The organism is Mesorhizobium sp. B1-1-8, assembly GCF_006442795.2.
In the GTDB taxonomy this organism is placed as follows: Bacteria; Pseudomonadota; Alphaproteobacteria; order Rhizobiales; family Rhizobiaceae; genus Mesorhizobium.
The window spans coordinates 4,664,838-4,719,477 of sequence record NZ_CP083956.1; the positions used below are offsets into that span (position 1 = coordinate 4,664,838).

Below are 54,640 nucleotides of genomic sequence, written 5' to 3' on the forward strand. Positions count from 1 at the left end.
ACGCCGCCTTGGCCAACGAGCCGCCGTCGACAAAGGCGAGGAAGGTTTTCAGCAGATCGGGATCGAGCAGTTCCATACTTCAGAGTTATCGAATCTATTATCAAAAACAATTCGATTTTTTTGATCATACCGTCATGAGATGTTGCTTCATCGGCGGCGAGAAACCGCCTTAATCAAGGAGAGAAAAAATGCCGATCATCAATGTCAGCGTCACCGGCAAGCCGGACGCGAAACTTTCAGCTACGATTGCCAAGGAAGTCACGGAACTCACCGCCACGCATCTGCGCAAGGACCCGACGATCACGGCGGTTGCGATCAGCTACATCGACCCGCAGCACTGGTTCGCCGGCGGCAAGCCGCTGGCCGAACATGGGACGAGCACCTTCTGGCTCGACATCAAGGTCGTCGACGGCACCAACACCAAGCTCGAGCTCGAAGCCTATCTTAAGGCGATCTTCGCCGCCTTCGGCCGCCTGCTCGGCGGCGTGCATGAAGAAAGCTACGCCTTCGTGCACGAGGTGCCGGCGGCCGCTTATGGCTATGGCGGCAAGAGCCAGGAGTTCCGGTTCATCAGCGGGAGATTGAAGGCGGCGTGAGGAGGCTTCTCCTTCTCCCCTTGTGGGAGAAGGTGGATCGGCGCGCAGCGCCGAGACGGATGAGGGGTGCTGGAAGGAACGCGGCGTCGAAAAATCAAATGCTTTTAGGCGTTTAGATCTTTAGCGTAGCGATCCGTCCAACACCCCTCATCCATCCGAGCTTCGCTCGGCCACCTTCTCCCGCAGGGGGAGAAGGAAACGCCGCGCCGCCTTCCACATTGACCTTGCCCGCACTTCCGCTACCCTCTCTGCCGAAGCGGCCGCCCAAGAGCCGCGCCCTGGAGGACGTTGGGAGAGAGCGGCATGATCCTGACCCTGGCGCTGCTGGCAGGCCTTGTCTTTGCATGGCTGCTGATTGCGGTCATCGAGCGGTTCCGCCTCGACTTGCGCTTCACCCAGGCGCTGCTATATGTGCCGTTCAAGCTCGCCTACCGCATTGCCGACGAGCGCATGCGCATGGCGCGCAGCGCGCGGACGCCGGTGATCTATGTCGTCTCGCACCAGTCGCGCATCGAGCCGGCGCTGATGCTGTCGCTGTTGCCCGACGATACGCTGCACATCCTCGACGACGCTTCCGCCCGCTCGCCCTGGCTGGAGCCGTGGCGCGAGCTTGCCCGCACCATCGCTTTCAATGCCGAACATGTCTTCGTCAGCCGCCGGCTGGTCAGGGTGCTGAAGGGCAAGGGGCGGCTCGCCGTCTATCTGCCCGATGCGGTCGAGCCCGATGTGAAGTCATTCCGCCTCTTCCGCGCGATCACCCGCATCGCCATGCAGGCCGATGCCCGAATCGTGCCGATCTTCGTCGCCGGCTCCCGCGACCTGCCGCTGTCGCTGACGCCCGCCGACAAGGCGCCGCGCCACTGGTTCCCACGCCTGTCGATCAGTGCGCTGGAGCCGATGACTATCGCCGAACTGGTGGCGCGCAATCCCGACATGGCCTCCAACACCAATGCGCTCTTCGATCGCTTCGCCGAAGCGCGGCTCTACGGCAGCAATCTCGACCGCGGCCTGTTCCTGGCCATTCGCGACGCCGCCGACCGGGTTGGCGCCTCGCATCAAATCATCGAGGACGTCATCTCCGGCGCGCTCTCCTACCGCAAGATGTTCATCGGCGCGCGCGTGCTCGGCCGCCGCTTCGAGGCGGTGACGGCGCCGGGTGAAGCCGTCGGCCTGCTTCTGCCCAATGCCAATGGCGTGGTGCTGTCCTTCGTCGGCCTGATCTCGGCCGGCCGGATCGCCGCGATGATCAATTACACGGCTGGGCCGGCAAGCGTCACCGCCGCCGTCCGTACCGCCGTGATCCGCACTGTGATCTCGTCGCGCGCGTTCATCGAGAAGGCAAGCATTGAAGACATCGTCGCCGCAGTCGAGGCGGGCGGCGCCAAAATGCTGTGGCTGGAGGACCTGCGCGAAAGCGTGACGACCTTGGACAAGGTCGCGGCGGCACTCTTCTGGCGGTTCCCGCTGCAGCGGCAGCAGGCGGCAAAACCGGCGGTGATCCTGTTTACCTCGGGCTCGGAAGGCACGCCGAAGGCAGTGGTGTTGTCGCACCGCAACCTCTACGCCAACGCCATGCAGGCCGAGGCCCGCATCACGATCTCTCCGGCCGACATCCTGCTCAACGTGCTGCCGGTGTTCCACTCCTTCGGCCTGACCGGCGGCACCATCCTGCCGCTGGTGACCGGCGTAAAACTGTTCCTCTACCCCTCGCCGCTGCATTACAAGATCATCCCCGAGATCGCCCGCAAGGTGAAGCCGACGGTCATGTTCGGCACCGACACCTTCCTCGCCAACTACGCCCGCACCGCCAAGGACGGCGATTTTTCCAGCCTGCGCTTTGTCGTGGCCGGCGCGGAAGCCGTGAAGCCGGAGACGCGGCGCACCTACCGCGACCGCTTCCAGGCAGCGATCATCGAAGGTTTTGGGCTGACCGAAGCCGCTCCGGTGGTTGCCGTCAACACCGCCATCCATAACCGCGACGGCACCGTCGGCCGCCTGCTGCCGGCGATCCGCATGAAGCTCGAACCGGTCGAAGGCATCGCCGATGCCGGCCGGCTGTGGCTCGACGGACCGAACATGATGATGGGCTACATGACCGCCGAGCGTCCTGGCGAGTTGCAGCCGCTGGAGGGCTGGCACGATACCGGTGACATTGTCTCTGTCGACCGCGACGGCTTCATCACCATTCGCGGCCGGGCAAAACGCTTCGCCAAGATCGCAGGCGAGATGGTGTCGCTGGGCGCGGTCGAGATGCTGGTGCAGTCGTTATGGCCGGAGGAGCACCATGCGGCCGTGGCGGTGCCGGACAAAAGGCGCGGCGAGCGCATCGTGCTGGTCACCACCGCCGGCGATGCCAACCCGGAAGAGTTGCGCCAGTTCGGCAAGAAGACCGGTGCGGCCGAACTGATGGTGCCCAACGACATCGTCAAGGTGGAAGAGATCCCGGTGCTGGGCTCGGGCAAGACCGATTATGTCTCGGCGCGCAAGCTGGCGATCGATAGGTTGGGGTTGAGTGCTGCTGCCTGATCTCCCCCCTTGAGGGGGAGATGTCGCCGAAGGCGACAGAGGGGGTCGCCTCGCTTGAAGCGCCAACGTCCATTTAGCAGCAGGCCGAGCCCAGTCGGACCGACCCCCTCTGGCCGCTTCGCGGCCATCTTCCCCTCAAGCGGAGAGATTCACGGCGCTACCCGATATCCGAAGGCGGCACCTTTTCCCCTTCGCGCATGGCGCGCTTCGAATAGGCGCGCACGCTGAAAGGCAGGAAGAGGAGGTATCCCGCGACGGAAGCCGTCAGCGTGTACCAAGGATAGGCCATCAACAGCAGGACATAGAGCACGACCGCCAGGATGACCGGCAGCACCCTGTCGCCCGGTATCTTGACGCTCTTGCCGGAATAGACCGGCAGCCGGCTGACCAGCAGGAAAGCGACCAGCACGGTGAAGCCGGAGGCAATGAAAGCCACTGGTCGGCTGGGTTCCAGACCAAGCCGCAGGAAAGAGAGATAGAGCGGCAGCATGACCAGCACGGCGCCTGCCGGCGCCGGCACGCCGACGAAATACTCGCTCTGCCATACCGGCTGGTCGGTTTCGTCGGTCAGCACGTTGAAGCGGGCGAGCCGCATGCCGCAGGCGATGGTGAACAGGAGCGCGGCGATCCAGCCGGGCGAGCCGGCGCGGTCGAGCAGGAAGGCGTAGAGCACCAGCGCCGGAGCGACGCCAAAATTGACGATGTCGGCCAGCGAATCCATCTGGGCGCCGAATTTCGAGGTCGCCTTCAGCATGCGTGCCAGGCGGCCGTCGATGCCGTCGAGGAAGGCGGCGAGCAGCACCATGACGACAGCCGTCTCGAAACGGTTCTCGAAGGCGAAGCGGATGCCGGACAGGCCGGCGCAGATGGCGAGCACGGTGACCAGATTGGGCAGCACCATGCGCATCGGGATCTCGCGGATGCGCGGACCGCCGCTGGCGTGGGCCTCGAATTTCTTGAACGGAGCGCCCACCGTTCAGGAAATCCTGACCAATGGCGTGACGGCTATGCCGCCGAACTCGGCCAGCACCGTCTCGCCGCCAACAGCCGTCTGGCCGACGGCGACGCGCGGCACGGCGCTCGGGGGCAGGAAGACATCGACACGCGAGCCGAAACGGATCAGGCCGAAACGCTCGCCAATGGCGATCGCACCGCCGGCCTCGGCCCAGCAGACGATGCGGCGCGCCACAAGCCCGGCGATCTGCACGGCGGCGACGGTGCCGTTGGGGCTGTCGATGACCACGCCGTTGCGCTCGTTCTCGGTGCTTGCCTTGTCGAGCTCGGCGTTGAGGAATTTGCCGGGCCTGTGCTCGATCCTCGCTATCTTGCCGCGCACGGGAGCGCGGTTGATGTGGCAGGAAAAAACGTTCATGAACACCGAGATGCGGGTCATCTCGGTGGCGCCAAGGCCAAGCTCGCGCGGCGGCATGGCCGGACCGACCGCGGAAATCACCCCGTCGGCCGGGCTCACCACGAACCGGTCGTCGACCGGCGTGACGCGCTCGGGATCGCGATAGAAATAGATGCACCAGCCGGTGAGGATGAGGCCGATCCAGAACAGGACCGAGGAGAAATAGCCGAGGAAAAGCGTTGCCGCGCCGAAGGCGGCGATGAAGGGATAGCCCTCGCGATGGATCGGAACGAACGTATTCTTGATCGTGTCGAGAAGCGTCATGGGGGTTGGGGGCGGTCCCTGTTTCAGGTTGCGCCTCAATAGCGGAAAGCCCCCTTGCCCGCAACGCAACAATGGGGGAGGATGGCGGGTCCCGGAGGCGGATGCCGCGAACGCGGGCCGATACCTACTCGGCGGCAGCGAAGCGATCAAAGTGCGCGTCGAGTTCAGGCATCGTAGTCTCGGCGAGCTTTTCGTAATCTTCGCCACTCAACAGTACACTGCCATTCGGCGAAGACAGGGAGAGGAAGGTCCGGTCAGACGCCAGCACCACCCAATTCACCACTGGCCCTTCCGCCGTTTGCGCCACCGAGTTGGCTGAAACGATAGCACCCAGCGGATCGAAGCCTGCCTTGCGCAGCAGAAGGTCGACAGCGACGGGGGCATGATTTTGTTCAGACAGTTGGATGACCGTCTCAATCTCCGACTGTTCCGCGCGCCCTAGCCGTATCCCAATCTTCGGAGCACTAGCTCCCAATAGGTTCTCACCCGGGCGAATTACCGGAGGATCGTCGGGGGGAATGTACTCATAAACCGCGACGTGTGTCTTTGTCGGGGCGCATAACCGGAGCTCATCGGCACTGGTACGCAGATGAAAGACCATTTGTTTTTCGCCTTCGACATCCAGGATCCTTGCCGTCCCCAGCGCCAGCTTGATCTCCGACGGCGACGCCTGAGCGCAGGCGAGGCCGGCGCCGACGTCGCGCTGGCTCAACATCTGGCTCACCAGTTTGCTGACCGACTCATGAAGAAGCCTACATTCACGCTCGGGGTTGGCTATAACGAGTTGATCGATCGCATCGTCGTAGTCATCATCATCGACAATCTGCAAATCAGGCCAAGAAGCGATCCAGTGCGCGAGTAAGTCATCCATCGGCGCGACTTCATCCGCTTCGTAGAATGCGTCATCGAGCGTATCCAGGAAATCGTCGCGGCCACCCTCGAAGCCCGTTTGCTTCGCTGCTTCGTCGGGATGCTTGGCAACCCAGGCTGACATTTTTTCCAAAGTCGTCAACTGCCCCTTTGCCCCACAAGCGGCGAGTCCAGCTCGGCAGTTAGCAATCACAGTGTCGATTTCCCTGCCCGCATTGTGGACGAATTGGCTATGGCCGCCGTTCTTTACCTCCGAGGAATACCAGTCCGCGTGAAAGACCTGCATCGCCTTGGGATTGATCTCCGGATAGCGATAGAGCCCTTTGGAAGTCATAATCACGGCGAATTGCATGATGGCGACAACGAGCTGAAAAGGCTGTTCACCAGCCCCTTCAATCTTCGAACGGGGCACCATAATCAAGGGCACGAGGAGGCTGCCTCCTTTATCCTCGGAAGCCAGCAATTTCTTTGTGGAAGCTCCTTTGGATTTGCGCGAGAAGAGCCCAAACATCGAACGTTTTTCCGCGTTGCTGCCGAGACAATATCAGTAGCCGTTTGAGATAAAAGCCCTTAGTTGATCTATTGAACGGAACGAGCGACGCCCGCATCGACCAGGCGCCGCTGCGCTAGGGTAACTCCTTACAACTCCGGCAAGCGCCGGTAGTTGGCGATGTCGGCCTTGACGCCGAGGCGCTTGATCGTCTCCTGCGGGCTGAAGGCGATGCGCTCTTGCGCGGCCCTGACGATCGGCACCACCTTGTCGACCGCCGCCTGGCTTTCCCATTCGACGATGGTGACGAGGTTGAACTCGCCTGGGCCGGAGAACTGCTCGAGCAGGAAATCCTGCACAAAGCCTTCCTGTTGGCGCAGCAATTCGTGCGTCATCCTGGCCTTGCTGAGGATTTCTTCGCGTGCCTCGGCCGGGACGACGAATTTGTCGACGCGGAACACGCTGCCGGTGCGTTGATTTTCAGTGCTCATTTCGATCCGTCTCCGTTGGCAGTGTTGGTTGGCAGGAGGCTCGGAGACGGTTTGCAAGCTCAAGGTAAGTTGAGGTCAAGAGGATTTTGCCGGAAATCTCCCCCCTTGAGGGGGAGATGGCCGCAAAGCGGCCGGAGGGGGTCGTCTCACATAGAGAGCCGACGTCGTTTTTTGTCACTGAAAGCGTTGGCGCTCCACGCGCGGCGACCCCCTCTGTCGCCTTCGGCGACATCTCCCCCTCAAGGGGGGAGATCAGCTAACCTCCGAAGTGCGCCTCCTCACCACAACCCCAAACTCGTCGCTCTCGCGGGCGCGGCGCAGCCGCTCTTCGGCTTCGGTCGCTTCGCGCTGGCGGTCCCACATCGAGGCGTAGAGACCGTGCTTGCGCAGCAGCGCCGCATGGGTGCCGCGCTCGGCGATCTGGCCGTCCTTGAGCACGATGATCTCGTCGGCCGAGATCACCGTCGACAGCCGGTGGGCAATCACAATGGTGGTGCGGCCCTTGCTGACCAGGTCGAGCGCCGCCTGGATCTCCTGCTCGGTGTGGCTGTCCAGCGCGGACGTCGCTTCATCGAGCATCAGGATCGGCGGCGCCTTGAGGATGGTGCGGGCGATCGCCACGCGCTGCTTCTCGCCACCGGAGAGTTTCAGCCCGCGCTCGCCGACCATCGCGCGATAGCCTTCCGGCAGCTTGTCGATGAACGGCCCGATCTGGGCAAGCTCGGCCGCCTTGCGCACCTCGTCCTCGCTGGCGCCGACGCGACCGTAGCGGATGTTGTAGGCGATGGTGTCGTTGAAGAGCACCGTGTCCTGCGGCACCATGCCGAGCATGGCGCGCAGGCTCTCCTGGGTGACGTCGCGAATGTCCTGGCCGTCGATCAGCACCTGGCCTGCCTGCACGTCGTAGAAGCGGAACAAAAGCCTGGAGATAGTCGACTTGCCGGCGCCCGACGGACCGACGATCGCCACGGTCTTGCCTGCCGGCACCTCGAAGGACACGCCTTTCAGGATCTTGCGGTTCGGGTCGTAGGAAAAGTGCACGTCGCGGAACTCGACCTTGCCCGGGCCGACCTTGAGCGGCCTGGCGTCGGGCTTGTCGACGATCTCCTGCGGCACGTCGAGCAGGTCGAACATGTGCTCGATATCGGTCAGCCCCTGGCGGATCTCGCGGTAGATGAAGCCGATGAAGTTGAGCGGCACCGAAAGCTGGATCAGCATGGCGTTGATGAAGACGAAATCGCCGACCGTCTGCGTGCCGGCCTGCACCTCCAGCGCCGACATACACATGACGATGACAGTGCCGAGGCCGAAGACGAGGCCCTGGCCGAAATTCAGCCAGCCGAGCGAGGTCCAGGTCCGCGTCGCGGCGATCTCGTAGCGGGCCATCGAGCGGTCGAAACGCTCGGCCTCCATGCGCTCATTGGTGAAATACTTGACCGTCTCGAAATTGAGCAGCGAGTCGATCGCCTTGGTGTTGGCGTCGGTGTCGCTGTCGTTCATGTCGCGGCGGATGGAGATGCGCCAGTCGCTGGCCTTGACCGTGAACCAGACGTAGATCCAGACGGTGACCGCCACCACGGCCACGTATTTCCAGCCATAGGTGAAGGCGAAAATAGCGGCGGTCAGCGCGAATTCGAGAATGGTCGGCGCCGTGTTCAGCATGATGAAGCGCACGATCGTCTCGATGCCCTTGGTGCCGCGCTCGATGATGCGCGACAGGCCGCCGGTGCGGCGTTCCAGATGGAAGCGCAGCGACAGCTGGTGCATGTGGACGAAGGTGCGGAAAGCGAGCTGGCGCACCGCGTACTGGCCGACGCGGGCAAACAGCGCATCGCGCAACTGGTTGAAGCCGAGCTGCACCAGACGCAGCACATTATAGGCGATGACCAGCATCACCGGGGCCAGCAGGAAGGACGGCAGCGGCGGCGGCGTCTTCGAGCCGTGGGCCAGCGCGTCGGTCGCCCATTTGAAGAAATAGGGCCCGGCGACCAGCGTCACCTTGGCGACGACCAGAAGCAGCGTCGCCCAGGTGACGCGGGCCCTGAGGTCGGCGCGATCCGCCGGCCACATATAGGGCCACAGATTGCGCAATGTCGTGAGGGTGTCGGCTTCGGCGGATACGGTCTTTTCGGCCACTTTTCTTGCCTTTTGGGTCAGAGGGTCAGCGGTTGGGCGAGCAGGAGCTGACAAGTTCATGAAGCGAGGCGGACACACCGGCCAACGCCGCGTGGTCGACCGCGTAACGCGAGCGCTGGCGGTCGGGCTCAAAGCGGACGAGGCCGGCCTCGACCAGGATTTTCAGATGCTGCGAAACGGTCGACTGGGCGAGGTCGAGATGGTCGACCACCTCGCGGCAGCAGCAGGAGCGGCTGGCGGAGAGATGTTTCAGGATCTCGATGCGCGCCGGGTGCGATAGCGCTGCAAGCCGCGCGGCGATGGCGCGGCTGTCGGGCGCGCGGTCGGCACAGCAGTTTTCGGATGGGGATTCGGTCATCGTCTATCGGCGATAGACGATGAAGGATGAGAGGGCAAGCTGCGCCGATGGGTAGATCGCCAATCTCCCCCCTTGAGGGGGAGATGTCGCCGAAGGCGACAGAGGGGGTCGTCTCACGTAGATCGCCGACGCCTTTTCGTCACGCAGGACGTTGGCGCCCCACGCGCGGCGACCCCCTCTGGCCGCTTTGCGGCCATCTCCCCCTCAAGGGGGGAGATTACCCGCCGCACTACTACGGCTTCGCCGGCGCTTCCGTCACCTGGTCGCCCATGGCCTTCATGTCGGCGGCCTCGCCTTCCTTCGACTTGCCGGGCACCTTGAACACCTGGCCGGGCCAGATGCGATTGGGATTGCGGATCTGATCCTGGTTGGCGAGATAGATGGTCGAGTAGCGCACGCCACGGCCGTAGACCCGCTGCGAGATCCGCCACAGCGTGTCGTTGCGGCGGATGATGACGGCGCTGCCAGCATGTTCGAGCTTGGGCGCGACGGCTTCGGGCACATCGGTGGCCGGCGTCGCTTCCGCAACCTTGGCAGTCGCCTCGGTTGAGGTGGCAGGCCTGGCCTGCGCGGACTGAGACCCCGCACCTTGAACCTGCGTGAGCTTGGTTTCGGCGGGCTTGGCTTCGCCCGGCGCGACGGCGGCGACCGACTCGCCGGCCTCGCGCTCGAACGGCACCGCGGCGCGGGCGACGACCTTGACGCCGTCACCATCCAGGCCATCGACATGGATGGTGTGATTGCCGACCGGAATGTCGCGCGCCGCCTCGATCAGGAAATGGCCGTCCGGCGAGGTTTGCGCATCGCCGAGCAGCATCTCGTCGGCATAGGCGCGCACCTTGCGGCCGGGATCGGCGATGCCGGCGACGAATATCTTGCTGCCGTCGATCTCGACAGCCTCGACGGCGATCTTGGCTTCTGCCGGAGCGGCAGCGGCAGGCGCTTTCGCTGCAGGGGTGGCTGCTTGGCCGGTTGCGGCCGGAGCCGCCGCTGATGGCGCCGAGGCCGTGCCCGAAGCAGCCGGCGCCTGTGCGACGGGAGCGGCGGCCTGATCGGCAGGTGCGACCGGCTGCGGCACGGTGAGCAGCTCCGACGGCTTGCCCGGCTCCTCGACCATCGCCAGCACCTGGCCGGTCGGGCTCTGCGGCACCGAAACGACGGCGGTCTGGGCCGAGGCGACGGTCGTGCCGCCAAGCGTCTGGCGCAGCGTGATCGTGTAGTCGCCGGGCTTCAGCGGATCGTCAAGCACGATGGCGAAGGCGCCGTCGGGGCCGGCGTCGGTCGAGCCGAGCGCAGTCCCCCCATTCAGGATCTCGACCTTGGCTTTGGGCGCGGCGCTGCCGGCGACAACGATCGAGCCATTGCCTTCGACGCGCACGACATCGAAGCTCGGCAGCGTGGGACCGGCAGCGGCAGGCGCCTGAGCGGCCGGCGAGGATGCAGCCGGAGCCGCAGGAGCCATGGTGTTGTTGGCGGGCGCCATCGTGTTGTTTGCGGCCGGCGCCATTGAATTGGCCGGAGGCTGCGGCAGGCGCGCCTCGGTGGTTGTGCCGGCGGGCGCTGCCGGCTTGGTGTCCGCTGGCGGAAGCGCCGCGATCTGCGTCGGCTTCTGGTCGACATACGGATCGAGCGCACCCGAGCCATAGGCGACCGCCGCGACGGCGACAACGCCGCCCGCCGCGAACAGAAACGCCTTCGAAGAATTGATAGCCATGCTCTGCCCTACCCCCTTAGCCACCTAACGCCGGTCTAGCGTGTTTTGTCCAAATCGACAAGAAAAAGCCCGCCTCTGGGCTTGACCCAGCCAACCGTCCCCATCACCAATCATCGCCATGAACACGATTCGATCCGTCTGCGTCTATTGCGGTTCGTCTCCGGGCCGCGACGAGGCCTACGTCAAGGCCGGGCACCTGCTCGGCCGCTCGCTCGCCAAATCCGGTTTGCGCCTCGTCTATGGCGGCGGCACCAAGGGTATCATGGGTGCGGTTGCCGAAGGGGCGCTCAAGGCCGGCGGCAAAGTGACCGGCATCATCCCGCGCTTCCTGATCAACAAAGAAGCGACCGAGAGCGCGCTGGACAAGCTCGACGAACTCCTGATCACCGACAACATGCACGAGCGCAAGCACAGGATGTTCGAGAAATCCGACGCCTTTGTGGCGCTGCCGGGCGGCATCGGCACGGTCGAGGAGATCGTCGAGATCATGACCTGGGGGCAGCTCGGCCACCACCGCAAGCCGATCGTCTTCGCCAACGTCAGAGGTTTTTGGGATCCGATGCTTGCGCTGGTCGACCACATGTTGGCGGAAGGCTTCATCCATACCGCGCAGCGGGTCAAGCCGCTGGTCGTCAACGACCCCGAGGCCATCGTCGCCGCCATCATGGTGGCTGGTTCGTCGGTCGACGCGCCGACGGAGGGCATGCAATCGGTGATAGACAAAATGTAAGGAAGTAGGGGAGTAAGGGAGTATGTAGGAATGCCGGCTGATGAAGCGCGTCCCCTACTCCCCTACTCCCCTACTCCCCTACTCCCCTACCTTTGACCGAACCAGCCGGGAACCTGGAGGACCTGACATCGTTGCACGGACAGTCGCCTTTGACCTGCGCCTGCACGAGGAAACCGAGTTCGAATGTTGAACGCACTCCAAGTCCTGACGGTGATGATCGTTGCGCTGCCGATGGCGCTTTCCGTTGCACACGCCCTGGAGCTTCCCGGCAAGATGCGGCTCGAGGAGAATACCTATCGTGCCGTGCAGCGGATCTACTATCCCGGGTTCACCATCGGCGGCGCGGCCGAACCATTGAGTGTGGTCGCAACCGGCCTTCTGTTGGTCCTGACGCCGAGCGGAACCGTGGCTTTCTGGCTCGTACTGACGGCGTTTGTGGCCATGCTTGCCACTGTTGCCGTCTACTGGCTCGCTGTTCACCCAGTCAACAAGTACTGGATGGAGGGACAGGCCGTAAGCACGTCCGGCGCTGTGTTTTTTGGCGCCGGCTCAACGCCGGAGAGTCGGCAGCCGAAATGGACGGAGTTCCGCGACCGATGGGAGCGTTCGCACGTGGCGCGGGCGATTTTGACCAGCGTCGGCTTGCTGGCGCTGGTGATTTCACTCGTCGTTCGCCCGTAGGCAAGGTTCGGCTTCAGGCCTTTTGGGCTACACACTCGCACCGGCATCGCAAATAGACGGCGTCAGGCTCCGCTCCCCAGACGTTCCAGGACGATAGCGCCTGATCGAGTTCCGCCTGTGTCGCGAGCCCCCTTTCGATCAGCTTCGGGCCGAGAGACTTCAGGCTGCGCCTGGCATCCCCGACCGCTTCGTGGCGGGTCGCGGCATCGGCGCTGTGGTTGACGTAGCTGGCTCCCGTCCAAACCGGCACAAAACCGTGCGCCCGCAGAATCGCGCCTTGCCGGCGCCCGAACTGGAGGGCGTCAGGCCCGTCATGTTCGTACCATCGCTGCCAGAGGTCGAGCGAGGTTCGCAGGCCCGGCAGGTCGGGATGAAGGATGTTGCCGCCGATATCGGCATCGCGCGTGGCAACCAGACCTCCCAGCCGCAGCACCCGCCTCGCCTCAGCGAGCGTTCTGGCCAGCATCGACGCATCCTGATGGTAAAGGACGGCGTGGAAGAAGACGGCGTCGAAGGTTTCGTCATCGAACGGCAAGGCCGTCATATCGGCTTCGCGGAACGACAGATTGCTCAGTCCGGCCGTCTCGGCCAGTTCATTCGCCGCCGCGATCGACCGGCCCTGGATATCGACGCCCACAGCCAAGCCGACATGAGGGGCCATAGTCGCGGTGATGTTTCCCGGTCCGCAGCCAATGTCGAGCAGCCGCATGCCGGGTTTCAGGAAAGGCAGGAAGAAGGCGGACGATTCCTGCCCTCGCTTCTGCTGAAAGCTCAGGATCGAGCCGTCGTACATCGGCTTTTTCATATCGGCGACACGTCCGCGAATCCATGGCGGATATGATCCCTCATTCCGCTCGGTGCGACCAGCCTTCGGGCGTTGAGGTGATCGAGGTAGCGACCGATGTCATCGTCGGGGCCGCGCATCATGGCGCGACTGCGGCGAGCGCTTGCACTTTATCAAGCTCCACGGCACGCTGGTGAATGTTGGCCAAGGATGTCGTTTCGATGATCGTCACCAGCAAATCCGGATGAAGGTGCAAATTGCGTTCGACTGAATATCTCCGCCACCTCTTCAGCCTCGAGGGCAAGCACGCCTTCATCACCGGCGCCAGCCGTGGTCTTGGACTCGCCTTCGCCGAGGCGCTTGCCGGCGCCGGCGCGCGCGTCACGCTCGGCGGCCGCAAGACGGACGAGCTCAAGCTTGCCGGCGACACACTGCGGGCCGAAGGCCTTGATGCCGCGGAAGCGGTGATCGACGTGACCGATACGCATTCGGTGGACCAGGCGATAGCGGCGGTGGAAGCCGGTACCCCGATCGACATCCTCATCAACAATGCCGGCATCCAGCGCCGGGCGCCGCTTGAGACGTTTTCCGACGCCGACTGGGACGAGCTGATGGCGACCAATCTCGATGGCGTGTTCAAGGTCAGCCGGGCGGTGGTGAAAGGCATGATCGCGCGCCGCAGCGGCGTCATCATCAACGTCTCCTCGGTTCAAAGCGCGCTCGCCCGCCCCTCGATCGCCCCCTATGCCGCGAGCAAGGGCGCCATCACCATGCTGACCAAGTCGATGGCCGGCGAATGGGGCCAGTACGGCATCCGCGTCAACGCCATTGCCCCGGGCTATTTCAAGACCGAGCTCAACGCGGCGCTGGTCGCCGACGAGACATTCTCCAGCTGGCTGACCGGCCGCACGCCGATGCGGCGCTGGGGCGAGGTGCGCGAGCTCGCGGGCGCTGCTGTGTTCCTGGCCTCGGATGCCGCGAGCTTCGTGACGGGGCAGACGTTGCTGGTGGATGGCGGGATTACGAGCGTGCTGTAGAAACGCGGCGCTTAGCTCTGCGGAGTTCAACCTCTCAAATCGGCAGGCTGGTCTCGCCGGTCGATAAATGCGGTTCGATCGTTTTGGATACGATCGCGGCTGTTTTCGTACCTGCCCTGCCGTTCACAAATCCGGCCAGCACCCTGTCCACCGAAAGCCTGCCCGAGCCGGCGAGCGCCAGGATGAACATCCCGCCGGCGATGGCGAGATCCTTCTCGAAATGCAGCAGCTCGTTCTGGCTGGCGAAGTTGGTGTGGAAGAGGCTTGCCGTCATCAGGCAGAACAGGCCGAGCGCGACGGCGCCGAGGCGGGTCAGGATGCCGAGAGCGACGGAGAGGCCGGCGCCGAGTTGCAGCGCGATGGTGGCGAGAAGCAGCGGGGTGCCGACGCCGAGCGCGGCCATCGCCTTCCGGGCGCCTTCGAAATGTGTCGCCAGCACCAGCGCCTCATGCACGAAGATCAGCGAAAGGAGCAGGCGGCCGGCAAGCAGGGTCACGTCCCTGATATGGAGCTTTGCGGCGATTTCGGTCGGCGTCATGGTCGGCTCCTATTCGGCAAAAAAATCCAACGCTGCGTCTCTCCGAATGCGCGAGTGCGCAAACTCGGAGTTGAAAGGTCGGAGCCGGCGGAGGGAGAGCGATGCCGGCTCCGATTTTCGGGCGCCAACCGCCGGCGCCCAAAAAAGCTGGGTGGGTGGAGGCCGGGCCGGCGCCAAGCCCCTCGCCGGCCGCCTCGCTGCCACCTCTCCCCCACTTTGTGGGCGAGGAAACGAGGTCCTACTTCGTCACCTTGCTGTCGATGGCCTTCTGCAGGTCCTCGCGTTCCTCGCAACCCGCCGGGCAGAGCTTTTCCAGCGAGGCCAGCTGCTCCTTGGCCTTGGCCATGTCGCCGGTCTCGACATAGAGCTCGCCCAGATATTCATGCGCGGCCTTGTGGTCGGGCTTAAGCTCCAGCGCCTTGGTGTAGTAGGTCAGCGAGGTCTGGTAGTCGCCGGTTTTGCGCAGCGTGAAGCCGAGCAGATTGTAGACGTCGGCCTGCTGGGTGTCCTGCGCGAGGTCGCGCAGGTCGGCCAGCGCGCTTTGATAGTCCTTGGCGTCGATCTTGGCCTTGACGGCCGTCAGGTCCGGCGCATCGGCGCCTTCGATGTCGTCCACGGCATAGGCCGGCACGGCGATGGCGATCGGGGCCGCGGTCAAGACCGCAATGGTGCCAAGCACCGCGAAAAGTGCGTGTTTCATGGGAGTTGTCGCTTTCTGTTCAGGATCCGATTCAAATCAGATCTGGGTTGGGGTGAAGGCATAGGCGCTGCCGTCCTTGACGAAGCTGCCGGTGCCGGGGAACGGGAAGTGCGAGCCGCAGATGCGGATATTATCGGCAATCACCTGGTCGATGATCTTGTGGCGCGTGGCGATCGCCATCGGCCCGTCCTGGTCGTAGCTGCCCTGCCATTCGGGATGCGGCGCGAGCAGCGCCGGCACATACATGGTGTCGGCCGAGACGAGGAACTGCTCGGCGCCGGCATCGACATGGTAGACGGAGTGGCCGGGCGTGTGGCCGGGCGCCGCCATGATGCGGATGCCGGGCACCACCTCGGCGCCGTCGTCGACCAGCTTCCAGTTCTTCCATTTCGGGAAGTTTTCGGCAATGCGCTTGCCCGCCGGCTTGCGGCCCTCGGGCAGCTTGGCGAGGCGGCTGGGATCGGTCCACCAATTGTATTCGGCAGCGTTGACGATGAGCTCGGCATTCGGGAATACCGGCGCGTTGGTGCCCTTCTCCATCAGGCCCCATGCATGATCCGGATGGAAATGCGAGATCATGATGGTGTCGATCGCCTTGTAGTCGATACCGGCGGCCTTCATGTTGGCCGGCAGATGCGTGGCGTTGGCCTGCCACTGGCCGACGCCGGAGCCGGCATCCATCATGATCGTGCGGCCGTTCATCTGGAGCACGACGACGGTGAGCGGAATAGGCATGAACTCGGTGGTCAGTCCCGCCTTGGCGAGCGCTGCCTTGGTGTCGTCGACCGAAACGTCCTTGATGAAGGCCGGGTCGTGGGGCTTGCGCCAGATGCCGTCATAGACGGCGGTGACCTCGAGCGAGCCGATCTTGTATTTGTAGAAGCCGACGAGCGGCTCGACCGGGGTTTCGGCAAAGGCCGGCGGCGCGAATTCCAGCTTGCCGGCGATGCCGAAGGCGGCCGCGGCGGCCGCGGAGCCGAGTACCATGCGGCGTGTCATGTTGAACATCAGAAGTCTCCTAATGACTGCGGTTGGCGGTGGTGGTCAATGCGTGCCTTGGGAGGATGGCCTCATTACACAGCAAGACCCGGAAGGCCCGCGCTTTATTCCCGGGGTCTCCAAGTTTTTTCAGAAATGCTGGAGATGGCTGGCCGATTTACTCCGATGCGGGCCGCTGCCGGCGCTATTCATGTGACAGCAGACGGGTGACATCCGCGGAAGCGACGTTCTCAGCCGGTGGGATCGAGACCTATGCAAACAGACCGGCGCCGGGCTTGGGCCCGACGCCGTCGTTTCGGTTGTGCAAAAGATTCCGGGCAAACGCCCGCCAGAGGTCAATCCGGAGCGGCCAACTCGGCAGACAGCCGTTCCACCTGGTCGGTGCGCAATGTCGGCAGCGGTCTACTCGGCTGGGGTTGCGCGGAGGTTGCGGCGGGCCGTTCGCCTGTTCGTGCCACGCGACGGATCCGCGACGACGCCATTGGCTGCGGCGACGACGTCGTTGCGCGACCGTGCATTGGTCACCCTGTGCAGCCGCTCATAGGGCAGGAGCTCCTTGATGCGTGCATTGAGGGTGACGATCTCGGCGCGCAGGTCCTCGCATTCCTGCTTCTGGACATCGAGCTGTATCTGCTCGGATGCCTGCAGCAGCGAAAGCTGGGAGAGATTGGCGCTCGCCGCCGACAGGTTTCTCTTGTCGGCTTCGTTCTCGTTCTTCAGAACCGCCAGCCTCTCTTCGGCGATCTGCCGTTCGGTCACTGCATCGTTCAGCTGAACCTTGAGCCTGGCCATCTCGACCGAGACCTCGCTGTTTTCGTTCGAGGCCAGTTCCAGCCGCGCCTGCAGATCCTGGATTTCGGAACGCAGGCCGCGCATCTCGCTTTGCCGGCGCGCCTGCTCGGCTTCGCGGTCGCTTTCGGCGATGCGGGCCGCCTCGGTCATTTCGGCGAGCTTGGCCTGCGCGCTCTCCAGCAACTTCTGCAGCCGCATTTCCTCTTTCTCGGACTTGCCGAGTTGGGCCAGGAGTTCGGCGACACGGGCGGTTTCGCTGGCATGGGTCGCGGCGAATTCGTCGAGCTTGTGGCGCGCCTCGGCCTCGCGCTTCATCGCCTGTTCCAGGTCGATCGACAGCCCGACATGCTTTTCACGCAGCTGCTTGTTCTCGCCGGCACGCCTGTCGGCCTCGACGGTCTTGGCCGACAGCGCCTTGGCAATATCGCCGAATTCCGCCTCGCGCCTGGCGCTCTCATTGGCCGCCTCGACCAGCTCCAGCCTCGCGGCGGCAAGGGCCGAGCGCAGCGCCTCCCTGTCCTGCACCAGGCTTGCCTCGCGCTGCTGCCAGGCCTCGGCTGCACTGTCGAGCTCCCGCTGCCTCCTGGCCGCTTCGAGCAACTGTTCCGAAAGTGTCTTGTGCTCGGTGGTCAGGCCGGCATTGGCCAGCTCCAGTTCGTTGGCGCGCAACACGTCGCCGTGCAGGATGTTGAGGAGCTCGCGGGTCATCTGATGGGCGGTCGCGATCTCCGATAGCCTTGTATGGATTTCGTCCATGTGTCCCACGCCGTCGCGGAAGATGCCCGAGATGGCATTCAAGGCAGCCAATCTGGTCTGCGTATGCGGCGTCAGCCGCGGCGCCGGCACATCGGTTTCACCCTGAGACGGTTGATCGTCGCTGCTTGCTGCGAGGTCTCCTTCGACGGCTTCGGCGCCGGGCGACGATGGTTCGTCCCCGGTTGCAAGACCTGCCTCGAATGCTTCGGCAATCTCCTCCTGAAGGTCCTGAAATTCCTGATCGAGTCCCTCGGCACGCTTGATGAGAGATTTGAAATTCATGACACGATTACCTCTACGCTGAACCCCTGCACATCTAGTTAATTAATTACTAATGTACCCTTTCACGTTCCGCACGGGAAGCCCCGCCGACAGAAAGCCGAAATTGAGGTTACCACGCCTTTTTGGATGCTTGGGCGAAGTCCTGCCAGCATTACCTTTGCCGACTGAGATAAGTGCATGTTTCGGACCAGCGCGGCCTCGTCCCGGTCTATTCTCGCGCGGTGAGAAACTTCTTGAAAATGTGCAGATCGCCAGGTCGCCGGCCTTGCACCTCTGATGCTGGCCGGCCAAGCCGGCGACAGCCGCCATCACGCAACTGTCACACGAAAACCGGGCCACCCGTGCTAGAAACCCGGCTAAAGCATGTCCTTGTCCCGAAACCGCTGCACACTTTCGGGAGACATGCCATAGCCGCAACGCGACCCCGACCGCATCAAAAGACCCTGCGACGCCGCCATGAACATCGCTCTCCCCGCCGAAGGCACCGATCTCTCGCCCTATTTGCCGGACGAGCACGGGCTGTTCTTCATCTATCACTTCAAGGAGGACGGCTCCCGCACCAAGGACGTTGCCGAGGCGCACTGGACGTGGCGCAGCTACCAGATCACCGACCTGCGTGCCCGCCAGGAAATCGGCGCCGAGCAGGCCCTGCCGGCCCTGGTGCGCGAGGCGCTCCTGTCCCCCAGCCATGGCTGCCATATCGACTATGAGAGCGACTTCCTCTATGGCGATCTGCCCGATCTCAGGCACGATTTCGTCGAGGCGCGCGGGCTCACGCATTTCCGCTTCGCCTTCAACGACAGGATGCTGATCGGCGCTCGCAAGCAGCCGCTGGAATCGGTCGATGCCATCCGCAAGGCGGTGGAGAGCGGATCGCGTAAATTCCGCACGCCGGCCGAGCTGATCGAGGCGGTCATGGGGCAGTCGCTCGACGGCATGGCGGGCGAACTCGACAAGATGGGCGACACGCTTGACGGCATCGAGGACCGCATCGTCTGCGACGCCTGGCACAGCGAACGCCAGGCGCTGGTCGACGCGCGCCGGCAGCTGGTGATCGTCCACCGGCAAATGGCGACGCTGACCAGCCTGTTCCGCCATCTCGACCATTCGCATCGCAACGACTTGCCGGACCCGATCAACGACATGGCCACACGCCTCTCGCACCGAGCGCATACGCTGCATCATGACGGAGAGCAGCTGCAGGCGCGCACAAGGCTGTTGCAGGACGAACTGATGGCGAAGCTGACGGAGCAGTCGAACCAGCTGCTCTATATTCTCTCGGTGATGACTGCCGTGCTGTTGCCGATGACCATCATCTCCGGCCTGTTCGGCATGAATGTCGGCGGGATGCCGCTAGTCAACACGCCGATGGGTTTTTGGGTAGTGACGGCGATATCGGTCGTGATCGCCGGCTGTATCTATATGCTGGTGCGGCGGCTGGGACGCGTTTAAACGCTACGCCGTAGCGCGAAAATCCTCAACAATAGTGCCAGCGGCGCGGACTTCCGCTTCGTGGCCGGGTTCGCGCCAGGTTTCGGCGAGGCCGGCCGCGTACCATTCGCGCATTGCCGGCAAATCGAGCAGGCGCTTCAAATAGGCAGCGGCGGCACCCTCGAACACCAGGCCATAGGACTGCGCCCGGAACGCCACCGGGGCGAAGAAGGCATCGACGGCGGTGAAGCGCTCGCCGGTCAGGAACGGTCCGCCGAAGCGGGCGAGGCCGTCATTCCACAGATCGCCGAGACGGAAAACATCGTGCTTCAGCGCGTCGGACATGGGCGAAAGCTCGATGCGCACGCCGCAGCTCATCGGGCAGTCGTTGCGCAAAGCGGTGAAGCTCGAATGCATCTCGGCCGCGGCCGAGCGCGCCCAGGCGCGCGCTCTGGTCGACGACGGCCATACGCCCTGATGCCGCTCAGCCAGATATTCGACGATGCTGAGCGAATCCCAGACCGCCCAGCCGTCGTCGACCAGGCACGGCACGCGGCCGTTGGGCGAGAACGACCTGTAGAAATCAAAGCTCGGCCCGGCCGGGAACGGCATCAGCCGCTCCTCGAAAGGGATGTCGAGGGTGCGCATCAGCAGCCACGGCCGCAGCGACCATGAGGAGTAATTCTTGTTGCCGATGTGTAGCAGGTACATCCGGAAGTTCCTACTGAGCAGCCTGGACGGCGGGGCGGCGCGCCGTCATCAGCATCGACCAGGAATACATCGCCAGCGCCGTCCAGATCAGGGCAAAGGCAATGGCCTCGATCATGCCGAACGGCTCGTCGAAGATCAGCACCGCGATCAGGAACACCATGGTCGGCGCGATGTATTGCATGATGCCGATGGTTGAAAGGCGCAGCAGCCTGGCGCCGAAGGCGAAGAGCAGAAGCGGCACCGCGGTAATCGGACCGCAGCCGATCAACAAGGCCGTGTCGGAACCGGTGCTGGAGATGAAATGATCCTGCCCGGTCGCGATCAAATAGGCAATGTAGCAAAGCGCCGGCACCGACAGCAAAAGCACTTCGAGCAGAAAGCCCTGGCTGGGGCCGATCGGCAGCGTCTTGCGGAAGAAGCCGTAGGCGGCGAAGGAGAAGGCCAGCGCCAACGAAACCCAGGGCAATTTTCCGGCGTCGATCGTCAGCACTGCCACCGCGATCGCTGCCAGCGCCACCGCCGCGATCTGCAGGCGGTCGAGCCGCTCGCCTAGCAGAAGCGCGCCGACGACGACGCTGACCAGCGGGTTAATGTAATAGCCAAGCGCCGTCTCCACTGTGCGGTCGACCGAGATCGCCCAGACATAGATGCCCCAGTTGATCGAGATCAGCACCGCCGTCAGCGCCGCCATGGCAATGCTCTTCGGCGAGCGGATCGCCGCCTTGAAATCGGCGGTGCGGCCGGCCCAGACAAGAACCGCGGCGGCGATCGGCACCGACCAGACGACGCGGTTGGCGATCACCTCGGCAAGCGGCAGATGCGCCACCGCCTTCATGTAGAAGGGCAGCAGCCCCCATAGGAAATAGGCGCCGAGCGCCAAAAGGAAGCCGCGGCGGGCCTTGGCGTCTGCGTCGAGGGAAGCTGTTTCGGTAGCCATGGCCCAACGCTATGGCCCAGCCGATCGCCCAAGACCATCGCAAATTTCTGATGGATCAATGGACTTTTGGTGATGGTTCAAGAGGTCGGTGCGCTGTTCCTCGCTCCACGAAGTGGACCCGCTTTGCGGGGCGAGGAAAGGAGCCCTACTCCGCCGCCACCAGGCCCGCCATGTCGCGGTTCTTCATCAGCTTGTAGACGATCGAATCCATCAGCGCCTGGAAGGAGGCGTCGATGATGTTTTCCGACACGCCGACCGTCCACCAGCGGGCGCCGGTGGCATCGTGCGATTCGATCAGGACGCGGGTGATGGCCTCAGTGCCGCCATTGAGGATACGCACCTTAAAGTCGGCAAGCTCGAGGTCGACAATCTCGTTCTGGTATTTGCCGAGGTCCTTGCGCAGCGCGATGTCGAGCGCGTTCACCGGGCCACGGCCTTCGGCCACCGACATCTTCTCCTCGCCGTCGACCATCACCTTGACCACTGCTTCGGAGACCGTCTTCAGGTTGCCGTTGGCATCGAAGCGGCGCTCGACGAGGCAGCGGAACGAGGTGACGTTGAAGAATTCCGGCAGGCCGTGCAGCATCTTGCGGGCCAACAATTCGAAGGAGGCGTCGGCACCCTCATAGGCATAGCCTTCGGCCTCGCGCTCCTTGACGACGGCAATCAACGCGTCGAGCCGGTGGTCATCCTTCGGCACATCGATGCCGCGCCGCTTCAGCTCGGCGAGGAAATTGGCCTTGCCGCCCTGGTCCGAGACCATCACGCGGCGGCGGTTGCCGACGGCTTCGGGAGGCACATGTTCGTAAGTCGCCGGTTCCTTGGCCAACGCGGAGGCATGGATGCCGGCCTTGGTGGCGAAGGCCGAAGCGCCAACGTAAGGCGCCTGCGCTTCCGGCGCCCGGTTGAGCAATTCGTCGAAGGCGCGGGAGAGCCGCGAAATGCCGGTCAGCGCCTCGGCCGAAATGCCGGTCTCGAAGCGGTCGGCGAAGGCCGGCTTCAGCGAAATCGTCGGGATGATGGAGATCAGGTTGGCGTTGCCGCAGCGCTCGCCGATGCCGTTCAGCGTACCCTGGATCTGGCGCACGCCGGCCTCGACGGCGGCGAGCGAATTCGCCACCGCCTGGCCGGTGTCGTCATGGGCATGGATGCCGAGATGATCGCCCGGAATGCCGGACGCAATCACCTTTTCGACGATGGCGCGCACCTCCGACGGCTGCGTGCCGCCATTGGTGTCGCACAGCACCACCCAGCGCGCGCCAGCGTCATAGGCGGTCCTGGCGCAGGCCAGCGCATAATCAGGATTGGCCTTGAAACCATCGAAGAAATGCTCGCAATCGACCATGGCTTCCTTGGCCGAAGCCACCGCCGCCTCGACCGACGCCTTGATCGAGTCGAGGTTCTCCTCGTTGCTGCAGCCGAGCGCCACACGCACATGATAGTCCCAGCTCTTGGCGACGAAGCAGATGGCGTCGGACTTCGATTGCACCAGCGCTGCCAGGCCCGGATCGTTGGAAGCCGAGATCCCTGCCCGCTTGGTCATGCCGAAAGCGACGAATTTTGCCCGCGCCGTGCGCTTTTCCCGGAAGAAAGCGGTGTCGGTCGGATTGGCGCCAGGATAGCCGCCCTCGACATAGTCGATGCCGAAGTCGTCCAGCAGTTTTGCAATGGCGATCTTGTCCTCGACGGAAAAGTCGATGCCCGGCGTCTGCTGGCCGTCGCGAAGGGTGGTGTCGAAGAGATAGAGGCGCTCGCGAGCCATTGTCATTTCCCCGCAAACTTATCCGTCGCGCGGATCAGCCGGTCGAGTATTCCCGGCTCCGAATAGGCGTGGCCGGCGCCTTCGATGAGGTGGAAATCCGCCTTCGGCCAGGCCTTGTGCAGCGCCCAGGCGTAGCGCGCCGGGCACGGCATGTCGTAGCGGCCGTGGACGATGGTGCCGGGGATGTCCTTCAGCTTCCAGGCGTCGCGCAGCAGTTGTCCCTCTTCCAGCCAGCCGGCGTGGACGAAATAATGGTTTTCGATGCGGGCGAAGGCCACCGCATAGTCGTCCTCGCCGAAAGGGCCGCTGGTTTCCGGTTCCGGCAGCAGCGTGATCGTCTCGCCTTCCCACAGGCTCCAGGCACGGGCCGCCTCGACCTGCGCCTTACGGTCGGAGCCGACCAGCCGCTTGCGGTAGGCGGCCATCATGTCGCCGCGCTCGGCTTCCGGGATCGGCGCCAGGAAACGTTCCCACTTGTCGGGGAACATCTCGGAGACGCCGAACTGGTAATACCATTCGAGCTCGGCGCGGGTGAGCGTGTAGATGCCGCGCACGACCAGTTCGCTGACTCGCTCCGGATGTGTCTCGGCATAGGCGAGCGCCAGCGTCGAACCCCATGAGCCGCCTAACACCAGCCATTTGTCGAAGCCGCACATTTCGCGCAGGCGTTCGATGTCGCCGACGAGATGCCAGGTGGTGTTGGCTTCCAGCGAGGCATTGGGCGTCGACTTGCCGCAGCCGCGCTGGTCGAACAGGATTACGTCGTAGAGCTTCGGGTCGAACAGCCGCCGGTGTTTCGGCGAGATGGTGCCGCCCGGGCCGCCATGCAGGAACACGGCCGGCTTGGCGCCTTTGGTGCCGGAGCGCTCCCAATAGACGGTATGGCCGTCGCCGACATCGAGCATGCCCGAATCGAACGGCTCGATCTCTGGATAGAGCGTACGCAAGGAACTGCTGTGGATCGTCATAGTTTCAAGCCGTGCTGCGGCCAGTTGGCCGTCTCGTGGTCGGGGTGCTGGAAGGAGATGATCTGCTCCTGCTTCCTGTAATAATCGGGGTCGTCGTGGACCGGCGCCTCGAAGATCTTTTCCACCCAGGGCAGCCGCACGGCATAGTTGACCTGGATCTGCGGGGCGAGGTCGGAACGATCGTCGAAGGCGCCGATGGCGATCTCCAGCGCGCCGGGCTGGCGGTAGGTCAGCGGCGTGCCGCAACGGCGGCAGAAGCCGCGGTCGATGTTGACCGAGGACTGGAAATAGCTCGGCTCCTCATGGGTCCATTCGACGCCATCCTTCGGCACCGTCACCAGCGCGCCGAAGAAGGAGCCGAAATGCTTCTGGCACATGCGGCAATGGCAGATGGACGGGCGTCCAAGCTCGCCATGAATGCGAAAGCGCACGGCGCCGCATTGGCAGCCGCCGGTTCGAACTTGATTGGTCATGGTCTTTCCTCCGGTGGCCATTGCTCGGTGTCGTGGTCGGGATGCTGGTAGGAGACGAGCTCGGCGAGATAGGGCGCCGAGGAAATGTCAGCCATCGTATCTTCGGACGGCAGCTTTGGAATGCCGTCGACATAAGGAAGCTTCGCCTCCACGCCCCACTGGATGGTCGGCGCGATGCCGGCCGGATCGTCGAAGGCGGCAATTGCCAGTGCTACGCCGTCGGGCGCCTCGAAAGTCAGCGGCGTGCCGCATTCGGCGCAGAAACCGCGCCAAACGGCATTGGACGAGCGGAAGCGCTTGCGCTCGCCGCGCGTCCAGTCGAGCCTGGCGTCGCGCACGGAGACCAGCGGCAGGTAGAAATTGCCGCTCGCCTTCTGGCACATGCGGCAATGGCAGACGGATGCATCGCCGAGCGCGCCCTCGACGCGAAAGCGCACCGCGCCGCACTGGCAGCCGCCCGTATAGACCGGCCGGTTGTCGAGGCTCATGGCTTACTCCGATTCATGGGGCTCATTCCGGATCATGGCAGACCGCCTCTACGTTGTTGCCGTCGGGATCGAAGACGAAGGCGCCGTAATAGTTAGGATGGTAGTGCGGGCGCAGGCCAGGCCCGCCATTGTCCGTGCCGCCGGCCGCAAGGGCCGCGGCATGGAAGGCGTCGACCTCGGCGCGGCTGCGCGCGGTGAAGGCGACGTGCTGACGGTCCCTCGGTTTCTCCCCGCCCGCACTCACCCAGAACACCGGCCGGTCGCGGCCATAGCCGCCGACTTTGGCGCCGCCCGTATATTCCTCCGGCACCATGTAGAGCAACGACGCGCCCAGCGGCGCCATCGCCTTGTCGTAGAAGGCTTTCGAGGCGTCGAAATCGGAAACGGTGATGCCGAGATGGTCGATCATGGAGCGAGCTCCTCCCTTGCTGGTGCCGGCTCTTCGGCGTTGCCCGGGCCGGCGGCGATGACGATGTGCTGGCAGACATTGTCGATATCGCGGATGACGTCGTCGTTCCAGAAGCGCAGGATGGTCCAGCCTAGCGTCTCGAGCTTCGCGGTTCGCGCAGCATCGGATGACGACACCTCCGGCGAACCATGTTGCGAGCCGTCCAGCTCGACGATCAGCTTCTTGTCGGGGCAGGCAAAATCGACGATGTAGCCAGCTATGGGCATCTGGCGGCGGAACGCCATTCCCATCAGCCTACGAGCACGGACCTCATTCCAAAGCTTCAATTCGGCATCTGTCATCGCCTTGCGCATCTTGCGCGCATTGCCGCGGTTGAGAAGAGACACCCGATGATGGGTCATCGCGAGGCCCCCCTCTCTGTCCTGCCGGACATCTCCCCCTCAAGGGGGGAGATCAGCAGCTTTGCCGACGGCGCCCAGTCTTCGACATTGGCGATTGGCGAAAGCCGACGCGACAGCCAATCTCCCCCCTTGAGGGGGAGATGTCCGGCAGGACAGAGAGGGGGGCCTCGCTCCGACCTCTCCACGAGGAATGCATCCATCCTCACCGCTTTATCTCCCAGGTGGTGATGCGCTCCCCGGTAACCGGGTCCTTGCCGTCCTTCAACTGCACGCCTTGCGCCAGGAGCTCGTCGCGGATGCGGTCGGCTTCGGCCCAGTTCTTCGCGGCGATAAAGGCGAGGCGGCGGTTTACTTCGCTTTTCACCGTATTCACGTCATCTGAACCTCGATTGTGACGTCTCAAGGTACGTGCGTAAGACCGCCAGTCGATCCCCAACATCAACAGAGTTGCGTCGACCTCCTGATCGAACCTAAGGTCGTGCAGTATCGAGATGGCGGATGACACGTTTAGATCGTCCGATACGGCGTCGATCACTTTTGGACTGACTTCAGTCCGTGCCGGTCGTGGGACGTCGCCCCGTGGATCACCCATCATTGCGAAATCGAATGCCTTAATCTTCCCAACAAAACGACGTAGGTTGCGTTCCGCCTCCTCCAGCCTCCTCACAGTAAAGTCGATCGGCTCACGGTAGTGCGTCATCAGCATCGCCAGGCGCAGCACCTCTCCAGGCCAGCTACGGCCGCCGAAGATTTCCATCTCCAGCAGTTCATGGATCGAATAGAAATTGCCGAGGCTCTTCGACATCTTCTGCCCTTCGACCTGCAGGAAGCCGTTGTGCATCCAGACATTGGCCATCACCTTGGTGCCGTGGGCGCAGCGCGACTGGGCGATCTCGTTCTCGTGGTGCGGGAAGATCAGGTCGAGACCGCCGCCATGGATGTCGAAGACCTCGCCGAGATAGGCTGCCGACATCGCCGAGCATTCGATGTGCCAGCCGGGCCGGCCCCTGCCCCACGGGCTTTCCCAGCCGGGCTCTTCGGGCGTGGACAGCTTCCACAGCACGAAATCGCCGGGGTTCTTCTTGTGCGCGTCGACGGCGACGCGGGCGCCGGCCTGCTGCTCGTCGAGATTGCGCTTCGACAGCTCGCCGTAGTCCGGCATCGAGGCGGTGTCGAACAGCACCTCGCCTGCCGCCACATAGGCATGACCGCGCTCGATCAGCTGCGCGATCAGCGACAGCATGTCGGCCTTGCCGTCGGCGCGCGGCGCCACGAATTCCGTCGCCCGCGGCTCGAAGGTCGGCTCCAGGCAGCCGAGGGCGGCGACATCCTTGTGATACTGGTCGGCGGTCTTTTCGGTGACCTTGCGGATAGCGCCGTTCAGCGTGAGCTTCCCTGCCGCGATCTCGTCACCGAAATCGCGCAGCGCCCTTGCATTAATCTTGTCGTCGACATCCGTGATGTTGCGCACATACGTGACGTGCTTTTCGCCGTAGAGATGACGCAGCAAACGGAACAGCACGTCGAAGACGATCGCCGGACGCGCATTGCCGATATGGGCAAAGTCGTAGACAGTCGGGCCGCAGACATACATGCGCACATTCAGCGGATCGATCGGGATGAACCGCTCTTTCGCCCGCGTTAGCGTGTTGTGGAGGCTGAGGCCCTTCGATGCGTCAGACATGCGTGCCCTTCCGGTTTGGTTTGACCGGAACCAGGCTTGCACCCACGGCGCAAACCGGACTCCAGCCTGCTGGCCGGGGCGTTTGTCCAATCTGGGGAAAGATGAGGCGAAAACGTCCGGACCAGCGCGAGGCTAGCCAATAATGCAAATGCCACAAATGGCGAAAGACGTTTTCATGGCCGGCTTTATCGCGCCCGCCGGTGTTGCCGTCAAGTCGCCCAGCCCGGGAAAGACAGCTCCGGATCACAGGTAAAGACAGAGCGAAACATATTATTAAACATCTCGGCACAGTGATGAAACATTCTCGGGCTAGACCGCCTGGGGTCACGATTTGGTCGGAATCGGCCAACAAAGGCAGACACGAAAGCGTTACCAGGGAAGAGATCAAATGCCTCGAAACAAGCAGGAACAGAGCCGCGCCGCACAACCGGCGCTTGCCAGTCACTACCGCGCGATCGGCCCGGCCGCCATCGTCGCAGCCCTTCTTCACACCGCAAAGAAGAAGAAGCCGGCACAGAAAATCGTTTCGCCGCGCGCCGCCTGACCCCGGCACGATGGGGCGCCGGCGATGAGGGCGCGAATACGCGCCCTGGAATGAAGGCCTGAACAGGCTTTCGCTAAAACAGCGTCATCTGGTTGTCGTCCGCGCCGGGCTTCCGGCGCCTGAACTTCCCGGGTTGCGGCCCGACGACGCCTCGCTCCTGGATCTCCGGCGCGGTGTTGGCGACCTTGTTGACGAGGTCGGAAACCGCAATCGCCTCGAAGAAATCCGGTTCGGCCGGCTTGAGCAGATCGAGCACGTCGCGCGGCTCCTGCGTGCGGCAGTCCAGCCAGCGAACGAAGTCGCGCTCATCGATCACCACGGGCATGCGGTCATGGATGTGGGCGATGCCGGCATTGGCCTCAGTGGTAAGGATGGCGCCGGTGTCCATTTCCGAACCGCCCGGCTCGGCATAGGTTTCTATCAGCCCGGCGAAAGCGACCAGCCCGCCACGCCGCGGCCGGATCCAGTAAGCCTGGCCCCTGCCGCTGCCCGACTGCTGCCATTCATAGAAGCCGGAAGCCGGCACAAGCGCGCGGCGATGGCGCATGGCGGTCTTGAACGAGGCCTTATCCAGAACGCCTTCCGAGCGGGCGTTGAACAGCAGCGGAAATTCCCGCGTGTCCTGGGCCCAGGTCGGGATCAGGCCCCAGCGCACCAACATCGCCTGGCGGTCCGGCAGGTTGGAGCCCGGCGACCGCGGCGGCCCGGCGAGCGCCATCAGCACCGGCTGCGTCGGCGCAATGTTGTAGCGGGCCGGAAACTCCTCCAACTCCGCCAAGCCGAGAAAGGCGGCGGTCTGGTCTGGCGTGGCGGTCAGGGCAAAGCGTCCGCACATGGTTCGGCTCGTCGAATTGAAGTCGTCACGAAAGTGGCGATGGAACCCGGCGGGTGCAACCGTTAATGCTAAACGCGGCCATCGGTCCACAACAGGCTGCGAGAACACTCGACACTCCATGGAGCCACGCAAGATCATCCCGGCCGTTTCCGTCGCCGTCGTGCGCGGCGATAGCGTGCTCCTGGTCAAGCGGGCGCGGCCGCCCTCGCAGGGATTCTACGCTTATCCCGGCGGCAAAGTGGAACCAGGCGAGACGCTTGCAGAGGCGGCAGCGCGCGAGCTGAAGGAAGAAACCGGGCTCGAGGCCAGCGATTACAGGCCGCTGCGCGATATCCATATCGACGGCAGCGGCGAAAACCACGCGGTCGACTATCTGCTGACGGTGTTCGGCGCCGTCTATGCCGGCGGCGAGCCCGTGGCCAGCGACGATGCCGAAACCGCGGCTTTCTATCCGCTTGCCGAAATGGCGGCCATGCCGCTTGCGGGCGACGTGTTTTCGGTGGCCGAGGATTTGCTGGGAAATCACGGAAATGCCCGGCCATAGGTCCGCAGAAAATCGCCTTGCAGGCGACAAAATGTTTCGCCACAAAGCCTTGCCCTCTCCACACCAAGGCCCTGATGACCCGCGCCTCACCTCTCATCGCCGCATGCCTTGCAGCCAGCATGGCGCTGACGCCGCGGCCGACGCTCGCCGCCGAGGCGCCGTTCGAGCCGGGCCTGATGCGGCTGGCCGAGGTGCTGGGCTCGCTGCATTTCCTGCGTAATTTGTGCGGCGAGAAAGGCGACCAGTGGCGGGTCGAGATGGAAAAGCTGCTTGAGTCGGAAAACCCTGATCCCGACCGGCGCGCCCGCTTCATCGCTTCGTTCAACCGCGGCTACCGTTCCTTCAGCGGCACCTACACGCAGTGCACGCCTTCGGCCACCGAGGCCATTGCCCGCTACATGAAGGAAGGCGAAACGCTGTCGCGCGACATCGCCTCCCGTTACGGGAACTAACACCGGGTTTGTCCCCAGGTTTCGCGCGGATTGGCGCCTGTGTGACGCGCCTTATTGTGTCCGGCGACGCCTTGGTGTGATCATATGTTGCACTTGTGCAACTATGTTAACGAAACGTTAGCACGCGAATGTGGAATTAACTCAAACTGAAGGTTTTGATGCCGCAGGCCGGTCTTATCGGCTAAGCTCGACATCGATTGAACGCAGCCTTGGTGACCCTGCAGATAGCGACCGCAGAAATGTCGCATTTACAAGCACTTATCTTAGGCTGGTAACGAACTGACAGGTCAAGCCCGATCCCGCCGCCGGATCGCTGCTTGCAAAAAGGTGGACATCGCAATGGAACATGGTGTCAGCGACATCGACGCGTTGGTCAGGGAAGAAAAGCGCCTGACCGCCGTGGAAAGCCACAGCGAGGCCTGGGCGGAAGGACTGTCGGCCGGCATCGAGCCGGAGATCATTGCCGAGGCAGCGCTGGAGACCGCTTTCGGCGAGATGCTGCGTGCCAATGGCGAGACCTCGGCGCTTGCCCTGCTCGACCGCATGCGGGAAAAGGTGATCGCCGGCGCCTTCGAGCCGGAACGCGTGCGGCACTGACCCCGGTTGCTTGACGGCGCGGCATCGTGCCGAGGCGCGCCTGATCGGGGCTCGCAACCCCGGCGAGACGGGCATCCGAACTGCCGGGGGATCATGGAGAGGCAAGCGGTGAGATTTTCGATGTCAGGCCGGCCGCAAGTGCTGGCCCTCAGCATCCGCTTTGCCGTGTCCTGCGTCGCGGTTCCGCTGGCCCTCTGCGCAATCAGCACGCCGTCCTACGCGCTGAGCGAGATCCAGCGGGAAGACCTGCCATCGCCGGCCACACCGCCCGCAGACTCTAGCAATGCCACTCCGGGAAGTGCGGTGCCCATGCCCGAAACACCGGGCACCAAGCCGTCGGACAACAGCCAGCCGGCCGATACGGACAAAAGCCAGCCGGAAGCGCCGGCCGGAAGCGGCGGCGTCGCCAGCCCGCGCGTCGACCCGGACGCGCCGCAGCCCGGGGTCGTCTATGATCTCTCCAAGCTGCCCGAACCGGTCAGGCGCATGCAGGGCCTGATCGTCGACGCCTGCAAGAGCGGCGACATCGAGAAGCTCAGGCCGCTGATCGGCAAGGGCGATCAGATGACGCAATTGTCGCTGGGCGACATCGACGGCGACCCGATCATCTTCCTCAAGGGGCTTTCGGGCGACGGCGACGGCCAGGAGATCCTCGCCATCCTGGAAGAGGTGCTGAGCGCCGGCTATGTCCATGTCGACACCGGCACGCCGCAGGAACTCTATGTCTGGCCGTATTTCTTCGCCCAGTCGCTCGACAAGCTCGACCCCAGACAGCGGGTCGAGCTGTTCAAGCTGGTCACCGCAAGCGACTATGACGACATGAAGCAGTTCGGCGCCTACATCTTCTACCGCGTCGGCATCACGCCGAGCGGGCAGTGGCTATTCTTCGTCGCTGGGGATTAAACCGGAAATTCATCCCTTCTCGGCCTCCGGCCAGATGCGAGCCGCTTCCTTTCGCAACGCGGAGATGGCGCCGGTGCCCACGGCAAGGTCCATTTGCAAGGCTTCGGCTGCGTCGCGTAATTCGCCTTTATCCCGGAGCTTACCTACTACCCAGGCGACTTTCCGTTCGATATCGGGCCCATAAGCGGTTTGCGCCTTGTCGAGGGCTTCGGCCGGGATCTGCCCATACGCCTCGACCAGCATCCCGAGATCGAAGGCATCGCGATAGGCGACTGCCCGATCTTGGCATCGATCGGCATTCGCCAGCAGCTTCTCGGCAAACATGTCTGCGGGAACGAGCGCCGGTATCCCTAAATCCTCGTCAAAATGACCGCGCAAGTCGATGCGGCCCTCGCGAACGACTTCAAAGCGGATCGGCTGCCCTTTGAGACGAACAACGGTCCTCAAGCCATATTGATCGATCTGGAAGTCACGAACGGCTTCGATAGGCTGAGGAAAAAAGGCCCGGACGCCGCGTTCCGATGCCTGTGTTCGCAGTTCGCGATAGCCGTCGGCATCGGCGCAAAGGAAATCCAAGTCTAGTGAACGTCGATATTCGCCAAGCTTCATGACAATAGCCGTGCCGCCACCGAACCAGCATTGGGCGGAGGTTAGGAAGTCACGGTCCATCAACTTGAGCGCTTCGGCGATGGTCCGGTGTTCTGGTTTTCTGAACTCCTTCATGATCTCTACTCGCGGTGTTCCTGTCCAGCGCAGCGGCCGGGGGCGTGGTGGACAGGAAGGTGGGATCTCACGATGTGGTCAGAAGGACACCGTGGCCGAATGCGTCGGCCAGTTTCTTGATGAGCAGCTTCTCCCGCGCCGTAAGGCGCTTTTGATCGACGAAGCGCCAATTGCGTTCGTAAAGCGCAAAAGCCTCCTTTGCCGGGATCGGGCGCGCGATATCGCGGTTCCAGGCAAGCGCCTGAAGCTGGGGAAACTCTGCGGGAACAATCGGCGCGATGTTTGCGGTCATAGCCCGCTAAACATAATGCAGAGGGCTTAAGAAATCCAACGAGGCCTATGCGGGTAGCGCCTCTGAGAACTCCACCGCCCTGCCCTGGCCGGGCGCGACGATCTCGCCTTCCCACATGACGCGCATGCCGCGCACGATGGTGCCGACCGGCCAGCCGGTCACCTGCCTGCCGTCATAGGGTGTCCAGCCGGCCTTCGAGCCGGCCTGAGCGTTGGTGATGGTCTCGCGGCGCTTCAGGTCGACGACGGTGAAATCGGCGTCGAAGCCGGCGGCGATGCGGCCTTTCCTTGCCATACCGAAGATGCGCTGCGGGCCGTGGCTGGAAAGATCGACGAAGCGCTGCAAGGTGAGCCGGCCGGCATTGACGTGGTCGAGCATGATCGGCACCAGCGTCTGCACGCCGGTCATGCCCGACGGCGAGGCCGGGTAAGGCTTCGTCTTCTCGGCCAGCGTGTGCGGCGCATGGTCGGAGCCGAGCACGTCGACGATGCCTTGCGCAATGCCATGCCAGACGCCGGCGCGGTGACGGGCCGCGCGCACCGGCGGGTTCATCTGGATCAGCGTACCCAGCCGCGCATAGTCATCCGCCGTCAGCGTCAGATGGTGCGGCGTCGCCTCGCAGGTGGCGACGTCCTTGTGCTGCTCGAGGAAAACGATCTCCTCGGCCGTCGAGATGTGCAGCACATGGATGCGCGCACGCGTTTGTCTCGCGATACGCACCAGGCGCTCGGTGCAGCGCAATGCCGCGATCTCGTCGCGCCAGACGGGGTGGGATGACGGATCACCCTCGACGCGCAGCCCGAGCCGCTCGCGCAGGCGGAATTCATCCTCCGAGTGGAAGGCGGCGCGGCGGCGCGTGTTGCGCAGGATCGAGGCGACGCCTTCGTCATCCTCGACCAGCAGATCGCCGGTGGAGGAACCCATGAACACCTTAATGCCGGCGGCGCCGGGCAGCCGCTCGAGCTCGCCGACATCGCCGGCATTGTCGCGCGTACCGCCGACCCAGCAGGCGAAGTCGCAATGCATGCGGCCGCTGGCGCGCCGCAGCTTGTCGGCAAGGGCTGCCTCGCTGGTGGTCAGCGGATTGGTGTTGGGCATCTCGAAGACGGCGGTGACGCCGCCCAGCACCGCCGCGCGCGATCCGCTCTCCAGATCCTCCTTGTGCTCCAGCCCCGGTTCGCGGAAATGCACCTGACTGTCGACGACGCCTGGCAGGATGTGCAGGCCGCGACAGTCGATCGTCTCGCCGGCGGATGCCTGGCCGAGATCGCCGATCGCTGCGATACGGCCGCTGTTGACGCCGATGTCGCGCGCGCCTTCGCCGTCATGGTTGACCACCGTGCCGCCTGTCAGGATAAGATCATAGGTGATGGCCATAGGCGTCCGGTCTCTTGCGGGGGGAGTGTCGTCGGCTTACGTAAAGGCCGACCGTTTTGCAAGATCAGGCCACTTGCCGCCCATGCCCTTTTCCCTGCTGAAAGACCGCGCGCTCATTTCCGTCTCGGGCCTGGATGCCGAGCATTTTTTGCAGAACATCCTTACCACTGATCTCGACGCGCTCGGAGCCGGCGAGGCAAAGCCCGGCGCGCTGCTCAGCCCCCAGGGCAAGATCCTGTTCGACTTCCTGATTTCGCGCAATGGCGAAAACAGGTTCTGGTTGGAATGCCGGGCCGACATAACCGACGATTTCCTGCGCCGGCTGATGCTTTACCGACTAAGGGCCAAGGCAGAGATTGCCAAGCAGGATCAAGCGCTTGTCACGGTCGCATGGGGCGACGATGCAAGCGCCTCACATCCTGATTCATCAGGGGCTGATTCAACAGCGGTTGCCGATGCCCGCTTTCGTGGCGTGGCAGTCAAGCGCCGCTATGGCGGCAGCAAAACGGTGGGTGGCGACTCCGATGCATGGCAGGCGCTGCGCATCGAAAACGGCATCGCCGAAAGCGGCACTGACTACCAGCTCGGCGATGCCTTCCCGCATGACGTGCTGCTCGACGAGACCGGCGGCGTCGGCTTCAAGAAGGGCTGCTATGTCGGCCAGGAGGTGGTCTCGCGCATGCAGCATCGCGGCACGGCCAGGCGCCGCGTGCTGATCGCCTCCGCCAAGAGCCCGCTGCCTGCTTCGGGCGCCGAGCTGACCGTCGCCGAACGGCCGGTCGGCACACTCGGCTCCGTCAGCGGCAAGACCGGCCTTGCCATCGCCCGCATCGACCGCGTCAAGTCAGCGCTTGACGCCGGCCAGAGCATCATGGCCGGCGATGTGGCGGTGACGCTCGCCATACCTGCCTGGGCGAAGTTCACCTTCCCGCAGGACGCCGTCGGCGCGGAGGAGGCCTGATGGCGGCCGATCGCGCCGGAGCGCCATCCCGCGCCTGGCAGCGCATGCTCTCCGGCCGCCGGCTCGATTTGCTCGATCCCTCGCCGCTCGACATAGAGATTTCCGATATTGCGCATGGGCTCGCCCGCGTCGCGCGCTGGAACGGCCAGACCAGCGGCGAACATGCCTTTTCGGTGGCGCAGCATTCTCTGCTTGTCGAGGCGCTGTTTTCCGAACTGGTGCCGGCCGCTTCCGCCGAGGCACGGCTGGCCGCGCTGCTGCACGATGCGCCCGAATATGTCATCGGCGACATGATCTCGCCGTTCAAGTCGGTGATGGGCGGCTCCTACAAGGACTGCGAGCTCAGGCTGCAACACGCCATTCACCTGCGCTTTGGGCTGCCGGCGGAGCTCGGCGCCGGCTTGCGCAAGGACATTAAACGCGCCGACCAGATCGCAGCCTATTTCGAAGCGACGCTGCTGGCCGGCTTCTCGACCGCGGAAGCGACCGAATATTTCGGCCGGCCGCGCGGCTTTTCCGCCGAGCGCTTCGACTTCACGCCGCGCTCGGTAACCTGGGCACAGGCTGCCTTCCTCAAGCGCTTCGCGGCGCTCGATGCCAAACGCCGGGCTTTTGTAGCCGCGAATTCAGTGATGTAGACGACGCAAATTAACTGGGCCGCCAGTCCAGCTGAAGGATCACCTCAGCGCAGCGTCTCGATGTATTTCTCGTGGAAGCTGACATAGCCGGGCTCGACGACCTTGAGGTGCCGCTCGATCAGCCGGTGGAATTCCGGCAATTGGTGGAACGGCACACCCGGATAGGCGTGATGCTCGGCATGAAAAGGCATGTTCCAGGCGAGCTTGCGCACCAGCCAGTTGGTCAGCGTCGTCCTGGTGTTTTCCAGCATGTTGGCGACGAAAGGGCAGCGGCCGTGCTCGGCCAGCAGATAAAGCCCGGGAAATGGCTGCCCGAGCAGCGCCGGCACGATCCAGACATAGGGCAGCACACTTGCCTTGAACCCGAGGCCAAGCGCCAGCACCACGACGTAGAAGGCGAGCATGGCGCGCGCCTCGGCGCGCACCTTGGGCAGGCCTTTCGGCGGCACGTAGCTGTCCCGGCAGCGCCCCCTCGCATTGGTGTAAAGCGTCTTGAAATGCCCCCACCACATCGGCAGGCCCGAGACATGGACGATGTATTGCCGCCAGGTCTCCGGCTTCGGGGAGGCCAGCTCCGGATCGCTCTCCGGATCCTGGGTGAAGCGATGGTGAGCGAAGTGGAAGTAGCGGAACCAGTCGGCGGGCAGCGCGATCGCCAGGCTGCACAGCCGCGCGACGGCGTCGTTCAGCCACTGCGTCTCGAAAGCCGTCCTGTGCACCGTCTCATGCAGCAACGTGAACAGGAACACGATCAGGATGCCTTGCGGCAGCATCAGCATCGGCCAGAACGGCACCTTGGCCGCGATCAGCACGCCGAGAACGATGATGGAGCCGAAATGGACAGCAGACTGGATCAGGCCCGGGGCATTCGACTTGCCGGTCAACAGGCTGCGCTCCTCATTCGTCAGCGAAGCGATGACGTCGCGATGGTCGACAGGTTCGGTGCGGTCGGTTGCGTTCATGAAGTCAGGATACTTCAGCCAGAAACCTTTCTAAAAGCTAGGATTTCTGCAAAATAGACAAGCGCTGAATCCTGAAAGCCGGCACCGGCTGCTCAGAGATGCGGGGCCAATGCCGCGACCATGTCCTTGCTCGTCGCCACCGGGACGATTTCGAACTCCACCAGATCCGCCCATTCGATGACCCAGCGCTGCAGCAGCGTGATGTCGTCAGCTTCCACCAGCAGGAAACAGCGGCTCATGTCCGCAGCAATCCAGCTGTGGTGCACGACAAGCTCGTCCGGCTTCAGCCGGCCGCGGTCGCGGAAGCGGCGATAGATGTCCTTGCGGTCGCAGCCGGTAAAATCCTCGATCACGACAAACAGCATTTTCCCCCCCAAAAAAGGATGATTACCGGCCCGGCCGCTCCAGGCGCTCCAGGAACCATTGCGTCAGCCGCACCCAGACCTCGTCCTTCTCGCCGGAATCTTCCCAGCCATGGTCGAGATTGGGGTTGTCGTTGACCTCGATGACGAAGACGCCGTCCTTGGTCTCCTTGAGGTCGACACCGTAGAGCCCGTCGCCGATGCAGCGCGCCGCCTTGACTGCCGTCTCGACGACATTGGGCGGCGTCTCCTTCAGCGTGAAAGTCTTGATGCCGCCCTGGTCAGGCTTGCCGTTGGCCTTGTGGTTGACGATCTGCCAGTGTTTTTTCGCCATCAGATAATGCACGGCAAACAGCGGCTGGCCGCCTAGAACGCCGACGCGCCAGTCATATTCGGTCGGCAGGAATTTCTGCGCAATGAGCAGGTCCGAATCTTCCAGCCATTCGGTTGCGAGCCGTGTCAGCTCTTCCAGGGTCTCGCATTTCTTGACGCCGCGCGAGAAGGAGGAATCCGGGATCTTCAGCACGAGCGGAAAGCCCAGTGTCTGCACCGCCAGTTCCAGATCGGACGTGCCGGCGATCATCACCGTCGGCGGTACCGGCACCTTGTTGTAGGTCATCAGCTCGTTGAGATAGACCTTGTTGGTGCAGCGGATCATCGACAGCGGATCGTCGATAACCGGCATGCCTTCCTGCTGGGCGCGGCGCGCAAAACGATAGGTGTGGTTGGAGATCGACGTGGTTTCGCGGATGAACAGCGCGTCGTAGTTGGCGAGCTTGGCCAGGTCCTTCCTGGTGATCGGCTCGACTTCGACGCCCATTTTTTCGGCGATCCTGGCCCAATAGCGCAGCGAGGAAATTTCAGACGGCGGCAATTCCTCGTGCGGGTCGACCAGCGTCGCGAAAGTATAGCGCGCGGGCGTGCGGCCCTTGGTGTCGCGCCATTCGCGGTTGGTGTAGGTCTCCAGGCACTGCAGGAAGAATGCCTCTTCCTCGTCGGTCATGCGGGCGATCGGCAGGAAACCGATCTTGCGGATCGAGGCCCATTCGGCGCTGTCCTTGATATGGACCTCGAGCGCCGGCGCGCGAAACCAGTCGAACAGGAGCTTGGCGAAACGGTCCCAGATCTTGGAGGGGCCGATGCCGAAGAAGATCGCGACCTTGGAAGGAAAAATGCCGCCCAGATCCTTGCGGCATTTGTTGAGCGCCAGTTCCAGCTCCGGCAGCGCGTGTTCGTAAAGCTTGCGCTCCGACAGGTCGATCATCGTCTCGACGGTCGGGATCACCTTGTGGCCGCGCGAACCGGCAAGCAGCGAGGCATAATAGCCGCGGCTCTGATAGCCGTAATTGTTGGACAGGTTGATCACCTTCGGCCGCTGGCCGCGAAACAGCGCCGGATGCGCGAGATAGTCGCGATTGGTGATGATCTTGTGGGGCGTCGCCACCTGGTCGAGATCGTTCTGCCTGCCTGTAAGGATGACCCAGGTCATTGTTCAGCGTTTTCCCAGAGTGATGGCGGCACGCAATCCATCGCGGCCGAACTGCGCCATATTCATGAAGATGCCGTAGGGCACGGGGATATTGGCGGCATCGAGGATCGTCTCCTGCCTTTCGTCCTCGACCCACGGGTCGTGGATGAGGATGTGGTCGCCGTCGTCGCCGATCGCCAACACCCAGTGCGGAACCTTCTTGCCGAACATCAGGAAGCCGCTGATCAGCACCAGCACCAGCTTTCCCTCTGCAATGGCGGCGCGGATGTCGTCAATGACGAATGGACGGTAATTCACCGGGATGCCGTAAAGTTCCGCGCGGTGGCGGAAGTCGACCTGGGCGAGTTCCATTACCCGGCGCTTGTCCTCGCTCCTCACCGACTGCAAGAAGAGCGCGCCGTAGAAGGAGACGAATATCTCCGCGGAGAGCCCGCTTTCATAGCTGGCGACAGCAAGGCCGAAGGGCTCGCAGCCGCCCGGCCCCGACATCATGAAGACGGTGGTGGCCTCGCGCCACAGGCGGATCTCCATCACCGGGTCAGGCACGAAGCCGGGATCGAAATTGGCCATCGCCATCATCAGGCAGCAGGGGCCACAGGTGAACTCGCAGGTCTGCTGATAGAACGGCACGCCGGTGGCGACCGGGATGTCGCCGCGCAGGGTCTTTTCGTAGCGCAGCGCCGTGGCGCCGTCCTCGTAATAGTCCGGCTCGCGGCCTATTTTGCGGTAGCCGGCCTGCTCGTAGATGCGAATGGCGCGATCATTGTCGTCGCGCACTTCGAGGCGCAGCATCATGCGGTCATGGTTGAAGGCGGCATCCTCCGCCGCTTCCAGCAACTGGCGGCCGATGCCGCGCCCGCCGAAAAAGGGACCGGTGGCCAGCGAATAGAGACGCGCCACGCCGCTGCCTTTGCGAAACAGGACCACGGCATAGCCGGCGATCCGGCCGTCGTTTTCAGCGACCAGCAACTCGGCCGTCTCGCGCTCGATCAGCTGGCGAAAGGAGCGTCGCGATATGCGGTCGCTTGAGAAAACAGCCTTCTCGATGGCGGCGAGGTCATCGACGTCTGACGCACGGGCCTTGCGGATCTCGGCAGGCATGCGGGCTTGGGAGAACCTCGATTGGGTTGCGGAAAAGGCCCCGGTCAAAAAAGCAAACACCGGCCGAAGCGCCGGTACTCATCAAGCGCTATCGCTCCTTGATTAGGGCTGAATTGTGACACTTTCGGCGGCGGCAAGGAAGCGCGAAGTGTTTGAACAAGATCGCTGTTTGGAAGAGCTGCCGGCTGCGGAAAACGCAGCCGGTTTCAGCTCGAAATACCGGCGAGCAGCTGGCCATAGGCGCTCTTGGCGACCGCCGACAGGCGCTCGCGCGGCAGCCAGCCGACGACGGCGCAGCCATAGCCCTTGTCCAGCCAATAGACGGCTTCCGGTCCGTCGGACTCGGCCGCGTAGGTGCCCTTGGCGGTTTCGGACGATTCGGCCGTGACGAAAAGCGAAACGCGCTCGCCCCTGGCATCCTCGTAGAGCAGCATGGCGGCCTTGCCCTTCTCGCCCGCCGGCAGCAGCCGGCCGCCGACGAGCACGAAGCCTTCGGCCGTCAAATCGGGCGCGACCAGCTTCAGCCCGACGCGGTTGGAAAGCCAGCTCTGCAGATGATCCTTGTCGCTGGCCGGCACCTCCACCGCGTGACGCTTCTCGGCGGCGTAGAGGACATGGGCGGCGATCGCCTGCTCGGCGAGTTGGTCGTCGCTGTTGTCCGCCAGGCCGATGCCGTCGATGCCGGCGACATAACCGCCGAGTCCGCCGACCGCCAGCACAGCGGCGGCGGCGGCCGAAAGCCACCAGCGCGAGCGCCACGTAGCCGCCTTCACCGGCGCCGCGCCGAACAGCGCCTGCCTCAGCCGCGCCGGCACCGGCTCGTCGAGCACGCCGGCAAAGGCCGCGCGCAAGGCGGTGCGGTCGGCGATGTAGCGTGCGCTCTTAGCCTTCATTTCGGGATTGGCTTCGAGCCAGGCGTCATAGCCCATGCGCTCCTCGCCCGGCAGCTCGCCGTCGAGGGCCATATGGATGTCGCGTTCGGAGAAATCGCGCCGGGTCATCGCTCGACGATCCTTATCGAGCGACGGCGCTGGGTGTCATCCAGCAGCACGCGCAGTTCCTCACGCCCGCGCGCAATGCGCGACATCAGCGTGCCGGCCGGCACGCCGAGGATGTTGGCGGCCTCGGCATAGGAAAAGCCTTCAATGGCGACGATGACCAGTGCGGCGCGGCGATCGGGGCTGATCGCCTGCAAGGCATCCATGATCTCGCGCGAGGCGATGGTTTCGACCTGGTCAGCGGGCGCAGTCTGGGCTTCGGCGGCTTCCAGAGGCAGGATCGCTGCCTCGCCTCGCCGGTTCACCTTGCGCATCTGATCGATGAACAAATGATGCATGATCGTAAACAGCCACCTCCGGGGGCTTTCTCCAGTCTGCCAGTTGTCGAGCCGCACGAGAGCCCGTTCCAGGCAATCCTGGACGAGGTCGTCGGCTGAATCACGGTCGCGCAGCAGCGAGCGCGCGTAGCGGCGCAACCGCGGTATTTCGCTTAGGATCGCTGCCTTCTTGTCGTCCATGACCGCTTGTTTCGAGATCGTCCCTCACCCGATTGAACGCGCCTTTGCGGCGCGGCGCAAGCAGCCAGCGCGAAGCGGCCCACCGCTCCGGTTGCCCAAGCACAGCAGTAACGCTGGCGGGTGCAGGTTTATTCCCGGCGGTAAATCGATTGCCAAATAGGTAAAATGGGTTCTGTCGGCTGCCCTATACCGCAAACTCGTCAGCATGCCCCCGCGCGATCGCTTACACGCTTGAGGGCACACCGGACGACGTCCATGATGAACTGATGTCCGGGTTGGAGGCGATCGTAACCGGCGAAGAGCCGAATGCTTAAGCCGGGCGACTTGGTCCGATATTACTATTTGTGGGCGGCAGGCGGCCGCCGGTGAGGAATCAGGCCGCAAAGCGCGACCGCAAATAACAGCGGCGCGCGGGCTACCCGGCTATCGAAGCCACATTTTATGCTAGATCGGTCTGAAGAAAATCGCCACCCTTGTAGAGCAGCGGAACACCGAGAGTTTTAGCGCAAGCATAGGCAAAACAGTCGCCCAAGTTCAGATCGGCTTGATGACCGACGGCCTTGCCATAGCGGGCGCTGGCATCGATGGCGTGCGAACCGATCTCGTCGCCGATTGGCACATTTTCTCCGCCAATTTCCAAAATCAGCTGATCTACCAGATCGCGAGCCTTAAGGAGGGCTGCAGCGTTCGGCTTGCGGGGACCCGCGCCGGCGCGCGCCAGAGCTTGTGTCGCTTCGAAACGTACCATCGCGGAGACGTAGAAGTCGGCAGGTCCAGAGAGTTGTTTGGACAATTCTTCCCAGCCAGGTTCCTGGTTGAGAACGGCGACGATCACCGAAGCGTCAACAAACATCAATCTTCCCACATCTCATCGGTGAATCTCTTCATATCGAAATCGGGATTGGGCAGACCGATCTTCCTCGCCTCCGCTTGAAGCCTAACGATCCGATCGCGCAGCGGCACCTTGGCACGATGGCGCTCCAGTTCGTGCATAAGGGCTGTCCGCACCGCCTCAGTCTTGCTCGGCGCGTTGGTCTCGCGCTGCAATTTGGCGGCCAGCGCATCCACTTCATCGTCACGTATGTAGAGCGGCATGTGAATATCCTCTTCTGGATATTCTAAATATCCCACATTGTATATTCTTTCAAGAAATCTCCCTGGTCTCCCGCGCCGCTCTTGTCAGCAGCCGCTGATAAAACAGGCCGATGCCGATCAGCACCGCGCCGAGGCCGATGAAGGACAGCGCGCGCAGCACGCCTTCCAGTTCCGACATGTCGAAGAGGAAGACCTTCAGCACCGCGACCGCGATCAGCACGGCGGAAGCGATGCGCAGCACCTGCGACTTCAACCAGACGCCGGCGGTAAGCAGCGCGACACCGATGACCAGCCAGAGCGCCGAATAGGTGTAGGTCTCCAATTGGCCGAGCCCGCTCCACAGGCCGATGAACTCGCCCTTGAACAGGCGTCTGACAGAAAGCGTCGCATAGGCGAAGGCCAGCAGCGAAGCCACCAGCACCAGCATCGCCGCATACCATTTCGGCCGCTTGTCGCGGACGTAGAGCGCCAGAGCGCCGGCGGCGACGGCCGGCAGGAGATAGGCGAGGAACAACAGGTTGAAGACGGGAATGGCGCCGGTCGATTCGTCGGTCGCCAGCGGGTTCAGCACCAGGAAATGCTGGATGGCGATCAGGCCAGCCGAGACGACGCCGATCGCAATCGAGCCGTAGCGCAGCACCGAGCTTGGTGAGCGCCTGTCGATGGCGACCAGGATGGCGCCGGCGCCGAGTGCGACCAGCGTGTAGATCGCCTGTTCGGCAAGGGTGACGGCGCCGGTGTCGATGACGCCGCCATGCATGGCATGGCGCACCAGCATGGCCACCGTGAGCAGCGCGAACAGTGCTGCGGCCGCTTCCATGGCGAGGCGCGGCCGGCCACCGGTGGTGCGCGCCAATTGCCAGGCGGCGAAGCCGAAGGCGAGCGCCGGCACGCCATAGCCCGGCAGCAGCCAGTTGAAGACCGGCGTCCTCGACAGCACTGCCGTACCGACGATGGTCGGATCGAAGGCGACGCGGCCGAGCACGGCAATGGCCGCACCGACGGCGATCCAGCCCAGCACCGGATAGGAGCGCCAGCGCGTCGCCAGCGCCGGCACGATGGCGGCGGCACCGAGAAGCACCGTCGTCCAGCCGGAGCCGAAGGCCATATGCAGCATCAGGAAGCCGGCGAAGCCGGCGCCGGCGAGCGCGAAGGATACGGCCGGGCCGCCGGCAAGCGACGGCGCCTCGCCACGCGCGATCCACTCGCCGCCGGCGGCGAAGACCAGCACCAGCAGCAGAGCCGGTAGCGCATAACGGAGATCGCGGTCGATATCGCCGAAGGTAAGCCATAGCGCTAGGAGCACGACCAGCGGCGCAATGACGCCCCATGCAGCCCAGCAGGCGGCGCGGACCGGCGCCGAAGCGACAAAGCGGCGCGCCGCCCAGAAGCCGGCGGCGATGAAGACCAGGCTCAAGGCGATGCCGAGGCGGAAGGTCAGCGTATCGGAGGTCGCCAGCGGCTGGGCACCCAACCCGACGTCGAGAGCATCGGCGCCGATGGTAGCCGGCGGGACGATGCCTAGATAGATGAGCACCGTCGCCAGACCGGCGGCGAAGACCAGCGGCAAAGCGCGCGGCCGGTAGAGTGCTGCCGCAACAAGTGCCACGAGCAGCACCGCGCCATGCAAGGCGTCGCCGGCGCTGGCAAAGGCCGGATCGACGGACAGTCCCATCGCAGTCAGCGCAACGAAGAAGCCTGGCACGATCGACGGCCAGTCGAAGTCGGCGTCAGATGATTGCGCATCATCGCGGCCCGCAGTCAAGAAAGGGGCGAGCCTGACGAAGGCAAGCACGGCCAGCGTGGCCAGGCTGATGAACAGGATGGCGGCGAGGTTCGCGCCCGGCGCGTCGGTCATGTAGAGGATGGTCCAGATGCCGGTGCCGGCGAAGCCTGCGGCGACAAGCGCTTTCCAGGCGCGAATGCGCGCGACTGCCGCCGTGGCGGCAAGCACGATCGCCAGATAGCCGAACAACGCCCAGGGATTGGGCGCCTGCGAGGCGACCAGCGCCGGCGTGGCCATGGCGCCGACGAGGCCGATGCCGGCAAGCGCCAGTCCGTGAACCAGCGAGACGGCGATGGTGGCGACGCCGATGGCGCCGAGCAGCGTAAAGGCAAGCGCCGGACCGACGAAGCCATAGATGCCATGGGCGGCGTAGACGGTGCCGAACAGGATGAAGGCGCCTGCCGCTGTCAGGATCGCCGGGATATAGGCGCCCGCCGCGCCCTGCACCGGCACCCTGAAGCCGGTGCGGCGGATGAATTCGGCGCCGGCGATCAGCACAAGTCCAAGGATGCCGGCCATGGTGAGGCGCACGCCGGGGCCGAAAATGCCGGCCTCGATCGTGTAGCGGATCAGAAACAGCCCGCCCAGCGCCAGGGCAATGCCGCCGACCCAGACCGCCCAGCGGGTGCCGAGCGCGGTTTCGACATCCGTCTGGCGCGCAGCCTTGGCGGTCGCCGGCGCTTCGGCCGGCGTGGCGGGTTCAGCCGGCTTGGAAGGCCCGGCATCAGCCCCCTCGCCTTTTCTCGCCGATATCGCCATCACCTCGGTCTTGGCGGGCTCGGGCTTAGCTGCGGCGGCTTCGGTTGCAATGTCGGTCGCCGGAGGCGTAGCGGCCTCAGTGGCAGACCCGGCCTCCCGCGGCGCATCCTCAGCCGCGACGGCGGCCGCCTTGGGCGCAGGCGGCTGAGCTCCGGAAAGCACCAGACTGCGCAGCGCGCCGAGCTCGCGCTCGATCAGCGCGATACGGCCCTGTTGACGTGAAACGATGACGAATAAAGCGATGACCGCGGCAATGGAAATCAGGCTGAAAAACATGGCGGTTTCCCTCAAAACCGGACCAATCGTGGCCGACAAATGCGGCAATGCGACGGCTGCTGAAGTCGGCGCCAACAAGATCGAGCACGTTTCGGCATCGATTGCCAGCAACCTGCCGGCTTATCCAATGCCGACACGTCGAAGCAGCTGCGTGCCGGCGAATTACCGCCGCCTCGGACGAAATGCTCATGTTATTCTCGGACAGGAATTGCGACGAGGCCGATCGATGCCGCAACGAAGCGCGGGCCTGCTGATCTACAGGCGCACCGCCGGTGTTTTCGAATTTCTGCTGGTCCATCCCGGCGGACCGTTCTGGGCACGGAAGGATGAAGGAGCGTGGTCGATCCCGAAAGGCCTCATCGATGATGGCGAGGACGAGATCGCGGCTGCCCGGCGTGAGGCGGAGGAAGAGCTCGGTGTCGCGATCGACGGCGATTTCCAGCCTGTCGGCAGCTATAGGCAGCCTGGCGGCAAGATCGTGATCGCCTGGAGCGTCGAAGCCGACATCGACGCAGGCGCCATCAAAAGCAACATGTTCACGATGGAGTGGCCGCCAAGGTCTGGCGCCATGAAAGAGTTTCCCGAAGTGGACAAAGCCGGCTGGTTTCCACTGCCCGAAGCCGGCCTCAAGATCCTGAAAGGCCAGCGCGCCATCCTCGACGATTTCCTGGAGCGACGCGGCGCCGGTTAGACACTCGCCTTATTCGCCGGCGATTGCTTTCACCGCTATCTGATGGCGCCGCAGCGCGGCGAGGAAACCGGAACGGGCGTCGGGCGGCTCGAGGCCGCGCGGCTCGTAGACGTGGCGGGTGAAGAAGAAGCCGGTGAGCCGGAAAGCATCCTCGAGCGCTGCCGCATCGGCGCGCAGGCCGGAACCGCGTTGCAGGAAGGCAGGCAGCTTGAGCATCTTGTCATGCCAGGCAGCACCCGCCGCGCGCGAGACGGCGCGTCCCGATTTCGGCGAGACATAGGCGAGGTCCTGCCGCGAACCGGTCGCCGCGCACTGGCTGAGGTCGAGGCCGAAGCCGAGCTCGTCGAGGATGAGCAATTCGAAGCGCGCCACCAGCTCTCCCGCCGCATCGGCATCCTCGAGATGGGTGATCATCACGGCAAGCGCCTCATAGAGGCCGCCATGGGCATCGCGCTCGGGCAGCAAGCGCAGATGCGCCGCCATGGTCTGCAGGCCGTAGACGGCGACCGCGCTGTCCATCAGCCGGGCGGCGTTCATCTCGATCGCCTCGGCTTGGAAGATGCCGAGATGTTCGTCGAGCCGCGCCCGCCATAACAGGTCGACCCGATTGCCGGGCTGCAGCACCGGCTGCTGCTTGCGCGAGCGGCCGCCGCGCACCAGGCCGAGATGGCGGCCATGGGCGCGCGTCATCACCTCGAGGATGGCGCTGGTTTCGCCATGCCTGCGGGTGCCGAGAATGATTCCCTCGTCGCGCCATTCCATGGGGCTGAGCTTTTCACCGGTTGAGTGGCGAAATCAAGATTTCGGCACGCCGGGCTCGATCTGTGCTGACGTTCGCTGGTGCTGTTTCAGACCCAGCGGCGATGATCGGCCAGCACCTCGCCGATCACGTGGCGCTGCCTTTCGGCCTCGGCCTGGTTGGCGTCGTGTCCGGCGACGGTGATCAGCGCCTTCCACAATGTCCAGCCGCGGCCGCGCGCCCAGGTCGCGTCATCGACAGCGATATGGGTGCGGAAGGCCTCGCGGCCCTCGCCTTCGAAGAAAGTCCAGGCGATCGCCAGATCGCAGGAGGGATCGCCGACGCCGGAGGTGCCGAAATCGATCACCGCACTCAGGCGGCCGTTCTCGACCAGAAGATTGCCCCAGGCGACATCGCCATGAAACCAGACGGGCAGACCATGCCAGGTGGCGGCAAGGGCCGCCTCCCAGACGGCGATGGCGGCTTGCGTGTCGATCCGGCCTTCGAGTGCGGCAATAGCTTGCCGCGCCTCGCCGTCATAGACGCTCAGCGGACCGCCCCGGTGGAAATTATGCTGGCCGGGCGCAGGGCCGTCCGTCGGGTCGATGCCCCTCAATGCAACAAGGAAATCGGCGAGCGCGACGGCAAACGCACCAAGATCGGCAATGCGTGCATTCTTCGCCGTCTCGCCCGCGACCCAGCGATAGATCGACCAATGCCAAGGGTAGCCTTCGGCCGGTTCGCCCATGGCCAGCGGCGTCGGAATGGGCAGCGGCAGGAGGGTTGCCAATTTCGGCAGCCAGCGCTGCTCCTTCTCGACCTGCAGCGAATAGGAGGCCGCACTCGGCAGCCTGACCGTCATCTCGCCGCCGAGGTGGAAGGTGCGGTTGTCCCAGCCGCCGAAAGCGACCGGGCTGACCGGCAGATGCCGCCAGTGGGGGAACTGCGCGGCGATCAGCCGGCGCACCAGCTCGACATCGATTTCTAGTTTCGTCTCATGCATGTCGCTGTCCCAGATCGCGGGGCAGTTCTAAGCGACCTGCACTTCATATTTATGCATGTCGTTATCCCAAAACCGCTTCACACTTTTGGGCGACCTGCATCAATGAGGAAACTCCAGTCCCATCTCGCGGTAGCGCTCGGGATCGTCGCCCCAGTTCTCGCGCACCTTGACGAACAGGAAGAGATGCACCTTCTGTTCGAGGATGCCGGCGATTTCCATGCGCGCGGCCTGGCCGATGGCACGGATCGTCTCGCCCTTGTGGCCGAGCACGATCTTCTTCTGGCTGTCGCGCTCGACATAGATGACCTGCTCGATGCGCACCGAGCCATCGGTCTTCTCTTCCCATTTCTCGGTCTCGACATGCGAGGAATAAGGAAGCTCCTGATGCAGCCTCAGATAAAGCTTTTCGCGCGTGATCTCGGCCGCGAGCTGACGCATCGGCAGGTCGGAGATCTGGTCTTCCGGATAATACCAGGGGCCGGCGGGCAGCGTCTCGGCCAGATAATCGAGCAGGTCCTTGCAGCCGGAGCCGGTCAGCGCCGAGACCATGAAGGTGCGCTTGAACGGCACTCTCTCGTTTGCTGCCGCGGACAGGGCCAGAAGCGTCTCCGGCTTGACCCTGTCGACCTTGTTGAGGACGAGAACCATCGGTTGGCCGACGTCTTTCAGCCGATCGAGGATGGCGTCGGCGTCGCCCCTGATGCCGCGCTCGGCATCGATCAGCAGCACGACGACATCGGCATCCTTGGCGCCGCCCCAGGCGGTGGTGACCATCGCGGTGTCCAGCCGCCGCTTCGGCTTGAAGATGCCCGGCGTGTCGACGAAGACGATCTGCGCGTTCTGGTGCGTTGCGATACCGCGCACGATCGCGCGAGTAGTTTGCACCTTGTGTGTAACGATCGAAACCTTGGCGCCGACCAGTTGGTTGATCAGCGTCGACTTGCCGGCATTGGGGGCGCCGATCAGCGCGACGAAACCGGAGTGCGTGGCAGCGGCTTCAGGAACTTCGACTTTTGTCATGCCGCGCTCCATACACCTTCGCGCAGCAGAAGTACTGCCGCCGCCGCCTGCTCCGCCTCGCGCTTGGAGCGGCCGCTGCCGATGGCCGGCGCGAAGGCGCCGACCTTGACGCTGACGGTGAACAGCGGGTCGTGGTCAGGACCCTCGCGGGCGTCGATCCGGTAGGCGGGAACCGCACCCGCCGCCGCCTGATGCGCCCATTCCTGAAGTTCGGTCTTGGCGTCGCGGCGCGCGGCGCCGATCGCCTGCGAACGCGGCTCCCAATAGCGATGGATAAACGCGCGGGCCGCCTCCATGCCGCCGTCGAGATAGACGACGGCGATCAGCGATTCCAGCGCATCGGCGCGCAGATTGGTGCGCTTGCGGCCTTCGAGGCTGCGCACGTCGGAGCCGGCGCGGATCAAATCCGGCAGGCCGATCTCCTCGGCGATCTCCGATAGCGCCTCGGCGTTGACCAGCGCGTTGAGGCGAAGCGAAAGCTCGCCTTCGTCGGCATCGGGAAAGGCGGCCAGCAGCATGTCGGCCACGACAAGGCCGAGAACCCGGTCGCCGAGGAATTCGAAGCGCTCGTAATCGACACCGGCATGGCTGGAGCGCGCGCTGGCATGGGTCAGCGCCCGCTGCAGGCGCTGGCGGTCGGCGAAGGCATGGCCGGTGCGCTCCATGAGCGCCTCGGCGAGCGCATCGGCGGTCAACCGCTTGGTGGCCATCACCCTAGCTGACGAAATGGAACAGCCGCCCGGCGCGGATCAGCGACGGCCACTTCCAGATTTCGAGCGGGCTGGCCTTGCCGCCGATCGAGAAGAAAATGATATTGGCGCGCCCGACGAGGTTCTCGGCCGGGACGAAGCCGACGGTGAAGCGGCTGTCGGAGGAATTGTCGCGGTTGTCGCCCATCATAAAATAGTGGCCTGCCGGCACTGTCCATTCGCGCGTGTTGTCGCCGATCGAATTGGGCGAGATGTCCAGCGTGTCGTAGCTGACGCCATTCGGCAGCGTTTCCCTGTAGACGTCGATCGGATGATCCTCTTCCGTGATGTCGGGATTGTCGATTTGGCCGGTTTTTACCCGCGGCACGCCGACGTCGTTGATGAAGAGCTGCCCGTTCTTCACCTGGATCTTGTCGCCTGGCAGGCCGACGACGCGCTTGATGTAGTCGATGGACGGATCCGGCGGGAATTTGAACACCACCACGTCGCCGCGCTTCGGCTCCGAACCCCAGATGCGGCCCGAGAAGATGTCCGGGCCGAACGGCAGCGAGTAGTGCGAATAGCCATAGGCCCATTTGGTGACGAAGAGATAGTCGCCCTCAAGCAGCGTCGGCCGCATCGAGCCGGACGGAATGGAGAAGGGCTGGAAGAGCAGCGTGCGGATGACCAGCGCGAGCAGCAGGGCCTGGATGATAACGGAGAAGGTCTCGCCAAGCCCGCCGGATTTCTTCACTGATTTTTCAGCCACGCTCATGTCGTCCTCGATTGTGCGATGTTGGTATAGAGTCTCGGCGCGCGCTGGGCAACGTCATGCCACTGGTGGTCAGATGGAATCAATGTGGCGCTTGTTCGGCGGGCACCGCCTCGATGATCACAAAGGCTTGAGCAAGCGGAAAATCATCGGTGATGGTGAGGTGGATCAGCGCGCGGTGGCCTTCGGGAAGGATCCTGTCAAGCCTGGCGGCGGCTCCCCCGGTCAGCGCCATGGTCGGCGCGCCACTGGGCAGGTTGACCACGCCCATGTCGCGCCAGAACACGCCCTCGGCCATACCGGTGCCCAATGCCTTGGCGCAGGCTTCCTTGGCGGCGAAGCGCTTGGCATAGGAGGCCGCGCGGGCGGCACGGTGCTCCGACTTGGCCTGCTCGATTTCGGTGTAGATGCGCTGGATGAAACGACGGCCGTGCCGTTCCAGCGACTTCTCGATGCGTCTGATGTCGATCAGGTCGCTGCCGATCCCGATGATCATTCCGCCGGAACTTCCCGGCCGCCGCCGTGCCTGGCCTTCTCGGCCCGCTCGGCCATGCGCTTCTTCCGCTGCTCGCGAAAGACGGTCATGCCCCAGCGCGTGATGCCGTAGAACACGAGTCCGAAGACCAGGCCGAGCGGCACCGCGCCGATCAGCATCGGCTCCAGCACCGGGTGCCACAATTTGGCGAAGGAAAGCTTGTGCATCATTTCGCCCAGATGCGCGGGCGGCCCGTTCCTGGGCAAATGCTCGTGCAGGATGAGCTTGCCGGTCTCCCACGACGCGCCCCACAGCAGCGGGAAAGTCAGCGGATTGCCGAAGAACACCGCGCCGAGCGCTGCCGCCACCAGATTGCCGGCGATGATCCAGCAAAGCACGGCCGCAATGACGAAGTGGAAGCCGAGCGGGAAAAACGAAGCAAAGACGCCGGCCGCGACACCGGCCGCCACGGCATGCGGCGTGGCCTTCAGCCTGAGGATGCGCTTGGAGAAATATTGAACGGAGCGCGAGAACGAGCGGCGCGGCCAAAGGTAAGTACGCACCCGTTCCAGGAAGCCATCAGGCTCGCGGCGTCGAAAAAGCACTCTGTTCCAGTTCCCGGTCTACCCAACACCCGCCGCCCTGCCATCCCGGGCCGGGTGGCGGCGACATATCTTGCGCTTCGAGGGCGCAGAAAGGCAACAACGACTTTGATATAGCGACGGTTCGGCCAAGCGACAACGAAATGCTGCCGCGATGGTCTGCCGCAGGCGTCAACAAAACCGATATTGGGGCGAAACTGAGGAGAACAGCAGCATGTAAGCCTCACGGCTCGACCCCAGGCAGACATGGAGGCGGCTAATCCAGATATTCGCTAACCTCGACCAGATTGTCGTCGGGATCGCGGAAATAGACCGACATCATCCTGCCCTGCGCGCCGATGCGCTCGACAGGGCCGACTTCGATGGCAACGCCATTGGCCTCGAGGCTGGCCTGGACTTCGGCCAGAGGCTTTGCGGCGACGAGGCAAAAATCGCCGAAGCCGGGCGTTGGCGCCTTCGCTTTCGGCTCGAAAGTGCGGCCGACCTCATGCAGGTTGATCTTCTGCGAGCCGAACAAAAGCGCGGTCGGCCGGTTCGGCTCGTCCAGGCGGCGCAGCCCGAGCACGCGCTGGTAAAATCCGCAGGTCGCCTCGAGCGAGCGGACCGTCAGCACGAAATGGTCGATGCCAGCGATCAAGGCCGATTTGGTTTCATGCATATCGTCACCCCAAAACCGCTCCACACTTTTGGGCGACATGCATCCTCAAATGTTGCGGCTGCCGGGCTTAACGGCTGGGATGGCGGCAAGTTCCGGCGGCAGGCGGTCGGCCGGATAGGCCGGAACCTCATATTCGGCGAGCGCGATCAGCGGCACGCCGACATCGGTCTTGCCGGCCGAGCGGTCGATGATGCAGGCGGCCGCCACCACGTCGGCGCCAAGCTCGCGCAGGCAGTCGATGGTCTCGCGGATCGACAGGCCGGTGGTGACGATGTCCTCGACGATGACGACGCGCGATCCCTCGTCGATCTCAAAGCGGCGGAGCCTGAACTCGCCCCCTTCCCGCTCGACCCAGATCGCCGGGACGCCGAGATGGCGCGAGGTCTCGTAAGCCGGGATCAGCCCGCCGATGGCCGGCCCGACGACATAGTCGATCCTGCCCGGCACCGCCTTGCGGATCTTGTCGGCCAGCGCCTTGCATAGGCGCTCGGTCTTGTCGGCATGCATGAAGACGCGCGCCTTCTGCAGGAAGACGGGGCTGCGAAGGCCCGACGTCAGGATGAAGTGACCTTCGAGAACGGCACCGGCCTCGCGGAAAATGTCCAGCACTTCATCGACGTTCATTGTTCGCTCCATGCCGTTGGCGAGTGGTGAATAGTGAATGGTGAATGGTGAATGGTGAATAGCGGTGAGAGCACCTTCTATTTCACTAATTCACTGTTCACTATTCACTAATCATCCATTGACGCGCCTTGCGTCGCTGACGCTCGAATTGTCCTTCAGCTGCGACAGCAACCGGTTGAGGTGCTTCAAGTCCCAGACTTCCAGGTCGATCAGCATCTCGGTGAAATCGGGCGCGGTGCGCACCATCGACAGCGTGTGGATGTTGGCGTCGTTGGAGGCCACGACCTGGGCGATATCGGCCAATGAACCCGGCGCGTTGATGGCGGTGACCGAGACCCGCGCCGGAAACCGCTCCTTGGTGCTTTCGTCGATATCCCAGCGCACGTCGATCCAGCGCTCGGGCTGGTCGTCGAAGGCCTGCAAGGCCGGCGACTGGATCGGGTAGATGGTGATGCCGGTTCCGGGCTGGACGATGCCGACGATGCGGTCGCCCGGCACCGCCCCTTCCGGCGCGAAGCGGACCGGCAGGTCGCCGCGCACGCCGCGGATCGGCACCGCCCCGTCGCGCGGCTGGTCCTTGTCCTTCTTCGCGGCGCGGCCCGGTATCTGGAACAGCATGCCGGCGGCATTGCGGATCTTCGACCAGCCCTCCTCGCGCTGCTTGGGAGCGGCGACGGTGACACGCTCGTCCTTGTAGTCGGGGAAGACCGCCTTCATGACGTCGGTCGAGCCGAGCTCACCGCGGCCGACGGAAGCCAGCACGTCCTCAATGTCCTTGCGCGCCAGCCGGTGCAGCACCGGCTTCAGGCTTTCCCTGGTGAAGGTTTTGCCGGCGCGTTCGAAGGCGCGTTCGAGGATGCGGGCGCCGAGACCGGAATATTGCTTGCGGATGGCGTTCTTGGTGGCGCGGCGGATGGCCGAGCGGGCCTTGCCGGTGACGACCACCGATTCCCAGGCCGCCGGCGGCACCTGCGCCTTGGAGCGGATGATCTCGACCTCGTCGCCGTTCTTCAATTCGGTCATCAGCGGCATGATACGGCCGTTGACCTTGGCGCCGACGCAGGTGTCGCCGACATCGGTGTGGACGGCATAGGCGAAGTCGATCGGGGTGGCGCCGCGCGGCAGCGCGATCAGCATGCCCTTGGGCGTGAAGCAGAAGACCTGGTCCTGGAACAGCTCCAGCTTGGTGTTTTCGAGGAAATCCTCTGGATTGTCGCCCTCGGCCAGCTGCTCGATGGTGCGCCGCAGCCAGGCATAAGCGTTGGTCTCCTTGGAGATCGCATGCGTGGCGCCATTCACCTTGCCGCCGGTGTCCTTGTAGATGGAGTGCGCGGCGACGCCGTATTCGGCGATCTTGTTCATCTCGCGGGTGCGTATCTGCAATTCGACACGCTGGCGCGACGGGCCGACGATGGTGGTGTGGATCGAGCGGTAGTCGTTCTGCTTCGGCGTCGAGATGTAGTCCTTGAAGCGGCCGGGCACCATCGACCAGGCGGTGTGAATGGCGCCGAGCGCGCGGTAGCAGTCCTCGACCGTGTCGACGACGACGCGGAAGCCGAAAATATCGGACAGCTGCTCGAAGGACAGCGCCTTGGCCTCCATCTTGCGGAACACCGACCATGGCTTCTTCTGCCGGCTTTTGACGCTGGCCTTGATGGCATGCTTTTCAAACAAGCCGGACATCGCCGTCTCGATCTCCTGCAGCACGCCCCTGTTGCGCTCGAAAATCTCGGCAAGCCGTGCGGTAACCGCACGATAGGCCTCAAGATTGATATAGCGGAAGGCGATCTCCTCCAGCTCCTCGCGCATCCCTTGCATGCCCATGCGGCCGGCGAGCGGCGCATAGATGTCCATCGTCTCCTCGGCGATGCGCAGGCGCTTGGCCTCCGGCACATGGTCGAGGGTGCGCATGTTGTGCAGGCGGTCGGCGAGCTTGACCAGCAGCACGCGCACATCCTCGGAAATGGCCAGCAGCAGCTTGCGCAAATTCTCGGCCTGCTCGGCCTTCTTGGAGACGAGGTCGAGTTTCTTCAGCTTGGTCAGGCCCTCGACCAGCTTGCCCATCTCGGGGCCGAACAATTCGTCGATCTCGGCCCTGGTCGCGGTGGTGTCCTCGATCGTGTCATGCAGCAGGGCGACAGCGATGGTCGCCTCGTCCATGTGCATTTCGGTGAGGATGGCGGCGACTTCGAGCGGATGCGAGAAATAGGGATCGCCGGACGCGCGCTTCTGATGGCCATGCTTCTGCATGGCGTAGACGTAGGCCTTGTTGAGCAGCGCCTCGTTGACGTCAGGCTTGTAGCGCTGCACGCGCTCGACAAGCTCATACTGACGCATCATGGGCGGGATCTCGCGGTGCTGAAATGATTGATGCGCCGTACCAGGGTACGGCGCATCCCATAGATAGCCACGAAACTGCCGATACGGAAGTGCCGGATGCTTGATCCAGGCAAGTTCCGGAAGAGCTTAGTAGTCGTCGCTCTTTTCCGGGGGTACCAAGCCTTCGATGCCGGCCAGCAGGTCTTCCTCGGTCATGCGGTCGAAGGCGATGTTGTCTTCGGCATCGTCGGTGTCGGCCGCGGCGGTCGCAGCACTGGTCTGGTCGGCAATCGCCTCGCCATCGGCCTCCGGCTCGTCGACTTCGACATGCTTCTGCAGCGAGTGGATCAGGTCTTCCTTGAGGTCGTCGGGCGACAGCGTCTCCTCGGCGATCTCGCGCAACGCAATGACCGGATT

The 54,640-nt window shown here is 63.8% G+C and carries 60 protein-coding genes (2 of these 60 only partly in view); 14 read left to right on the forward strand and 46 right to left on the reverse strand.

Annotated elements, in window-relative coordinates:
- Positions 1–76 carry the beginning of a LysR substrate-binding domain-containing protein gene (locus tag FJ974_RS23040; protein ID WP_140534181.1) on the reverse strand. 779 nt of this gene lie to the left of the window's left edge, so only the first 76 of its 855 coding nucleotides appear in the window; its start codon is at positions 74–76; its stop codon lies beyond the left edge, outside the window.
- Positions 77–188: 112 nt separating this feature from the next.
- Here FJ974_RS23040 and FJ974_RS23045 point away from each other — a divergent pair, with 112 nt between their 5' ends.
- Both FJ974_RS23045 and FJ974_RS23050 read left to right on the forward strand, forming a co-directional pair.
- Positions 189–596: a tautomerase family protein gene (locus FJ974_RS23045; RefSeq protein ID WP_140534182.1), complete on the forward strand. Its 408-nt coding sequence runs from the start codon at positions 189–191 to the stop codon at positions 594–596.
- 303 nt (positions 597–899) lie between these two features.
- Positions 900–3,122: an AMP-binding protein gene (locus FJ974_RS23050; RefSeq protein WP_140534184.1), complete on the forward strand. Its 2,223-nt coding sequence runs from the start codon at positions 900–902 to the stop codon at positions 3,120–3,122.
- Between the two features lie 157 nt (positions 3,123–3,279).
- On the opposite strand, the gene pssA is transcribed toward FJ974_RS23050, so the two are convergent.
- The 7 genes from pssA to FJ974_RS23085 form a co-directional block, all read right to left on the reverse strand.
- Positions 3,280–4,095 (reverse strand): CDP-diacylglycerol--serine O-phosphatidyltransferase, encoded by an 816-nt coding sequence (gene pssA / locus FJ974_RS23055; protein WP_140534185.1) that lies wholly within the window; start codon positions 4,093–4,095, stop codon positions 3,280–3,282.
- 3 nt (positions 4,096–4,098) lie between these two features.
- Complete coding sequence (locus FJ974_RS23060; RefSeq protein WP_140534187.1) at positions 4,099–4,797, reverse strand: phosphatidylserine decarboxylase; 699 nt, start codon at positions 4,795–4,797, stop codon at positions 4,099–4,101.
- Positions 4,798–4,921: 124 nt separating this feature from the next.
- The gene (locus FJ974_RS23065; RefSeq protein WP_140534189.1) at positions 4,922–6,178 is read right to left on the reverse strand and encodes a DUF4375 domain-containing protein; all 1,257 of its coding nucleotides are present in this window, start codon (positions 6,176–6,178) and stop codon (positions 4,922–4,924) included.
- Positions 6,179–6,306: 128 nt separating this feature from the next.
- Positions 6,307–6,648 carry an antibiotic biosynthesis monooxygenase gene (locus tag FJ974_RS23070; RefSeq protein WP_140534190.1) on the reverse strand — a complete coding sequence of 114 codons (342 nt, stop codon included), beginning with the start codon at positions 6,646–6,648 and terminating at the stop codon, positions 6,307–6,309.
- Positions 6,649–6,900: 252 nt separating this feature from the next.
- The gene (locus tag FJ974_RS23075) at positions 6,901–8,784 is read right to left on the reverse strand and encodes an ABCB family ABC transporter ATP-binding protein/permease (RefSeq protein ID WP_140534192.1); all 1,884 of its coding nucleotides are present in this window, start codon (positions 8,782–8,784) and stop codon (positions 6,901–6,903) included.
- 25 nt (positions 8,785–8,809) lie between these two features.
- Positions 8,810–9,142: an ArsR/SmtB family transcription factor gene (locus FJ974_RS23080; RefSeq protein ID WP_140534193.1), complete on the reverse strand. Its 333-nt coding sequence runs from the start codon at positions 9,140–9,142 to the stop codon at positions 8,810–8,812.
- A gap of 232 nt (positions 9,143–9,374) precedes the next feature.
- Positions 9,375–10,856, reverse strand: a complete 1,482-nt coding sequence (locus FJ974_RS23085) for a LysM peptidoglycan-binding domain-containing protein (protein ID WP_140534195.1) — start codon at positions 10,854–10,856, stop codon at positions 9,375–9,377.
- Between the two features lie 118 nt (positions 10,857–10,974).
- Between FJ974_RS23085 and FJ974_RS23090 the strand changes: the two genes are divergently transcribed.
- Positions 10,975–11,586 carry a TIGR00730 family Rossman fold protein gene (locus FJ974_RS23090; protein ID WP_140534197.1) on the forward strand — a complete coding sequence of 204 codons (612 nt, stop codon included), beginning with the start codon at positions 10,975–10,977 and terminating at the stop codon, positions 11,584–11,586.
- A 183-nt stretch (positions 11,587–11,769) separates the two neighbouring features.
- Positions 11,770–12,267, forward strand: a complete 498-nt coding sequence (locus tag FJ974_RS23095; RefSeq protein WP_140538791.1) for an anthrone oxygenase family protein — start codon at positions 11,770–11,772, stop codon at positions 12,265–12,267.
- A 13-nt stretch (positions 12,268–12,280) separates the two neighbouring features.
- On the opposite strand, the gene FJ974_RS23100 is transcribed toward FJ974_RS23095, so the two are convergent.
- On the reverse strand, positions 12,281–13,072 hold the full coding sequence (locus FJ974_RS23100) for a methyltransferase domain-containing protein (RefSeq protein ID WP_140538790.1): 792 nt from the start codon (positions 13,070–13,072) through the stop codon (positions 12,281–12,283).
- Positions 13,073–13,308: 236 nt separating this feature from the next.
- Here FJ974_RS23100 and FJ974_RS23105 point away from each other — a divergent pair, with 236 nt between their 5' ends.
- Entirely contained in the window at positions 13,309–14,088 is a 780-nt protein-coding gene (locus FJ974_RS23105; RefSeq protein ID WP_140538789.1) for a glucose 1-dehydrogenase, read from the forward strand.
- Between the two features lie 34 nt (positions 14,089–14,122).
- Here FJ974_RS23105 and FJ974_RS23110 read toward each other — a convergent pair whose 3' ends face one another.
- From FJ974_RS23110 to FJ974_RS23125, 4 genes are all read right to left on the reverse strand, one after another.
- A complete protein-coding gene (locus tag FJ974_RS23110) occupies positions 14,123–14,626 on the reverse strand; it encodes a DoxX family protein (RefSeq protein ID WP_140538788.1) in 504 nt (167 codons plus the stop codon).
- Positions 14,627–14,864: 238 nt separating this feature from the next.
- Complete coding sequence (locus tag FJ974_RS23115) at positions 14,865–15,326, reverse strand: tetratricopeptide repeat protein (protein ID WP_140538787.1); 462 nt, start codon at positions 15,324–15,326, stop codon at positions 14,865–14,867.
- 36 nt (positions 15,327–15,362) lie between these two features.
- Positions 15,363–16,334: an MBL fold metallo-hydrolase gene (locus FJ974_RS23120; protein ID WP_140538786.1), complete on the reverse strand. Its 972-nt coding sequence runs from the start codon at positions 16,332–16,334 to the stop codon at positions 15,363–15,365.
- A gap of 393 nt (positions 16,335–16,727) precedes the next feature.
- Positions 16,728–18,155 carry a hypothetical protein gene (locus FJ974_RS23125; RefSeq protein ID WP_140538785.1) on the reverse strand — a complete coding sequence of 476 codons (1,428 nt, stop codon included), beginning with the start codon at positions 18,153–18,155 and terminating at the stop codon, positions 16,728–16,730.
- A gap of 456 nt (positions 18,156–18,611) precedes the next feature.
- Here FJ974_RS23125 and FJ974_RS23130 point away from each other — a divergent pair, with 456 nt between their 5' ends.
- Positions 18,612–19,607 (forward strand): transporter, encoded by a 996-nt coding sequence (locus FJ974_RS23130; RefSeq protein ID WP_140538784.1) that lies wholly within the window; start codon positions 18,612–18,614, stop codon positions 19,605–19,607.
- Between the two features lie 3 nt (positions 19,608–19,610).
- Here the strand turns inward: FJ974_RS23130 and FJ974_RS23135 are convergent, their stop codons facing one another.
- The 9 genes from FJ974_RS23135 to cysS all read right to left on the reverse strand — a co-directional run bounded on the left by FJ974_RS23135 (position 19,611) and on the right by cysS (position 27,419).
- Complete coding sequence (locus FJ974_RS23135) at positions 19,611–20,297, reverse strand: glutathione S-transferase family protein (protein ID WP_140538783.1); 687 nt, start codon at positions 20,295–20,297, stop codon at positions 19,611–19,613.
- Positions 20,298–20,307: 10 nt separating this feature from the next.
- Positions 20,308–21,234: an EamA family transporter RarD gene (gene rarD / locus FJ974_RS23140; protein WP_140538782.1), complete on the reverse strand. Its 927-nt coding sequence runs from the start codon at positions 21,232–21,234 to the stop codon at positions 20,308–20,310.
- A gap of 145 nt (positions 21,235–21,379) precedes the next feature.
- The gene (gene cimA / locus FJ974_RS23145; protein WP_181177320.1) at positions 21,380–23,002 is read right to left on the reverse strand and encodes a citramalate synthase; all 1,623 of its coding nucleotides are present in this window, start codon (positions 23,000–23,002) and stop codon (positions 21,380–21,382) included.
- On the reverse strand, positions 22,999–23,964 hold the full coding sequence (gene pip / locus FJ974_RS23150; RefSeq protein ID WP_140538780.1) for a prolyl aminopeptidase: 966 nt from the start codon (positions 23,962–23,964) through the stop codon (positions 22,999–23,001). Before pip ends, cimA begins: the two co-directional genes overlap by 4 nt.
- On the reverse strand, positions 23,961–24,437 hold the full coding sequence (locus FJ974_RS23155) for a GFA family protein (protein WP_140538779.1): 477 nt from the start codon (positions 24,435–24,437) through the stop codon (positions 23,961–23,963). Before FJ974_RS23155 ends, pip begins: the two co-directional genes overlap by 4 nt.
- Positions 24,434–24,925 carry a GFA family protein gene (locus FJ974_RS23160; protein ID WP_140538778.1) on the reverse strand — a complete coding sequence of 164 codons (492 nt, stop codon included), beginning with the start codon at positions 24,923–24,925 and terminating at the stop codon, positions 24,434–24,436. The genes FJ974_RS23155 and FJ974_RS23160 overlap by 4 nt, the downstream gene beginning before the upstream one ends.
- 22 nt (positions 24,926–24,947) lie before the next feature.
- Positions 24,948–25,334, reverse strand: a complete 387-nt coding sequence (locus FJ974_RS23165) for a VOC family protein (protein WP_140538777.1) — start codon at positions 25,332–25,334, stop codon at positions 24,948–24,950.
- On the reverse strand, positions 25,331–25,735 hold the full coding sequence (locus FJ974_RS23170; protein WP_226891358.1) for an endonuclease domain-containing protein: 405 nt from the start codon (positions 25,733–25,735) through the stop codon (positions 25,331–25,333). Before FJ974_RS23170 ends, FJ974_RS23165 begins: the two co-directional genes overlap by 4 nt.
- Positions 25,736–25,937: 202 nt before the next feature.
- Positions 25,938–27,419, reverse strand: coding sequence for a cysteine--tRNA ligase (cysS, locus tag FJ974_RS23175; protein WP_140538775.1), 1,482 nt, complete (start codon positions 27,417–27,419; stop codon positions 25,938–25,940).
- A 388-nt stretch (positions 27,420–27,807) separates the two neighbouring features.
- On the opposite strand from cysS, the gene FJ974_RS23180 reads away from it, so the two are divergent.
- Positions 27,808–27,963 (forward strand): hypothetical protein, encoded by a 156-nt coding sequence (locus FJ974_RS23180; RefSeq protein ID WP_140538774.1) that lies wholly within the window; start codon positions 27,808–27,810, stop codon positions 27,961–27,963.
- 73 nt (positions 27,964–28,036) lie between these two features.
- Here FJ974_RS23180 and FJ974_RS23185 read toward each other — a convergent pair whose 3' ends face one another.
- Positions 28,037–28,798, reverse strand: coding sequence for an SOS response-associated peptidase (locus tag FJ974_RS23185; protein WP_140538773.1), 762 nt, complete (start codon positions 28,796–28,798; stop codon positions 28,037–28,039).
- Positions 28,799–28,916: 118 nt separating this feature from the next.
- Between FJ974_RS23185 and FJ974_RS23190 the strand changes: the two genes are divergently transcribed.
- The 4 genes from FJ974_RS23190 (at position 28,917) to FJ974_RS23205 (ending at position 31,294) form a co-directional block, all read left to right on the forward strand.
- Positions 28,917–29,342: an NUDIX hydrolase gene (locus tag FJ974_RS23190; protein WP_140538772.1), complete on the forward strand. Its 426-nt coding sequence runs from the start codon at positions 28,917–28,919 to the stop codon at positions 29,340–29,342.
- A gap of 74 nt (positions 29,343–29,416) precedes the next feature.
- A complete protein-coding gene (locus FJ974_RS23195) occupies positions 29,417–29,794 on the forward strand; it encodes a TIGR02301 family protein (protein ID WP_140538771.1) in 378 nt (125 codons plus the stop codon).
- A gap of 339 nt (positions 29,795–30,133) precedes the next feature.
- On the forward strand, positions 30,134–30,391 hold the full coding sequence (locus tag FJ974_RS23200; RefSeq protein WP_140538770.1) for a hypothetical protein: 258 nt from the start codon (positions 30,134–30,136) through the stop codon (positions 30,389–30,391).
- A 108-nt stretch (positions 30,392–30,499) separates the two neighbouring features.
- Positions 30,500–31,294, forward strand: coding sequence for a hypothetical protein (locus tag FJ974_RS23205; RefSeq protein ID WP_140538769.1), 795 nt, complete (start codon positions 30,500–30,502; stop codon positions 31,292–31,294).
- A 9-nt stretch (positions 31,295–31,303) separates the two neighbouring features.
- Here the strand turns inward: FJ974_RS23205 and FJ974_RS23210 are convergent, their stop codons facing one another.
- The 3 genes from FJ974_RS23210 to FJ974_RS23220 all read right to left on the reverse strand — a co-directional run bounded on the left by FJ974_RS23210 (position 31,304) and on the right by FJ974_RS23220 (position 33,686).
- Positions 31,304–32,017: a nucleotidyl transferase AbiEii/AbiGii toxin family protein gene (locus FJ974_RS23210; RefSeq protein ID WP_140538768.1), complete on the reverse strand. Its 714-nt coding sequence runs from the start codon at positions 32,015–32,017 to the stop codon at positions 31,304–31,306.
- A 67-nt stretch (positions 32,018–32,084) separates the two neighbouring features.
- A complete protein-coding gene (locus FJ974_RS23215; RefSeq protein WP_140538767.1) occupies positions 32,085–32,309 on the reverse strand; it encodes a hypothetical protein in 225 nt (74 codons plus the stop codon).
- Positions 32,310–32,354: 45 nt separating this feature from the next.
- A complete protein-coding gene (locus tag FJ974_RS23220) occupies positions 32,355–33,686 on the reverse strand; it encodes a dihydroorotase (protein WP_181177319.1) in 1,332 nt (443 codons plus the stop codon).
- An 82-nt stretch (positions 33,687–33,768) separates the two neighbouring features.
- On the opposite strand from FJ974_RS23220, the gene FJ974_RS23225 reads away from it, so the two are divergent.
- Together FJ974_RS23225 and FJ974_RS23230 are read left to right on the forward strand one after the other, a co-directional pair.
- Positions 33,769–34,647 carry a YgfZ/GcvT domain-containing protein gene (locus FJ974_RS23225; RefSeq protein ID WP_140538766.1) on the forward strand — a complete coding sequence of 293 codons (879 nt, stop codon included), beginning with the start codon at positions 33,769–33,771 and terminating at the stop codon, positions 34,645–34,647.
- Positions 34,647–35,285 (forward strand): HD family hydrolase, encoded by a 639-nt coding sequence (locus tag FJ974_RS23230; RefSeq protein ID WP_140538765.1) that lies wholly within the window; start codon positions 34,647–34,649, stop codon positions 35,283–35,285. Before FJ974_RS23225 ends, FJ974_RS23230 begins: the two co-directional genes overlap by 1 nt.
- Before the next feature lie 44 nt (positions 35,286–35,329).
- Here FJ974_RS23230 and FJ974_RS23235 read toward each other — a convergent pair whose 3' ends face one another.
- The 9 genes from FJ974_RS23235 to FJ974_RS23275 all read right to left on the reverse strand — a co-directional run bounded on the left by FJ974_RS23235 (position 35,330) and on the right by FJ974_RS23275 (position 44,631).
- Positions 35,330–36,247, reverse strand: a complete 918-nt coding sequence (locus FJ974_RS23235; RefSeq protein ID WP_140538764.1) for a fatty acid desaturase family protein — start codon at positions 36,245–36,247, stop codon at positions 35,330–35,332.
- A 92-nt stretch (positions 36,248–36,339) separates the two neighbouring features.
- Positions 36,340–36,612 carry a DUF3303 domain-containing protein gene (locus tag FJ974_RS23240; RefSeq protein ID WP_140538763.1) on the reverse strand — a complete coding sequence of 91 codons (273 nt, stop codon included), beginning with the start codon at positions 36,610–36,612 and terminating at the stop codon, positions 36,340–36,342.
- A gap of 22 nt (positions 36,613–36,634) precedes the next feature.
- Positions 36,635–38,098 carry a RimK family protein gene (locus tag FJ974_RS23245; RefSeq protein WP_140538762.1) on the reverse strand — a complete coding sequence of 488 codons (1,464 nt, stop codon included), beginning with the start codon at positions 38,096–38,098 and terminating at the stop codon, positions 36,635–36,637.
- A gap of 3 nt (positions 38,099–38,101) precedes the next feature.
- Entirely contained in the window at positions 38,102–39,199 is a 1,098-nt protein-coding gene (locus tag FJ974_RS23250) for a peptidase C39 family protein (RefSeq protein WP_140538761.1), read from the reverse strand.
- A 206-nt stretch (positions 39,200–39,405) separates the two neighbouring features.
- A complete protein-coding gene (locus FJ974_RS23255; protein WP_140538760.1) occupies positions 39,406–40,200 on the reverse strand; it encodes an anti-sigma factor family protein in 795 nt (264 codons plus the stop codon).
- Positions 40,197–40,715 carry a sigma-70 family RNA polymerase sigma factor gene (locus FJ974_RS23260; protein WP_140538759.1) on the reverse strand — a complete coding sequence of 173 codons (519 nt, stop codon included), beginning with the start codon at positions 40,713–40,715 and terminating at the stop codon, positions 40,197–40,199. Before FJ974_RS23260 ends, FJ974_RS23255 begins: the two co-directional genes overlap by 4 nt.
- A 439-nt stretch (positions 40,716–41,154) precedes the next feature.
- Positions 41,155–41,568, reverse strand: coding sequence for a type II toxin-antitoxin system VapC family toxin (locus FJ974_RS23265; protein ID WP_140538758.1), 414 nt, complete (start codon positions 41,566–41,568; stop codon positions 41,155–41,157).
- Positions 41,568–41,810, reverse strand: coding sequence for a type II toxin-antitoxin system VapB family antitoxin (locus FJ974_RS23270; protein WP_140538757.1), 243 nt, complete (start codon positions 41,808–41,810; stop codon positions 41,568–41,570). The genes FJ974_RS23265 and FJ974_RS23270 overlap by 1 nt, the downstream gene beginning before the upstream one ends.
- A 49-nt stretch (positions 41,811–41,859) precedes the next feature.
- Positions 41,860–44,631, reverse strand: a complete 2,772-nt coding sequence (locus FJ974_RS23275; RefSeq protein WP_140538756.1) for a DUF2339 domain-containing protein — start codon at positions 44,629–44,631, stop codon at positions 41,860–41,862.
- Positions 44,632–44,857: 226 nt separating this feature from the next.
- Between FJ974_RS23275 and FJ974_RS23280 the strand changes: the two genes are divergently transcribed.
- A complete protein-coding gene (locus tag FJ974_RS23280; protein ID WP_140538755.1) occupies positions 44,858–45,322 on the forward strand; it encodes an NUDIX domain-containing protein in 465 nt (154 codons plus the stop codon).
- 9 nt (positions 45,323–45,331) lie between these two features.
- Here FJ974_RS23280 and recO read toward each other — a convergent pair whose 3' ends face one another.
- From recO to rpoZ, 11 genes are all read right to left on the reverse strand, one after another.
- A complete protein-coding gene (gene recO / locus FJ974_RS23285; RefSeq protein ID WP_140538754.1) occupies positions 45,332–46,084 on the reverse strand; it encodes a DNA repair protein RecO in 753 nt (250 codons plus the stop codon).
- Positions 46,085–46,170: 86 nt separating this feature from the next.
- Positions 46,171–47,064 (reverse strand): aminoglycoside phosphotransferase family protein, encoded by an 894-nt coding sequence (locus FJ974_RS23290; protein ID WP_140538753.1) that lies wholly within the window; start codon positions 47,062–47,064, stop codon positions 46,171–46,173.
- 99 nt (positions 47,065–47,163) lie between these two features.
- Positions 47,164–48,096, reverse strand: a complete 933-nt coding sequence (era, locus tag FJ974_RS23295; protein ID WP_140538752.1) for a GTPase Era — start codon at positions 48,094–48,096, stop codon at positions 47,164–47,166.
- Entirely contained in the window at positions 48,081–48,794 is a 714-nt protein-coding gene (gene rnc, locus FJ974_RS23300; RefSeq protein ID WP_181177318.1) for a ribonuclease III, read from the reverse strand. Before rnc ends, era begins: the two co-directional genes overlap by 16 nt.
- 4 nt (positions 48,795–48,798) lie before the next feature.
- Positions 48,799–49,548 carry a signal peptidase I gene (gene lepB, locus FJ974_RS23305; protein WP_140538750.1) on the reverse strand — a complete coding sequence of 250 codons (750 nt, stop codon included), beginning with the start codon at positions 49,546–49,548 and terminating at the stop codon, positions 48,799–48,801.
- 79 nt (positions 49,549–49,627) lie between these two features.
- Positions 49,628–50,041 carry a holo-ACP synthase gene (gene acpS / locus FJ974_RS23310; RefSeq protein WP_140538749.1) on the reverse strand — a complete coding sequence of 138 codons (414 nt, stop codon included), beginning with the start codon at positions 50,039–50,041 and terminating at the stop codon, positions 49,628–49,630.
- Positions 50,038–50,625 (reverse strand): DUF2062 domain-containing protein, encoded by a 588-nt coding sequence (locus FJ974_RS23315; protein ID WP_140538748.1) that lies wholly within the window; start codon positions 50,623–50,625, stop codon positions 50,038–50,040. The genes acpS and FJ974_RS23315 overlap by 4 nt, the downstream gene beginning before the upstream one ends.
- Before the next feature lie 253 nt (positions 50,626–50,878).
- Positions 50,879–51,280, reverse strand: coding sequence for a VOC family protein (locus FJ974_RS23320; RefSeq protein WP_140538747.1), 402 nt, complete (start codon positions 51,278–51,280; stop codon positions 50,879–50,881).
- Positions 51,281–51,325: 45 nt separating this feature from the next.
- Entirely contained in the window at positions 51,326–51,904 is a 579-nt protein-coding gene (pyrE, locus tag FJ974_RS23325; protein WP_140538746.1) for an orotate phosphoribosyltransferase, read from the reverse strand.
- Positions 51,905–52,015: 111 nt separating this feature from the next.
- Positions 52,016–54,244, reverse strand: a complete 2,229-nt coding sequence (locus FJ974_RS23330) for a RelA/SpoT family protein (protein WP_140538745.1) — start codon at positions 54,242–54,244, stop codon at positions 52,016–52,018.
- A gap of 126 nt (positions 54,245–54,370) precedes the next feature.
- Positions 54,371–54,640, reverse strand: the 3' portion of a protein-coding gene (gene rpoZ / locus FJ974_RS23335) for a DNA-directed RNA polymerase subunit omega (protein ID WP_140538744.1). It continues 132 nt past the right edge of the window; 270 of the gene's 402 nt are visible here — the last part of the coding sequence; the start codon falls outside the window, past its right edge; it ends in the stop codon at positions 54,371–54,373.

Bases quoted from the DNA above. Each gene is read 5' to 3' on its own strand.
- rarD (WP_140538782.1), bottom strand. From the start codon at position 21,234: ATGGCTACCGAAACAGCTTCCCTCGACGCAGACGCCAAGGCCCGCCGC.
- acpS (WP_140538749.1), bottom strand. From the start codon at position 50,041: ATGATCATCGGGATCGGCAGCGACCTGATCGACATCAGACGCATCGAG.
- FJ974_RS23100 (WP_140538790.1), bottom strand. From the start codon at position 13,072: ATGAAAAAGCCGATGTACGACGGCTCGATCCTGAGCTTTCAGCAGAAG.
- FJ974_RS23045 (WP_140534182.1), top strand. From the start codon at position 189: ATGCCGATCATCAATGTCAGCGTCACCGGCAAGCCGGACGCGAAACTT.
- FJ974_RS23225 (WP_140538766.1), top strand. From the start codon at position 33,769: ATGCCCTTTTCCCTGCTGAAAGACCGCGCGCTCATTTCCGTCTCGGGC.
- FJ974_RS23115 (WP_140538787.1), bottom strand. From the start codon at position 15,326: ATGAAACACGCACTTTTCGCGGTGCTTGGCACCATTGCGGTCTTGACC.
- FJ974_RS23260 (WP_140538759.1), bottom strand. From the start codon at position 40,715: ATGGACGACAAGAAGGCAGCGATCCTAAGCGAAATACCGCGGTTGCGC.
- FJ974_RS23095 (WP_140538791.1), top strand. From the start codon at position 11,770: ATGTTGAACGCACTCCAAGTCCTGACGGTGATGATCGTTGCGCTGCCG.
- cysS (WP_140538775.1), bottom strand. From the start codon at position 27,419: ATGTCTGACGCATCGAAGGGCCTCAGCCTCCACAACACGCTAACGCGG.
- FJ974_RS23090 (WP_140534197.1), top strand. From the start codon at position 10,975: ATGAACACGATTCGATCCGTCTGCGTCTATTGCGGTTCGTCTCCGGGC.
- FJ974_RS23120 (WP_140538786.1), bottom strand. From the start codon at position 16,334: ATGTTCAACATGACACGCCGCATGGTACTCGGCTCCGCGGCCGCCGCG.
- FJ974_RS23290 (WP_140538753.1), bottom strand. From the start codon at position 47,064: ATGCATGAGACGAAACTAGAAATCGATGTCGAGCTGGTGCGCCGGCTG.
- FJ974_RS23240 (WP_140538763.1), bottom strand. From the start codon at position 36,612: ATGCTGTTTGTCGTGATCGAGGATTTTACCGGCTGCGACCGCAAGGAC.
- FJ974_RS23280 (WP_140538755.1), top strand. From the start codon at position 44,858: ATGCCGCAACGAAGCGCGGGCCTGCTGATCTACAGGCGCACCGCCGGT.
- FJ974_RS23220 (WP_181177319.1), bottom strand. From the start codon at position 33,686: ATGGCCATCACCTATGATCTTATCCTGACAGGCGGCACGGTGGTCAAC.
- FJ974_RS23210 (WP_140538768.1), bottom strand. From the start codon at position 32,017: ATGAAGGAGTTCAGAAAACCAGAACACCGGACCATCGCCGAAGCGCTC.
- FJ974_RS23250 (WP_140538761.1), bottom strand. From the start codon at position 39,199: ATGCCTGCCGAGATCCGCAAGGCCCGTGCGTCAGACGTCGATGACCTC.
- FJ974_RS23125 (WP_140538785.1), bottom strand. From the start codon at position 18,155: ATGAATTTCAAATCTCTCATCAAGCGTGCCGAGGGACTCGATCAGGAA.
- FJ974_RS23065 (WP_140534189.1), bottom strand. From the start codon at position 6,178: ATGTTTGGGCTCTTCTCGCGCAAATCCAAAGGAGCTTCCACAAAGAAA.
- pip (WP_140538780.1), bottom strand. From the start codon at position 23,964: ATGACGATCCACAGCAGTTCCTTGCGTACGCTCTATCCAGAGATCGAG.
- FJ974_RS23110 (WP_140538788.1), bottom strand. From the start codon at position 14,626: ATGACGCCGACCGAAATCGCCGCAAAGCTCCATATCAGGGACGTGACC.
- era (WP_140538752.1), bottom strand. From the start codon at position 48,096: ATGGAGCGCGGCATGACAAAAGTCGAAGTTCCTGAAGCCGCTGCCACG.
- FJ974_RS23170 (WP_226891358.1), bottom strand. From the start codon at position 25,735: ATGACCCATCATCGGGTGTCTCTTCTCAACCGCGGCAATGCGCGCAAG.
- FJ974_RS23275 (WP_140538756.1), bottom strand. From the start codon at position 44,631: ATGTTTTTCAGCCTGATTTCCATTGCCGCGGTCATCGCTTTATTCGTC.
- FJ974_RS23265 (WP_140538758.1), bottom strand. From the start codon at position 41,568: ATGTTTGTTGACGCTTCGGTGATCGTCGCCGTTCTCAACCAGGAACCT.
- FJ974_RS23270 (WP_140538757.1), bottom strand. From the start codon at position 41,810: ATGCCGCTCTACATACGTGACGATGAAGTGGATGCGCTGGCCGCCAAA.
- FJ974_RS23180 (WP_140538774.1), top strand. From the start codon at position 27,808: ATGCCTCGAAACAAGCAGGAACAGAGCCGCGCCGCACAACCGGCGCTT.
- FJ974_RS23080 (WP_140534193.1), bottom strand. From the start codon at position 9,142: ATGACCGAATCCCCATCCGAAAACTGCTGTGCCGACCGCGCGCCCGAC.
- FJ974_RS23255 (WP_140538760.1), bottom strand. From the start codon at position 40,200: ATGACCCGGCGCGATTTCTCCGAACGCGACATCCATATGGCCCTCGAC.
- FJ974_RS23155 (WP_140538779.1), bottom strand. From the start codon at position 24,437: ATGACCAATCAAGTTCGAACCGGCGGCTGCCAATGCGGCGCCGTGCGC.
- FJ974_RS23165 (WP_140538777.1), bottom strand. From the start codon at position 25,334: ATGATCGACCATCTCGGCATCACCGTTTCCGATTTCGACGCCTCGAAA.
- FJ974_RS23050 (WP_140534184.1), top strand. From the start codon at position 900: ATGATCCTGACCCTGGCGCTGCTGGCAGGCCTTGTCTTTGCATGGCTG.
- recO (WP_140538754.1), bottom strand. From the start codon at position 46,084: ATGGAATGGCGCGACGAGGGAATCATTCTCGGCACCCGCAGGCATGGC.
- FJ974_RS23230 (WP_140538765.1), top strand. From the start codon at position 34,647: ATGGCGGCCGATCGCGCCGGAGCGCCATCCCGCGCCTGGCAGCGCATG.
- FJ974_RS23215 (WP_140538767.1), bottom strand. From the start codon at position 32,309: ATGACCGCAAACATCGCGCCGATTGTTCCCGCAGAGTTTCCCCAGCTT.
- FJ974_RS23130 (WP_140538784.1), top strand. From the start codon at position 18,612: ATGAACATCGCTCTCCCCGCCGAAGGCACCGATCTCTCGCCCTATTTG.
- FJ974_RS23200 (WP_140538770.1), top strand. From the start codon at position 30,134: ATGGAACATGGTGTCAGCGACATCGACGCGTTGGTCAGGGAAGAAAAG.
- FJ974_RS23330 (WP_140538745.1), bottom strand. From the start codon at position 54,244: ATGATGCGTCAGTATGAGCTTGTCGAGCGCGTGCAGCGCTACAAGCCT.
- FJ974_RS23160 (WP_140538778.1), bottom strand. From the start codon at position 24,925: ATGAGCCTCGACAACCGGCCGGTCTATACGGGCGGCTGCCAGTGCGGC.
- cimA (WP_181177320.1), bottom strand. From the start codon at position 23,002: ATGACAATGGCTCGCGAGCGCCTCTATCTCTTCGACACCACCCTTCGC.
- FJ974_RS23320 (WP_140538747.1), bottom strand. From the start codon at position 51,280: ATGCATGAAACCAAATCGGCCTTGATCGCTGGCATCGACCATTTCGTG.
- FJ974_RS23135 (WP_140538783.1), bottom strand. From the start codon at position 20,297: ATGTACCTGCTACACATCGGCAACAAGAATTACTCCTCATGGTCGCTG.
- FJ974_RS23070 (WP_140534190.1), bottom strand. From the start codon at position 6,648: ATGAGCACTGAAAATCAACGCACCGGCAGCGTGTTCCGCGTCGACAAA.
- FJ974_RS23245 (WP_140538762.1), bottom strand. From the start codon at position 38,098: ATGACCTGGGTCATCCTTACAGGCAGGCAGAACGATCTCGACCAGGTG.
- FJ974_RS23190 (WP_140538772.1), top strand. From the start codon at position 28,917: ATGGAGCCACGCAAGATCATCCCGGCCGTTTCCGTCGCCGTCGTGCGC.
- FJ974_RS23195 (WP_140538771.1), top strand. From the start codon at position 29,417: ATGACCCGCGCCTCACCTCTCATCGCCGCATGCCTTGCAGCCAGCATG.
- FJ974_RS23060 (WP_140534187.1), bottom strand. From the start codon at position 4,797: ATGACGCTTCTCGACACGATCAAGAATACGTTCGTTCCGATCCATCGC.
- FJ974_RS23085 (WP_140534195.1), bottom strand. From the start codon at position 10,856: ATGGCTATCAATTCTTCGAAGGCGTTTCTGTTCGCGGCGGGCGGCGTT.
- FJ974_RS23185 (WP_140538773.1), bottom strand. From the start codon at position 28,798: ATGTGCGGACGCTTTGCCCTGACCGCCACGCCAGACCAGACCGCCGCC.
- rnc (WP_181177318.1), bottom strand. From the start codon at position 48,794: ATGGCCACCAAGCGGTTGACCGCCGATGCGCTCGCCGAGGCGCTCATG.
- FJ974_RS23235 (WP_140538764.1), bottom strand. From the start codon at position 36,247: ATGAACGCAACCGACCGCACCGAACCTGTCGACCATCGCGACGTCATC.
- pyrE (WP_140538746.1), bottom strand. From the start codon at position 51,904: ATGAACGTCGATGAAGTGCTGGACATTTTCCGCGAGGCCGGTGCCGTT.
- lepB (WP_140538750.1), bottom strand. From the start codon at position 49,548: ATGAGCGTGGCTGAAAAATCAGTGAAGAAATCCGGCGGGCTTGGCGAG.